Source organism: Nitrospirota bacterium (assembly GCA_040754395.1).
Classification (GTDB): domain Bacteria; phylum Nitrospirota; class Thermodesulfovibrionia; order Thermodesulfovibrionales; family SM23-35; genus JBFMCL01.
In genome coordinates, this window is the sequence record JBFMCL010000006.1 from 1 (window position 1) to 57,671 (window position 57,671).

The 57,671-nt window shown below is 48.1% G+C and carries 51 protein-coding genes and 1 pseudogene (1 of these 52 running past the window's edge); 24 read left to right on the forward strand and 28 right to left on the reverse strand.

The annotated features are described in order from the left end of the window. Positions 1-256: 256 nt before the first annotated feature. From AB1552_04185 to AB1552_04200, 4 genes are read left to right on the forward strand one after another with little or no spacing between them, the layout of a single operon-like run. On the forward strand, positions 257-754 hold the full coding sequence (locus AB1552_04185) for a DUF177 domain-containing protein (protein ID MEW6052976.1): 498 nt from the start codon (positions 257-259) through the stop codon (positions 752-754). Positions 755-767: 13 nt separating this feature from the next. Beyond that, positions 768-956: a 50S ribosomal protein L32 gene (gene rpmF / locus AB1552_04190; protein ID MEW6052977.1), complete on the forward strand. Its 189-nt coding sequence runs from the start codon at positions 768-770 to the stop codon at positions 954-956. Continuing rightward, entirely contained in the window at positions 953-1,981 is a 1,029-nt protein-coding gene (gene plsX, locus AB1552_04195) for a phosphate acyltransferase PlsX (protein ID MEW6052978.1), read from the forward strand. Before rpmF ends, plsX begins: the two co-directional genes overlap by 4 nt. Continuing rightward, positions 1,968-2,948 (forward strand): beta-ketoacyl-ACP synthase III, encoded by a 981-nt coding sequence (locus AB1552_04200; protein MEW6052979.1) that lies wholly within the window; start codon positions 1,968-1,970, stop codon positions 2,946-2,948. Before plsX ends, AB1552_04200 begins: the two co-directional genes overlap by 14 nt. On the opposite strand, the gene AB1552_04205 is transcribed toward AB1552_04200, so the two are convergent. The 15 genes from AB1552_04205 to AB1552_04275 all read right to left on the reverse strand — a co-directional run bounded on the left by AB1552_04205 (position 2,934) and on the right by AB1552_04275 (position 22,186). Then, positions 2,934-4,568: a PAS domain S-box protein gene (locus tag AB1552_04205; protein MEW6052980.1), complete on the reverse strand. Its 1,635-nt coding sequence runs from the start codon at positions 4,566-4,568 to the stop codon at positions 2,934-2,936. The genes AB1552_04200 and AB1552_04205 overlap by 15 nt on opposite strands. A gap of 571 nt (positions 4,569-5,139) precedes the next feature. Beyond that, entirely contained in the window at positions 5,140-6,561 is a 1,422-nt protein-coding gene (locus tag AB1552_04210; protein MEW6052981.1) for an NAD(P)/FAD-dependent oxidoreductase, read from the reverse strand. 2 nt (positions 6,562-6,563) lie between these two features. Beyond that, positions 6,564-6,821 (reverse strand): acyl carrier protein, encoded by a 258-nt coding sequence (locus tag AB1552_04215; protein MEW6052982.1) that lies wholly within the window; start codon positions 6,819-6,821, stop codon positions 6,564-6,566. Between the two features lie 12 nt (positions 6,822-6,833). Next, a complete protein-coding gene (locus AB1552_04220) occupies positions 6,834-8,039 on the reverse strand; it encodes a beta-ketoacyl-[acyl-carrier-protein] synthase family protein (GenBank protein ID MEW6052983.1) in 1,206 nt (401 codons plus the stop codon). Beyond that, positions 8,032-8,466, reverse strand: a complete 435-nt coding sequence (gene fabZ, locus AB1552_04225; protein ID MEW6052984.1) for a 3-hydroxyacyl-ACP dehydratase FabZ — start codon at positions 8,464-8,466, stop codon at positions 8,032-8,034. Before fabZ ends, AB1552_04220 begins: the two co-directional genes overlap by 8 nt. 18 nt (positions 8,467-8,484) lie before the next feature. Next, entirely contained in the window at positions 8,485-9,720 is a 1,236-nt protein-coding gene (locus tag AB1552_04230) for a beta-ketoacyl-[acyl-carrier-protein] synthase family protein (protein MEW6052985.1), read from the reverse strand. Beyond that, positions 9,717-10,997, reverse strand: a complete 1,281-nt coding sequence (locus AB1552_04235; GenBank protein MEW6052986.1) for a hypothetical protein — start codon at positions 10,995-10,997, stop codon at positions 9,717-9,719. The genes AB1552_04230 and AB1552_04235 overlap by 4 nt, the downstream gene beginning before the upstream one ends. 233 nt (positions 10,998-11,230) lie before the next feature. Beyond that, a complete protein-coding gene (locus tag AB1552_04240; GenBank protein ID MEW6052987.1) occupies positions 11,231-12,001 on the reverse strand; it encodes a slipin family protein in 771 nt (256 codons plus the stop codon). Between the two features lie 99 nt (positions 12,002-12,100). Further along, a complete protein-coding gene (locus AB1552_04245) occupies positions 12,101-13,393 on the reverse strand; it encodes a nodulation protein NfeD (protein MEW6052988.1) in 1,293 nt (430 codons plus the stop codon). 104 nt (positions 13,394-13,497) lie between these two features. Further along, entirely contained in the window at positions 13,498-14,430 is a 933-nt protein-coding gene (locus AB1552_04250; protein ID MEW6052989.1) for a histone deacetylase, read from the reverse strand. A 63-nt stretch (positions 14,431-14,493) separates the two neighbouring features. Next, entirely contained in the window at positions 14,494-16,257 is a 1,764-nt protein-coding gene (locus tag AB1552_04255) for a formate--tetrahydrofolate ligase (protein ID MEW6052990.1), read from the reverse strand. A gap of 210 nt (positions 16,258-16,467) precedes the next feature. Then, positions 16,468-16,923: a cyclic nucleotide-binding domain-containing protein gene (locus tag AB1552_04260; protein MEW6052991.1), complete on the reverse strand. Its 456-nt coding sequence runs from the start codon at positions 16,921-16,923 to the stop codon at positions 16,468-16,470. Further along, positions 16,916-19,687 (reverse strand): formate dehydrogenase subunit alpha, encoded by a 2,772-nt coding sequence (gene fdhF / locus AB1552_04265; GenBank protein MEW6052992.1) that lies wholly within the window; start codon positions 19,685-19,687, stop codon positions 16,916-16,918. The genes AB1552_04260 and fdhF overlap by 8 nt, the downstream gene beginning before the upstream one ends. A 187-nt stretch (positions 19,688-19,874) precedes the next feature. Further along, positions 19,875-21,653 (reverse strand): NADH-ubiquinone oxidoreductase-F iron-sulfur binding region domain-containing protein, encoded by a 1,779-nt coding sequence (locus AB1552_04270; GenBank protein MEW6052993.1) that lies wholly within the window; start codon positions 21,651-21,653, stop codon positions 19,875-19,877. Continuing rightward, positions 21,653-22,186, reverse strand: a complete 534-nt coding sequence (locus AB1552_04275) for an NAD(P)H-dependent oxidoreductase subunit E (GenBank protein MEW6052994.1) — start codon at positions 22,184-22,186, stop codon at positions 21,653-21,655. Before AB1552_04275 ends, AB1552_04270 begins: the two co-directional genes overlap by 1 nt. Before the next feature lie 311 nt (positions 22,187-22,497). Here AB1552_04275 and AB1552_04280 point away from each other — a divergent pair, with 311 nt between their 5' ends. From AB1552_04280 to AB1552_04325, 10 genes are all read left to right on the forward strand, one after another. After that, positions 22,498-23,472 carry a peptidylprolyl isomerase gene (locus tag AB1552_04280; GenBank protein MEW6052995.1) on the forward strand — a complete coding sequence of 325 codons (975 nt, stop codon included), beginning with the start codon at positions 22,498-22,500 and terminating at the stop codon, positions 23,470-23,472. Between the two features lie 29 nt (positions 23,473-23,501). Beyond that, the gene (purN, locus tag AB1552_04285; protein MEW6052996.1) at positions 23,502-24,146 is read left to right on the forward strand and encodes a phosphoribosylglycinamide formyltransferase; all 645 of its coding nucleotides are present in this window, start codon (positions 23,502-23,504) and stop codon (positions 24,144-24,146) included. 112 nt (positions 24,147-24,258) lie between these two features. Next, entirely contained in the window at positions 24,259-24,837 is a 579-nt protein-coding gene (rsmD, locus tag AB1552_04290; protein ID MEW6052997.1) for a 16S rRNA (guanine(966)-N(2))-methyltransferase RsmD, read from the forward strand. Beyond that, the gene (gene coaD / locus AB1552_04295) at positions 24,834-25,319 is read left to right on the forward strand and encodes a pantetheine-phosphate adenylyltransferase (GenBank protein MEW6052998.1); all 486 of its coding nucleotides are present in this window, start codon (positions 24,834-24,836) and stop codon (positions 25,317-25,319) included. The genes rsmD and coaD overlap by 4 nt, the downstream gene beginning before the upstream one ends. Positions 25,320-25,350: 31 nt before the next feature. After that, on the forward strand, positions 25,351-26,385 hold the full coding sequence (locus AB1552_04300; GenBank protein ID MEW6052999.1) for an isochorismatase: 1,035 nt from the start codon (positions 25,351-25,353) through the stop codon (positions 26,383-26,385). A 30-nt stretch (positions 26,386-26,415) separates the two neighbouring features. Next, positions 26,416-27,249 (forward strand): pyruvate, water dikinase regulatory protein, encoded by an 834-nt coding sequence (locus AB1552_04305; protein ID MEW6053000.1) that lies wholly within the window; start codon positions 26,416-26,418, stop codon positions 27,247-27,249. 5 nt (positions 27,250-27,254) lie between these two features. Further along, positions 27,255-29,648, forward strand: a complete 2,394-nt coding sequence (gene ppsA / locus AB1552_04310; GenBank protein ID MEW6053001.1) for a phosphoenolpyruvate synthase — start codon at positions 27,255-27,257, stop codon at positions 29,646-29,648. Then, positions 29,627-30,019 (forward strand): UPF0146 family protein, encoded by a 393-nt coding sequence (locus AB1552_04315; protein MEW6053002.1) that lies wholly within the window; start codon positions 29,627-29,629, stop codon positions 30,017-30,019. Before ppsA ends, AB1552_04315 begins: the two co-directional genes overlap by 22 nt. Before the next feature lie 69 nt (positions 30,020-30,088). Then, positions 30,089-30,937: a pyruvate, water dikinase regulatory protein gene (locus tag AB1552_04320; GenBank protein ID MEW6053003.1), complete on the forward strand. Its 849-nt coding sequence runs from the start codon at positions 30,089-30,091 to the stop codon at positions 30,935-30,937. Between the two features lie 43 nt (positions 30,938-30,980). Beyond that, entirely contained in the window at positions 30,981-31,685 is a 705-nt protein-coding gene (locus AB1552_04325) for a PilZ domain-containing protein (protein ID MEW6053004.1), read from the forward strand. A gap of 135 nt (positions 31,686-31,820) precedes the next feature. On the opposite strand, the gene AB1552_04330 is transcribed toward AB1552_04325, so the two are convergent. The 11 genes and pseudogenes from AB1552_04330 to AB1552_04380 all read right to left on the reverse strand — a co-directional run bounded on the left by AB1552_04330 (position 31,821) and on the right by AB1552_04380 (position 44,345). Further along, positions 31,821-32,048, reverse strand: a complete 228-nt coding sequence (locus AB1552_04330) for an ammonia-forming cytochrome c nitrite reductase subunit c552 (GenBank protein ID MEW6053005.1) — start codon at positions 32,046-32,048, stop codon at positions 31,821-31,823. A 9-nt stretch (positions 32,049-32,057) separates the two neighbouring features. Continuing rightward, a pseudogene (locus AB1552_04335) lies at positions 32,058-32,227 on the reverse strand (ammonia-forming cytochrome c nitrite reductase subunit c552). A 540-nt stretch (positions 32,228-32,767) separates the two neighbouring features. Continuing rightward, a complete protein-coding gene (locus tag AB1552_04340; GenBank protein ID MEW6053006.1) occupies positions 32,768-33,247 on the reverse strand; it encodes a hypothetical protein in 480 nt (159 codons plus the stop codon). 33 nt (positions 33,248-33,280) lie between these two features. Further along, positions 33,281-34,495 carry a hypothetical protein gene (locus AB1552_04345; protein ID MEW6053007.1) on the reverse strand — a complete coding sequence of 405 codons (1,215 nt, stop codon included), beginning with the start codon at positions 34,493-34,495 and terminating at the stop codon, positions 33,281-33,283. A 174-nt stretch (positions 34,496-34,669) separates the two neighbouring features. Further along, entirely contained in the window at positions 34,670-36,223 is a 1,554-nt protein-coding gene (locus AB1552_04350) for a fused MFS/spermidine synthase (protein ID MEW6053008.1), read from the reverse strand. Between the two features lie 177 nt (positions 36,224-36,400). After that, a complete protein-coding gene (locus AB1552_04355; GenBank protein MEW6053009.1) occupies positions 36,401-39,208 on the reverse strand; it encodes an EAL domain-containing protein in 2,808 nt (935 codons plus the stop codon). 45 nt (positions 39,209-39,253) lie between these two features. After that, the gene (locus AB1552_04360; protein ID MEW6053010.1) at positions 39,254-39,706 is read right to left on the reverse strand and encodes a response regulator; all 453 of its coding nucleotides are present in this window, start codon (positions 39,704-39,706) and stop codon (positions 39,254-39,256) included. Then, on the reverse strand, positions 39,703-42,636 hold the full coding sequence (locus tag AB1552_04365) for a PAS domain S-box protein (protein ID MEW6053011.1): 2,934 nt from the start codon (positions 42,634-42,636) through the stop codon (positions 39,703-39,705). The genes AB1552_04360 and AB1552_04365 overlap by 4 nt, the downstream gene beginning before the upstream one ends. A gap of 463 nt (positions 42,637-43,099) precedes the next feature. After that, positions 43,100-43,597 carry a YajQ family cyclic di-GMP-binding protein gene (locus AB1552_04370; protein MEW6053012.1) on the reverse strand — a complete coding sequence of 166 codons (498 nt, stop codon included), beginning with the start codon at positions 43,595-43,597 and terminating at the stop codon, positions 43,100-43,102. Positions 43,598-43,824: 227 nt separating this feature from the next. Further along, positions 43,825-44,127 carry a type II toxin-antitoxin system RelE/ParE family toxin gene (locus tag AB1552_04375; GenBank protein ID MEW6053013.1) on the reverse strand — a complete coding sequence of 101 codons (303 nt, stop codon included), beginning with the start codon at positions 44,125-44,127 and terminating at the stop codon, positions 43,825-43,827. After that, positions 44,127-44,345 carry an addiction module protein gene (locus AB1552_04380; GenBank protein ID MEW6053014.1) on the reverse strand — a complete coding sequence of 73 codons (219 nt, stop codon included), beginning with the start codon at positions 44,343-44,345 and terminating at the stop codon, positions 44,127-44,129. Before AB1552_04380 ends, AB1552_04375 begins: the two co-directional genes overlap by 1 nt. Positions 44,346-44,598: 253 nt before the next feature. On the opposite strand from AB1552_04380, the gene pssA reads away from it, so the two are divergent. The 3 genes from pssA (at position 44,599) to AB1552_04395 (ending at position 48,708) form a co-directional block, all read left to right on the forward strand. Further along, positions 44,599-45,330, forward strand: a complete 732-nt coding sequence (gene pssA, locus AB1552_04385; GenBank protein MEW6053015.1) for a CDP-diacylglycerol--serine O-phosphatidyltransferase — start codon at positions 44,599-44,601, stop codon at positions 45,328-45,330. Further along, positions 45,327-46,838, forward strand: coding sequence for a 2-isopropylmalate synthase (locus tag AB1552_04390; GenBank protein ID MEW6053016.1), 1,512 nt, complete (start codon positions 45,327-45,329; stop codon positions 46,836-46,838). The genes pssA and AB1552_04390 overlap by 4 nt, the downstream gene beginning before the upstream one ends. Before the next feature lie 127 nt (positions 46,839-46,965). Then, positions 46,966-48,708, forward strand: coding sequence for an adenosylcobalamin-dependent ribonucleoside-diphosphate reductase (locus tag AB1552_04395; protein MEW6053017.1), 1,743 nt, complete (start codon positions 46,966-46,968; stop codon positions 48,706-48,708). Positions 48,709-48,720: 12 nt separating this feature from the next. On the opposite strand, the gene AB1552_04400 is transcribed toward AB1552_04395, so the two are convergent. Next, complete coding sequence (locus tag AB1552_04400) at positions 48,721-49,167, reverse strand: arsenate reductase ArsC (protein MEW6053018.1); 447 nt, start codon at positions 49,165-49,167, stop codon at positions 48,721-48,723. 75 nt (positions 49,168-49,242) lie between these two features. After that, positions 49,243-50,724: a hypothetical protein gene (locus tag AB1552_04405; protein ID MEW6053019.1), complete on the reverse strand. Its 1,482-nt coding sequence runs from the start codon at positions 50,722-50,724 to the stop codon at positions 49,243-49,245. Positions 50,725-50,968: 244 nt separating this feature from the next. On the opposite strand from AB1552_04405, the gene AB1552_04410 reads away from it, so the two are divergent. From AB1552_04410 to AB1552_04440, 7 genes are all read left to right on the forward strand, one after another. Then, complete coding sequence (locus AB1552_04410; GenBank protein ID MEW6053020.1) at positions 50,969-51,190, forward strand: NifU family protein; 222 nt, start codon at positions 50,969-50,971, stop codon at positions 51,188-51,190. Positions 51,191-51,221: 31 nt separating this feature from the next. After that, positions 51,222-52,415 carry an N-acetylmuramoyl-L-alanine amidase gene (locus AB1552_04415; protein ID MEW6053021.1) on the forward strand — a complete coding sequence of 398 codons (1,194 nt, stop codon included), beginning with the start codon at positions 51,222-51,224 and terminating at the stop codon, positions 52,413-52,415. Between the two features lie 3 nt (positions 52,416-52,418). Continuing rightward, positions 52,419-53,036, forward strand: a complete 618-nt coding sequence (locus AB1552_04420; protein MEW6053022.1) for an energy-coupling factor transporter transmembrane component T — start codon at positions 52,419-52,421, stop codon at positions 53,034-53,036. Next, positions 53,020-54,648, forward strand: coding sequence for a D-aminoacylase (locus tag AB1552_04425; protein MEW6053023.1), 1,629 nt, complete (start codon positions 53,020-53,022; stop codon positions 54,646-54,648). The genes AB1552_04420 and AB1552_04425 overlap by 17 nt, the downstream gene beginning before the upstream one ends. A gap of 14 nt (positions 54,649-54,662) precedes the next feature. Further along, on the forward strand, positions 54,663-55,337 hold the full coding sequence (locus tag AB1552_04430) for a gamma-glutamyl-gamma-aminobutyrate hydrolase family protein (protein ID MEW6053024.1): 675 nt from the start codon (positions 54,663-54,665) through the stop codon (positions 55,335-55,337). A gap of 69 nt (positions 55,338-55,406) precedes the next feature. After that, positions 55,407-56,528, forward strand: a complete 1,122-nt coding sequence (locus tag AB1552_04435) for a hypothetical protein (GenBank protein ID MEW6053025.1) — start codon at positions 55,407-55,409, stop codon at positions 56,526-56,528. A gap of 66 nt (positions 56,529-56,594) precedes the next feature. Further along, positions 56,595-57,671 carry the 5' portion of an ABC transporter substrate-binding protein gene (locus tag AB1552_04440; protein ID MEW6053026.1) on the forward strand. The gene runs 540 nt beyond the window's last position, so 1,077 of the gene's 1,617 nt are visible here — the first part of the coding sequence; the start codon lies at positions 56,595-56,597; its stop codon lies off the right edge, out of view.

The following is a 57,671-nucleotide window of genomic DNA, read 5'->3' on the forward strand; positions in this document are numbered from 1 at the left end:
CACAGAAGTGCCGCAGTGAGCTACGGTATCGGCTTCAAGAAACCCCGGACGGGACTCGTCCCATTGGTTTGTCTTGATCGGTATCTGTTTTCTCAGAAGAGTACCTGGCTTTGTCGTGGCCCGACCATGCCCTTTATATTTCACCCTGACCGGTTTGAGGAGCCTGTCAATTCGTGGGAGAGATCGTATCTTGACAGTTTTCAGGAAGAGTTTTTATAATTTAATGATTTAACGAAAAAATAGCGGTCTTTTATAAATGAAGGTATTTATCTCAGACATTCCTTATGAGGGATTAGATCTTGAGCTGCAGCAAACAGTAGAATCCAGTGCCGTAATCTCACCCGTCAAGATTCAGCTAAGGGTCGAAAGAGTTGGTGATGAGGTTATTGTCAGGGGAATTCTTTCTGCAGACATACGACTGGAATGCAGTAGATGTTTGAAAGAATTTTTTAGTATAATAACAGTTCCGGTTGATGTCGTGTATCATCCCGTGGAAGAGCTCAGGGGTGAAGAAAAGCATGAGATTATGGGAGAAGAACTCGATCTGGATTTTTACACAGGAGAAGAGATTGATATTGACGCGCTTATCCAGGAGCAGATAGTCCTGAATCTCCCGATGAAGCCTCTCTGCAGGGAGATGTGCGGGGGAATATGTGCGAAATGCGGTGCTGACCTCAATGAAGGAAAATGTGCCTGCGATACAAGGAAAACAGATTCAAGGTTTGATATTCTGAAAAAACTATTAAAGGAATGAAAGGAGTATACCATTGGCAAACCCAACACATAGACATACAAGGTCGAGAAGGGACAAGAGGAGAGCTAACTGGAAGGGCCAGTTGCCCAACCTCGGCCTCTGTCCTGACTGCAACGAACTGAAGCTGCCGTTCAGGGCCTGCCCGAACTGCGGTTCATACAGCGGGCGCAAGGTTCTCACAATAGTCGAAAAAGAAATATGAAGATTGCCCTGGATGCAATGGGGGGTGATTATGCCCCTGCAGTGAATATTGAGGGCGCTCTTGATACAATCAACAATTTCGATGATGTAGAAGTTATCCTCGTAGGTAATGAATCAATTCTCTCAAGGGAACTTGACAGCAGAAGATTCCCTCCCAGCAGAATATCCGTAAAACACGCATCACAGGTCGTCGGAATGGATGAATCTCCTGCTGCTGCGATAAGGAAGAAGCGGGATTCTTCCATACGGAGGGGCATAGAACTCGTCAAGCACGGTGAGGCCGATGCGTTTGTGAGCGCAGGGCATTCCGGTGTGGTTATGGCTACTGCGCTGCTGGTGCTCAGAGCGTCCGAGCTTGTCGACAGGCCCGCGATTGCTACCATCATGCCCACATTGAAGGCGCCTTTTGTGCTTATAGATGCAGGGGCAAATATTCACTGCAGACCTGAGAACCTGCTCCAGTTTGCACTCATGGGAAGCACATACTGCAGGGTTATCCTCGGAAGGGCTGAACCGAAAGTTGCACTTATCAGCACAGGAGAGGAAGACACAAAAGGGAACGAACTGACCAAAGAAACGTTCAAGCTGCTCAAGGAGGCAGATATCAACTTTGTCGGCAATATCGACGGGAAGGATATCTTTACCGGTGACGTTGATGTGATAGTCTGTGACGGGTTTACCGGAAACGTTATCCTCAAGACCAGTGAAGGGCTTGCAGACGCACTCATCAGGATGCTGAAACGAGAAGTTGCCAACCTGGCATCAGGAAGAATAGGGTACCTGTTCATGAAGCCGGCACTGAAGAATTTCAAGAAAAAGACGGATTATGACGAGTACGGGGGGGCTCCCCTTCTTGGCATCAACGGCACCTGTATCATAAGCCACGGGAGGTCCACTGCCAAGGCGATCAGGAACGCCCTGAGGGTCGCTTCGGACTTTGCCTCAAAAAAGGTCTATGAAATCATATCCTCCACCATCGCCAAAGATCTTGCCCACCACGAAAGGCTGAAGGTTGCGAAGAAGTAGAATTATTTCGACCGGTTCCTATCTTCCGGAGAGGGTTCTTTCAAATTCCGAACTTGAGAAAACAGTCGATACGTCCGACGAATGGATTACCGAGAGAACGGGAATAAGGGAAAGAAGGATTGCCGATGAAGGGCAGGCGGCGTCAGACCTCGCCTTCGGCGCTTCAAAGGTGGCCATCGAAAGGGCAGGGCTTACGCCCGATGACATTGATCTCATTGTTGTTGCAACCATTTCGGGCGACATGGCATTCCCCTCTACCGCCTGCTTTCTCCAGCATAAGCTCTCTGCAGCAAGAGCTGCGGGGTTTGATGTCAATGCAGCCTGTTCAGGGTTCGTGTATGCCCTTCACATTGCCGACAGTTTCATAAGGACCGGTGTGCACAACTACATCCTTGTTGTCGGGACCGAGGTGCTCTCGAAGATAACGGACTGGGAAGACAGGGCCACATGTGTGCTTTTCGGAGACGGTGCCGGCGCTGCAGTGCTCGGGCCGACCGATGAGGACAGGGGGGTGCTCTCAACGCACATTAATTCCGACGGCAGTATGTGGGAGCTGATTCACGTTCCGGGCGGTGGATCAAGGCAGCCTGCGTCTGAAGCGTCCGTAAGGAACAAGCAGCATTATATCAAAATGAAGGGAAACGAGACGTTCAAGGTTGCGGTGAGAACCCTTGAAGAACTTGTGATAAAGACCCTTGAAGAGAACGGGCTTGAACCGTCGCAGCTTTCCCTGCTTATCCCGCACCAGGCGAACCTGAGGATAATACAGGCAACTGCGGAAAGGCTTGGGATGCCGATGGAAAAGGTTGTCATGAATCTCGAAAGATACGGCAATACATCAGCGGCTTCCATTCCCATCGCTCTCGATGAGGCTGTTGCATCGGGCAGGGTGAAAGAAGGAGATTACATTCTCCTTGAGGCGTTCGGCGGAGGGCTCACCTGGGCTTCTGCATTAATAAAGTGGTAAGTCCCTGATTCTTGCATCAAGAAGCCGTCTTACTGTTGAAAGCAGTTCAATCCCCTCAAACGGTTTTTTTATGAAAGCGTTCACTGACTCATCCCTGGTTATGGCGTCGGTGCCGTAGCCGGACACAACGATGATCTTGACTCCGGGCCTGATTTTCCTGAGATTCATGACCAGTTCCGGCCCTTCCATGAGCGGCATCATGACGTCGGTGATTATCAGCGGGACTTTGTCTGAAACACTCCTGAACGTGTCGATCGCCGTAAGGGGATTGTGTTCAGGCATGACCGTATAACCGTGTGTTTCGAGGATATCCCTGATATAATTCAGCACATCCCTGTCATCATCGATCACAAGGATATTCTCATTGCCTTCCACTGAGACAGGAAGCGGCTTAAGCACCTTCGGAGCAGTCTTTTCGGAAACAGGGAAAAAGATGTCAAACGTGGTGCCTTTGCCCACTTCGCTCTGAACAGAGACATATCCCCTGTGGTCTTTGACTATCCCGTAAACCGTTGCGAGGCCAAGGCCTGTTCCCTTTCCTTTTTCCTTGGTCGTGAAAAACGGGTCAAATATCTTTCCGATAAGTTCCTGGGGAATGCCGAATCCCGTATCGGAGGCGGTCAGAACGATATATCTGCCCGGAATGATGTATGCGGGCATGTCCCTGGAGCTGCTGCCGACGTCGATCATGTCAGTTTTTATGGTGATGAGGCCCCCGTCCGGCATCGCGTCGCGCGCATTGACCATGAGGTTCATGATCACCTGTTCGATCTGGTTTGGGTCGCCCTCAATCAGGGGGATATTGTTCTGCAGATTTATCTTCAGGCCAATTCTCTTATCCAGTACCCCTTCGAACAACTTCGCAGAGTCGTTGACAATGTCGTTCAGGCTCAGCGGCAGCACCTCGTGCGCTTCTCTGCGTGCAAAGCTGAGGAGTTTTGATACCATTACCCCGGCCTTGCGCGCCGAACTTTCGATATTTCTCACCCTCTGTCTCGAAGTGTCATCAAGATTGCTGAACTCCAGCAGCAGCTCGGCATATCCGAGTATCGCGGTCAGGATATTGTTGAAATTGTGGGCGATCCCCCCGGCGAGCGCCCCGACGGACTCCATCTTCTGGGAATGCATGAGCTGTTCCTGTATTTTCTTCTTTTCAGTGATATCCCTGTAGAATGACTGGATATAGAGTTCATCGCCAATGGTAATGGCTTTTGAACTGACTTCAAGGAGAACCCTGCTTCCGTCTTTCTTGTAATGCTCTGTTTCGAAGATGAGGGATTCGCCCTGAAGGATCCTCGAAAACCGGTCAGCATGCTTTTCCCGCTCCCCGCTTGTCTTAAGGAGCTCAACGTTAATCCCGACTAACGCTGCACGGTCAAACCCATGTATCTCGCAGGCTTTCTGGTTCACATTGACGATGATCCCGTTCTTGTCGAGTACTATAACGCCGTCAGTCGCATTGTCAAAGATCGACCTGTGCCATTTTTCCGAGATGGCAAGCTCTTTTGTCCGTTCCTGGACCAATTCTTCGAGTTGGGCTGAATAGATTTTGAGCTGATTTTTTTGTTGATCTAAGTCATACTGAAGACTAAGTTCACTTAAAAGTCTCTTGTGACTCAAAAATCTCCAGATAAAAGCAACCGAAAAAATGGAAATCATAAAAGCGTTGTTACTCAAAAAAATTGATCGATTGGTTACTTGGTCAAATATCAATATGGGAAATAGATAGATCGAATATATGGAAAATCCGACAAAAAACGATAGTGGTAAGTTGAGGGGTAATATTCCTAGAACACAAATGATAAGGAGCGTCATTCCGGCATAGTAAGGTGATTGATGACCGCCGAAAGAAAGAATCATAAGTTCAATTGCTATTGCTGATGCAATAGCTCCAACTATGAGAAGCGAATATTGATAATATAGACTTTTCTTGAGTCTGTTGAGAAAATATAGGGAGATTAGAATGGATGAAACTACTAAACGATAGACTATGAACTTATGAAAATTGTCTGGTGTGACGAAATAATCTAATATTCCAATTAACAAAAATAAAATTGCTCCGAATAAAGCACTCAGACCTGTCCATAAGTGCGTAAGCGTTTCAATGTAGTTTTTTAAATATTGTTCTTTTTCCGATTCCATGGCTATATATTCAATTTACAAGAAATCATCGTGACTGTCGAGCGACAAGTCAAGAACCCGATTTTTTTACTTTTTTTAGAATTAACCTAGCGGTGTCCATTCCCAAATATGCCGCGCCCGGTATCCCTTGTGTTTGTGTCGTCCAGTGTCCGCATAAATAGAGCCTTTTAATTGAGGTAGACTGTCTCAATTCAGGAGTAAATAATTGTGAAGGTAAACTGGCCCAACCGTAGGCTGCTCCCTTGTAATTGAGAGTATATCTATAAAGGGTATAAGGCGTCGCGGCGTCTTTATAGATGATATGTGAAGATAAATGAGGAATTATGTGTTTTTCTATTCGCTCTATGAAGGATTCTAATGATTTAGATTTATTATTTTTCCAGTACGCTCTGTTTTTAAAAGGGGCATTTACAAATGCTAAAATAGTCTTATTGTCAGGTGATAAACGTACCATATATCCACCGACAGCTTCCAGGTCTCCCTTTTTTGCATACATATATATTTTGTCTAAATCATAATAAGGCAAATACCATACGTTGGTGCCTGGGTTTGGCAACGAATCAAAGACTTTATCAATACCCAGGTATAAAATAAAGGTCGACAACGAAGGAATCATACCATCAATTATTTGTAATACATCTTTGTTTACAGTTTTTTTGCCTAAAAGCTTGAAAAAAGTCTGCATTGCATCGCATGCAGAAATGACATAATCAGAAGCGACAAAACCGTAGTTTTCCAGCATTACGCCGGTAACGCGATTATCTTTTGCTCTGATTTTCTTCACCAGGCTTGATAATAATAGCTCCCCACCAAATGATTTAAACTTCTCCGCCAGGGTATCTGACAGCACCTGCATTCCTCCCTCGGGATAATACCCACCGTCAAGAATAAATTCAGTAAAAATCTTGGTACCTGTGAAGGCAGAGATCATCGAAGGTGGTAATGCCCCATTACCGAAAGAGGGTAACGCGATCATGGCTTTTAAGTGTTCATCCTGAAAATATTGGTCAAGGAGTTCCTTAAATGTTTGTTTCCTAAATGCTGCAAAATTTATAGGATTAAAGGAGGTAAGGTGCTGGATGAATTTGCGAATATTGGCAGCTTCGTGAGGGAAAGTGTATTGAATTTGATCAATAGTCTTGTCTAAATCAGGCCAAAAGGTAATTTTGTGGTCAGGGGTAATGATAATATCGGAAGGAACATATCGTTTTATCTGTAGAGTATTTTCTAACCCGAGTCCTTCAATGATTAGCCTCATGTTTCCACCATGTCTGTAACTACCAAAAGAATGTGCAGCAGCGTCAAAGGTATATCTTCCTCTTTTGAAGGAAGTACAATAGCCGCCTGGTTTGTGATGCTGCTCTGCGATAAGTACCTTCATCCCGGCTTTTGCAAGATAGCAGCCGCAGACAAGGCCACCGAGTCCTGCCCCTATAATAATAGCGTCATATGAATCGATTTTATCAGGCATTTCTAACTTCCATCTGTTTTTTGTTTAAGCAACATTATGGTCAAATCTATTACCTGTCTAGGAGTGGTAATGCTAGGGATGTCTTCATCTCGCACAGAAATCTTATATTTTTTTTCGATAGCAACAACAATCTCAATTGCCTTGATTGAATCGATCTCCAAATCATTTGCCAAATTCATATCTGCGGTAATGTCTTCCGTATCCGTTCCTGAAACATCAGAGATAATAGATATGATTTCTTGCTCTACATTTTCTACCATTATAGCTCCTTATTAGATGAATTTTTTCAAAACCAGGCAGGCATTATTGCCACCGAAGGCATAAGAATTATTGAGTGCAAAATTGACTTCACACTCTCTAGAGTCATTTGGAACGCAATCAATATCACATTCAGGATCAGCAGTCTCAAAATTAATTGTCGGTGGTATGATATTATTCTTCACAGCGAGAGCACAGGCAATTGCCTCAAGTGATGAGGCAGCACCCATTGTGTGTCCGAGCATAGACTTGATTGAACTCACAGGAATGTGCAGATACCTGTCACCAAACACTTCTTTGATGGCAGCGCATTCGGTTTTGTCATTTGCTGGAGTTCCCGTGCCATGTGCACTGATGTAGTCTACATCCTCTTTTTGAATTCCTGCATTCTGTAAGGCTTTTGTCATGCACATAGCGACTCCTTCAACCGATGGTTGAGTCATATGACTGGCATCACAGCTAAGCCCATAACCCAATATCTCCGCATAAATTGTTGCATTCCTTTCCAAAGCGTGTTCTAACGCTTCCAATACGAGTATTCCTGCGCCTTCTGCAACCATCATGCCTTTGCGGTTTTTGTCAAAAGGCTGACATTTTTCTGGTGCGACAGCCGAAAATTGATTAAAACCGGTGAAAGATATTCTTGAAAATGGGTCTGAGGCACCTGCGAGGACCATATCCAACCTATTTAAAGATATTAAGTCGAAACCGTAACCTATTGCATAATTACCAGCTGCACAAGCAGTCGAAAATATGTAATTTCCACTGCCAAGATGCAAATGCTTTGCTATTGCTGCCGGCGTAGAATGCACTGGAAGCTGACAAATCAGGTTCTGTTCTATATCTTCATTTCTGATTACCTTGTCATTAATATGCTCAATGACCTGTATAGATCCTGAAGTTATGCCAATGCAAGTTCCAAATCTTGCAAGAGGTATTTCATGCTGGGGCAAGCGGGAATCCTGTATGGCAAGCAATGATGCTGCAATTGCCAGCTGAGACGCGCGACTATGAAAAATCAGGTCTTCGACAGGTAAAAAATTTAAGGGGTCAAACAACTTTACTTCTCCACCATTGTGAGTAAAATGATTCGATGTATCAAAAGATGACACGGGACTGATCCCGGATTTTCCGTTCAGAAGGCTCTCCCAGAAGTCTTCCCAACCGATGCCGATGGAGGAAATAACTCCTAATCCAGTTATGACTACTCTCTTATTCATTTTTTACACTAAACACAAGCTCAGCCTCTGAGACTTTGCTTTCATGAACAAATGCTGTTGCTGACACGTATGCACCATTTGGCAGGGATTTAGTATTAACTGCTTTAATTATTAGCTGATCACCGGGAAAAACGGGATGCAAAAAACGAGCTTTCACCGAACCTAAAAAATAAAGTGCCTTCTTCATTCCGTTATTTTGATCGGCAGAAAAAAGCACTATTGCAGCCTGAGCCATAGCTTCTATTATTGCGACTCCAGGCATGATTGCCTTTTCAGGAAAATGTCCCAGGAAAAAGATGTCGTTACCCGAAATATTCTTTACCGCAGTGACTTCTTTCCCCGGTGTAAATTCGATGACCTTATCGATCATGATGAAAGGAAAACGTTGTGGTATAAATTTCTTTATTTCCTCAAAATCAAGAGTCATACTCCAATCTCCATTATATTAGTGTTTTCCAATAATGATTGCTGAATTATGTCCGTAAGGATCGGAAGAGATAATCAGGGCTGCATTAACAGGTTGTTTCCTCGCACCATTTAGGACATAATCGAGATTGCATTCTTGGTCATTTTCTTTATGATTTACTGTAGGCGGGATAATCCCCTTTATGACAGTACCAACAGCGGCTGAAATAGACAGGGTGCCAGAGGCGGAAAATGTTTCTCCGACCATTGATTTCACCGCACTGACCGGAATGGTATAGGCATCTTTTCCAAAGACAGCCTTAATAACCTCGGTTTCCATCCTGTCAAGTCCTCTGGTCGAGTTGGCACCTGAAAATATGCAGTCTACTGCCTCAGGTGCCATTGATGCATCTTTCAGGGCAAGGACAATAGCATTTGTGAGACCTGTTCCGGAGCTATTGAATTTTTTGTCTGCATCGGGATCAAAGGCATTCCCATATCCGAGCACCTTTGCCACGATAGCCGCGCCTCTGCGTAATGCATGATGCTCATCTTCAAGGACAAGGACTGCTGCCCCCTCCGAGAGGATGATGCCGTTTCTCCGTGCATCAAAGGGGCAGCATATGGGCTCAGAACCATCCATGCCAGACAAATACCCGAGTTTATGGAAGCCAAAAAAGGTCTCTTCACACAGTTCTTCGACTGCACCTGCAAGAACAACATCTGCCCTGTTTAAACGGATGAAGTCGGAAGCATATGTCACAGCATCGATTCCTGCGCAAAAACCTGTTGATATGGTGGTGTTGAACCCCTTAATTTGAAACCGGATAGAGACCTGACTTGCGGGAGAATTGATTACGGTATTAGGGAAATGTGATGGATTGACATATTTTGGACCTTCTATCAGGCTGTCACGATCGAATTGTGAAATGCTATGGAGACTTCCGAATGTAGTTCCAATAGAAACACCTGTGATATAGGTGTTTTGCTCAGTAATCTGAAGTTTTGCATCATCAATAGCCAGTTGCGCAGCAGACATTAATAGCTTTGTGCTTCTGTCGAGCGTGCGGAGCCCCTTTTTCCCTAACAGCGATTCAGGATCGAAATCGCTGATTTCACCGGCGGTGTGAACACTAAATGAGGAAGTGTCAAAAAGGCCGATCTTTCTAAATCCTGTTCGGCCCTCAAACAGTCCTTCCCAGTAGCGATCTTTGCCTGTGCCGATAGGAGATATAACCCCGATCCCGGTTATGACAATATTTCTCCTGGGAATCATTTGCGAATAAGATAAAACACTATTATATCGGAATCTTCACGTATCTCGGAGATTGACGCATCGGGTATTCGCGCATGTCTCAGGATCGTTCTGAAATCTTCTTCATCCCGCTGCAGGAAGCCATCCCAGTCAACAATCCAGTGGTATTCCTGATGACGATATTTGGCAGCATCTTTGAATGAAGTAATCAATAACCCACCGGGATTTAGGAGATTGTAAAGAGCATGAATCAGTTTTGTGAGGAAATCAGAATCCAGATAATCGAAGAACCCGACGCTGTAAATGATGTCTTGTCCTCCAAATTCATTCATATTCAATTCGTGATCAAACATTCTGATTGCGTTGTATTTCCGGAGGATAACCTGATTGGAAGTTGAAGGTGAAATGTTTGTAAACGAAAGGCGATTTGCGGCAAAAGAAAGCGCATCATTATCAAGGTCAATGCAGGTGAATTTAGCTGCAGATTCCGCTATAGTGGAAGATATTTCTACAACTTCACGGCAGGAACCACATGCGATATTCAAAACAGAGGAGCCATGTTTTTTCTGCAGTTCATTTTTCAGTATGTCTTCAAGGTTTTTTAGACGGTTTCTTACAGCTACTGCAAGAGAACTCTCGATCAAGATCGTATCAAGGTAGTGCCCGATTCCTTCAGAAAGCGGAGTTTTTCTATAGATGGTTTCCAGCATTCTATAATCTCCCTGATATCCCAATGGCCATGTCCTTGCACGGTTAATGGCATAGCTTTTCGACAGTATGGGATTGGTTTTCTGATGGAAACGTCTCCGGGCGTCGCGGATAATGGTAATGTCCCGTGTTTCCTGTTCAAAACGCTGGCAGGCGGACAGCACATCATCGAAGGCAGAAGAGATGTCTTTCAGAATAGTATCCGGATTTGCGTCTTGATCATTGCATCTCTTCTCGATTTCTTCAAGACGCGCATTGAAGATATCCGTTGATTCATCAAGTTCCTTAATGCGTTTGCCGTCCAGTTCAACCCCGGCTCGGTAGGTGTTATCGAGTTTTTCGCACCATCTGACGAACCCCGCTTTTTCCTGAATCCCGCCGTTGAACCAGAGCATATGACCGGGTGAAAGCGGGTAATCAGTCTGTATCCCTATCCCTGCTTCGCTGATGTCGACAGCCTTTCCTTTAAGGTTGAGCCATTTCCGTTCCCTGGCTTCTGACACGCTCACTGAATAATCGATGGTCTGCGTGAACGGCTTTCTTTCGTACCGTCTTACCTTCTCAAACTGGTGGGTTATCGCATTTTGCATAAGATCCTCCCCCGTTATTACGGTTCTTTCTTTCATACTCAGTTTTTACTGAACTGTTCCTGCATCTTCAAAACATAACGCTCTACATTTCTGCTGTCCTCCTTTTTGCAAAAACGTATATTATGATCGGTCTTTGTTTTTTATGGGTTTTTTCTGACCTCGATTGAGACGCAATCCTTTGAATATTCTTTCGGACTTATCCTTAGGTATTTACTTGATCTGATCGCAGTCCTTTATTTCTGTGTCATCTTGTCATAAAACGGCTTGAGCAGGTCTACGGGAACCGGGAATATTATTGTTGAATTTTTTTCTGTAGCGATTTCCGTGAGAGTCTGAAGGAACCTGAGCTGCAATGCTCCGCTTTCTGTCGATATAATCTTTGCCGCATCTGCAAGCTTCTGGGATGCCTGATACTCTCCCTCTGCATGGATGACTTTCGCCCTTCTTTCACGTTCAGCTTCTGCCTGCTTTGCGATAGCCCGCTGCATCTCTTCAGGCAGATCGACATTCTTGACCTCGACCGCTGTGACCTTAATGCCCCATGGTTCTGTCTGGAAGTCGATAACCTTCTGCAACTCCGTGTTCAGGTCTTCCCTTTTCGTGAGGAGATCGTCAAGCTGACTCTGCCCAAGGATGCTCCTGAGCGTTGTTTGGGCAATCTGCGAGGTGGCAAAATAAAAATCCTCAACCTCCGTGATCGCCTTAATCGGGTCCATAACCCTGAAATACACCACTGCGTTTACCTTCACGGTGATATTGTCCTGCGTAATGATGTCCTGTGACGGAACATCCATGGTAACGATTCTGAGGCTGACTTTTACCAGCTTGTCAATGATCGGCCAGATGATTACCAGGCCGGGACCTTTCACCGGGATAATCCTTCCAAGCCTGAATACGACACCACGCTCATATTCCTTCAGGATTTTTATCGCACTTGAAAGAAAATACAGGACGAAAAATGCTATCAGGAGAAAACTCATGAATGAAGGTGCTAAAGTCGGCATACATACCTCCTTTTTAACTAAGTTTTGTAGATGGTTTTTCCCAAATGAAAATGAAAATATTCAGCCGGTAAACCGGGCAAACCATATGTCCCCGATTCCTCACGGTGATTTTCTTACCTTTACCTTGAGCCCTGATATTGACTCAACCACGACCTTGTCGCCTTTGGCTATGGGTTCATCGGCGCAGGCTGACCATCGTTCTCCGTGCAGCGAGACCATGCCCGTGTCGCGGGTAATATCTGTATCTGCGATGCCCTGCAATCCGATGAGGCCTTCATATCCGGTAAGCGGTTTTCTCTTGTATGCCTTAAATGCAAGGCCGAATGTCAGCGTAAAAAACAGGGCGGTTGTCAGCGCGGCAGGGATTATGATGGCGAGCGAAAGCTTCATGAAAGGTGCGGGGGATTCGAAGAGCATCAGTGAACCTATTACCATAGAGATGATACCGCCGATTGTGAGCACTCCATGAGAAGTGATCTTTATTTCGAGCACGAAGAGAATGATCGAGAGAATGATCAGGAGAAGTCCTGCGTAATTCACCGGAAGGGTCTGGAATGCGTAGAATGCAAGAATGACACATATCCCCCCGATGACTCCCGGGAAAAGGGAGCCCGGGTTTGTAAGTTCGAAGAACAGTCCGTAAAAACCAAGGAGCATAAGAATGTACGCGATATTGGGGTCAGTAATGAGGTTGAGTATCCTGTACCTGAGCCCCATTTCTTCTCTGTTGACGACGGTATCCTTCGTGCTGAGGGTTTTTTCTCCTGTTACTGTTTTCACTTTTTTGCCGTCGATATCCGACAAAAGAGAATTAATATCCTTGGAGACGAGGTCGATAATATTTCCTTGCAGCGCCTCTGTCTCGGTTGCGGAAATGCTCTTTCTGACTGCTTCCTCAGCCCATTGCGCGTTTCGTCCCCTGCTTTCAGCAAGGGATTTAATGTACGCAGCAGCGTCATTGGTTGCTTTTTCAGACATTGTCTTGTCCATCTTCTCACCGACACCTACAGGATGCGCTGCACCGATATTCGTTCCCGGTGCCATTGCTGCAACATGTGAAGCAATGGCAATGAACACCCCTGCAGATGCTGCCCTGCTGCCGCTTGGTGAGACAAAGACCACCACTGGCACATCGCTTCCGATAATATCCTTCACAATGGTTCTCATTGAGGTATCGAGTCCGCCGGGTGTGTCCAGCTCAATGACAAGCGCTTCAGCTCTTTTTGCATTTGCGCTTTTTATGCTCTTCCCGATAAATTCTGCCGAGACAGGATTAATGACCCCGTTTACGGTGATTACCATGACCTCTTTTTTCGTCTCTGATGAAAGGGGAGAAGTGAGGAAAAAAAATGTCAGGACCAAAAGAACAGAGGTGCTCATAAATATAAACATATTCTTTAAGATTATCTGCTTACTTTTCATAATATAATGAATTATAGACATTTGAAAAATAAAATGCAACAAAGGAGGAAAAGGAGGGAAAAGAAAATATTCTGTTAGTCTTCCAGTAGCTCTTTCAGTGTTTGCAGAACCGATTCACTGAGTGCCGGAAGATTATACCCGCCCTCGAGGGCAAACACATATGGCAGTGAAGGAAGGTACGTGGTGGTTCTCCTGAGGAGAATCCCCCTAATGATGCTTCTCATGCCTTCATTTGTTATCTTGATTCCGGAAAGAGGGTCACTGACATGAATATCGTACCCGGCTGAAACAAGAATAATGTCGGGCCGGAAATTCTTGATGAGCCTGGGAAGGATATCCCGGTAGGCATAGTAATAGTCTTTGTCTCCCGATCCTAATGGCATTGCGATGTTGTAAGTAAATCCCTCGCCTTTACCTTTACCCCTTTCAGTATCGTTTCCTGTTCCCGGATAGTGCGGGTACTGATGAGTACTGAAAAAGAAGACCGTGTCGTCTTCCTCGAAAATGTGCTGTGTTCCGTTTCCGTGGTGTACATCGAAATCAATGATGAAAACCCTGTTGTAACCGATTTTCTGTGCAAAACGCGCGCCTACTGCAATATTATTGAATATGCAGAACCCCATTGCCCTGCCGGATTCAGCGTGATGCCCCGGCGGCCTGACAGCACAGAATGCCCTGTCAATCTCGCCTTTTTTGCATCTCTCTATCGCTTCAATCACAGAACCCGCAGCATACAGTGCCGCCTCGAATGTATTTTCCGAGACGTATGTGTCCCCGTCGTAGTAACCGGTAAAACCGCTTATTCTGTCAAAATAATCTTTGGTGTGGACCTGTAGAATGTCTTCTTTTGCAGCGCGTCGCGGGTTAAGATGGATGAGCTGATCCCAGATTTCAGATTTTTTCAGGGTATCAAGTATCCTGAGCAGCCTCTGCGGGGATTCAGGATGCCCCGGCGGCATTTCATGTTTCAGAAAAATATTATCGTAGAGAAATCCGACTTTTTTCATGCGCAATATAAAAGAGGACAACCACAACGGTTGTCCTCATGAATTATATACTGGAATATTATTCTAAAACAATCCCTTAACTTTACCGGTATCAACATCAACATCAACACGTCTGTATGCAGGGTCAGAAGCGGTTCCCGGCATCAGTTTGATAGCCCCGGCTACAGGAACGACAAAACCGGCACCTTTATAGGTGAGAATATCCCGGACAAAGAGTTTCCAGTCTTTTGGCACTCCTTTCATATTCGGATTGTCAGAAAGGCTCAGGTGGGTCTTCACCATGCAGGTGCCGAGGGTCTGTATCTCGGGATCTTCTTCCATCCTTTTGACTTTTGCCAGTGCTTCCGACGAATACTCAACACCATCAGCGCCATAGACCTCCTTCGCGATCATGTCGATACGCTGCCGAAGAGGTGTGGAAAGGTCGTACAGGAACCTGAAATCATTCGGTTCATTGCATGCGTCAATGACTGCATCTGCAAGCTCAAAGGCGCCTTCGCCGCCATACTGCCAGTGTTTGGAAAGCGCGACACGCGCCCCTGCTTTCTCGGCAAGTCTCCTTATGGCATTGATTTCATTGTCCGTGTCTGTATAGAACGCGTTAATGCAGACGACCGGATTTATTCCGGCTTTTTTCACGGTGCTGATATGATGGATGAGGTTTTCACATCCCTTCTCGACCCATCCGACATTTTCACTCCTGTATTCTTCGGGCATCGGTTTTCCCGGCACCGGGATAGGAGCGCCGCCATGACATTTCAGTGCCCGTATTGTGGAGACTATGACTGCAGCATGAGGCTTGAGAGTGGAAAAACGGCATTTCAGATTCCAGAACTTCTCAAACCCGATATCTGCGCCGAACCCCGATTCAGTGATGTGGTAATCCCCGAGTTTAAGTCCGACCCTATCGGCGATGATGGAAGACTGGCCGATGGCAATGTTGGCGAAGGGTCCCGCATGGACAAGAACGGGCTGGCCCTCGATGCTCTGCATGAGATTGGGGTTCAGCGCCTCGACCATCCAGGCGGTCATTGCTCCGGCGACTTCGAGGTCTTCTGTGGTTACCGGCCTGCCGTTTTTGTCATAGGCGACTACGATCTTTCCCATCCTCTCGCGCATATCCCTGAGGTCTTTTGATACTGCAAGGATAGCCATGATTTCGGACGAAACGGCAATTGCGAAGCCGGAACTCATCATAAACCCGTCGATCTTGCCACCGATGCCTATTATTATCTCTCTGAGGGCCTGTGCGCAGAAATCCATGATCCACTTCATCTCAACGTTTCTCGGATCAATGTTCAGGCGTTTCAGGTTACGCTTTCCGAGCTGTTCATCATTGTAGTTGAATTCATGCTGCATGCGTGAGGTGAGGGCTACCATGGCGAGGTTATGCGCATTCATGATCGCATTGATATCTCCGGTAAGACCGAGAGAGAAAGGGGTCAGCGGGATGCATTGCGAAAGGCCGCCGCCGGCAGCTGATCCTTTAATGTTCATCGTGGGACCGCCGGAAGGTTGCCTGATGGCGGCAATGACCTTTTTGCCTCGTTTTCCAAGCCCCTGAGTCAGCCCCATCGTGGTTGTCGATTTACCTTCTCCGAGTGGAGTGGGGGTGATTGCGGTAACATTAATGTATTTCCCGTCAGGTTTGTCGTTGAGGCGGTTAAGGATGTTCTTGAAATCCACTTTTGCGACATAATGACCATGGGGAAGAAGCTCCTGTTTTTGCAGATCGAGTTCCTCTGCCAGCTGGTAGACTGTCTTCATGCCCGTTTCTGCTGCTTCTGCAATCTCCCAGTCTGCATATTTTGTTGGATCAAGCGGCATAGTTACGTCCTCCTCTCTTAATAGTAATCAGAACAGCGGTCAGCACGTACAGAAAAAATACTCCGGGCTGGCTGCTGGGTTCTGTATTCGTGCATCTTCATGACCTGTCAGCCGGATATCTTTACAGTTCGGCGACCGAAGCAACGCGAGGAATCCCGCAGTGAACAGCTTTTGCCATGATTTCCCGCAACGATATTGTAAAGAAAGCCCTTAGTAGCTGATCAGTGCACTCAGGAACTTGTCGTTCATCCTCCGCAGGTTTTTGCTCATGGCTATCGCAATTTTTTTGACTATACAGAGGGCCAGTGTGCAGTCTTCGTCCATCATTCGTTCGAATTCCTCTTTCGGTATCAGCAGGAGTTCCGTGTCTTCAAGCGCTACCGCGGAAGCAACGTGCTTTCTGTTCTCGAGAATGGAAAGCTCTCCGAAAAAATGACCTGCCGGAAGCACAACAAGCGTTTGTCTCCAGCCATCTGCGGTTACCCGGGAAATCTCTATTTTCCCCGACTGGATCATCCACAACCCCTGAGTTTCATCCGTTTCCTTGAAGAGAGGTTCGCTCTTCTTGAGTGAAATCTGCTTCACAATCTTTGCGATCTTGTTCAGTCCCGGGGTGTCCATTTCCTGCAGCAGAACCTGCTGTTTCAATACTTTCTGGCTAATCATGATACTCCCTCCTTTTACGTACATATTTTTTTTGGTCTGTATGTTTTACGTTAACCGCGCACACCTTGAGTTCGGGTATTCTGGATATCGGGTCAGATGCAGTGTTTGTCAGTATGTTGGCAGCGGCTTCACTGAAGTGAAAAGGCATAAAAAGCACCCCTTTGGATGGCCTGCCGGAAATTCTTACCTGCGTGTCCACAGATCCTCTTCTGGAGGAAACCCTGACCATATCCCCATCGGCAAATCCCAGCATTTCCGCATCCTCGGGATGCATCTCGATATATGCTGCAGGAGATATTATGTTGATTGCATCAACACGTCTTGTCATGGTTCCCGTATGATACTGAAACAGTACTCTTCCCGTGGTAAAAATGAAAGGATACCGGCTGTCGGGAAGTTCTTCAGAAGGTCTGTAATGGACGGCGGTAAATGCGGCCTTGCCTCTTGGAAAACCTCCCTTAAAGAGATATTGTGTGCCGGGATGGTTTTTTGTAGGACATGGCCACTGGAGTCCATGCCGGGATATTCTTTTATAGGTGATACCGGCCAATGCCGGCCAGAGTTTTCCTGTTTCGTGCAAAACATCCTCAATAAGGCTGTAATTCATCTCAAAGCCGAGACGTTTTGACAGGTCAATGATAATGTGGGAATCTTCCCTTGCTTCCCCCGGAGGCGCCAGTGCCTTCCGGATTCTCTGAACCGTCCGCGATGTATTGGTGAATGTGCCGTCCTTTTCTGCAAAGCATGCTGCAGGCAGCACCACATCCGCGAATTCAGCAGTTTCGGTCAGGAAGATATCCTGAACCACCAGGAAATCCAGATTCCTGAGAGCCCTGACAGTATGGTGCATATCCGGGTCGCTCAGGACAGGGTTTTCCCCCATGATATACATTGCCCTGAGTTTTTTCTTCAGGGCCGCCTGTGTCATCTCAGTGGCGGTCAGGCCGGGTCTGTCGGAGAGTTGACTGCCCCATGCAGCCTGAAATTTTTCTTTCACTCCGGGGATAGTGGTTCTTTGATACCCGGGATAGAAATCCGGTATGCATCCCATGTCGGTCGCACCCTGGACATTATTCTGTCCTCTCAGCGGATTTACCCCGGTGCTTTCCCTTCCGAGATTGCCGGTCATGAGTGCAAGATTGGCGATGGCAAACACATTTTCTGTTCCATGGGTGTGCTGGGTAATGCCCATGGTATAGTAAATACCCGGGCGGACGGCCGACCCGTAAAGAAGGGCTGCCTTAATGATATCTCCTTTCGGCACTCCTGTAATCCTCTCTCCTTCTTCAGGGGTATACTCCGCGAGGGAATCCTTCAGTGCTTCATATCCTTCCGTGCGTTCTTTTATGAACTTGTTGTCGACAAGTCCCTCCCTGATTATTACGTGCATCATGGCGTTCAGGAGCGCGACATCAGTACCCGGCCTCTGCTGCAGCCACACCGAAGAAAACCTCACAAGGTCGATCTTTCTGGGGTCGGCCACGATAATGTCAGCACCCCTTCTTGCCGCTTTTTTCATTCTTAGTCCGATGATCGGGTGGGCCTCCGTGGTGTTGGAGCCGATTACAAAAATGAGATCATGATTCTCTATCTCGGCTATTGAGTTTGTCATTGCACCGGAACCGAAGACTCTGGCCAGACCGGCCACAGAGGAACTGTGTCAGTAGCGCGCACAATGATCGACGTTGTTTGTTCCGATGACAGCCCTCATGAATTTCTGAAAAAGGTAATTCTCCTCGTTTGTGCACCGCGCTGAGGAAAGCCCGCCGATCGAGTCGGGTCCGTGTGCAGCTTTTATATCCCTGAATCTCTCTGCGATATGATCCAGTGCCTCATCCCACGAGACTTCTCTGAACCGTGAATATCCTTTCAGTTTTTCCTGGCCACGCGTTGTCAGAACCTTGCCGGAGGTATCTTCATCTTTGGGGGCAATTCTAATCAGTGGTTTTGTGAGTCTGTCGCTGCTGCTGATGAATCCGTACCCGAATCTGCCTTTCGCGCAGAGCCAACCTTCATTGACTGTGTCTTCCCTGGAAGAGACTCTTCTTACCTCATTGCGCCACACATGCAGTGTGATATTGCAGCCGCAGCCGCAGTAGGGGCAGATGGTATCAACTTCGCTGAAATTCTGTCTTCCCTTCTGGGCCCACATCTTGCCTGTAAGCGCGCCAGTAGGGCAGATTGCAACGCATTGACCGCAGAACTCGCAGTTCAGGTCTTTTTCGAAAGGTGGACAGATTTTTGTTTTCATCCCGCGGTATGCAAAGTCGATCGCGCCGACACCCTGTATTTCATCACAGATGCGTACACATTTACCGCACAGGATGCATTTTTCCATATCCCTGTCGATGAAAGGGTTGTTGTCTTTTTTCGCATATGTTCTTCTTTCGCCAAAGAAACGGTTTTCCCGTATTCCGTAGAAATAGGCCAGTTCCTGAAGCTTGCAGTCACCGGCCCTTTCGCAGACCATGCAGTCTGTAGGATGGTCTGAGAGTATAAGCTCGAGGGTTGTTCTTCTCAGTTTCTCTATGTATGGGCTTGTCGTTCTTACCTCCATTCCCTCTTTCGCGAACGTTGTGCACGCGGTCACAGGTTTCCGGGAACCTTTAATTTCGACCAAACAGAGCCTGCACCCTCCGAACGGCGAAAGATCGGGGTGATGGCACAGTGTGGGTATGGGAATGTCAAGTTTTCTCGCAGCATCGAGGATTGTCGACAATTTCCTCACCGTGATTTTTTTGCCGTCTATCCTGAGCGTCACCATAACATGCCCTTAGCAAAAACATGATGAAATCCCTCTTCTGTCATTCTGGCGCGTCCGGAATATCGTTTCCCTGAAAATTTCCCTACAGGCGGGAATGACATGCACGCAGCAGTGCTTCTGAACTCCCTGGAAGGAAAAAGATTTTCAGATATCTTCTCATTGTTTGTCACGCCTAACCTCTGCTTTGCTACACTTTCGTGACTGCCCTGAATTTGCATACATCATAACAAGTGCCGCACTTAATGCACATATCCATATCAATCCTGTGAGGAGATTTTCTTGTCCCTCTTACCGCATCCGCGGGACATGCCCGTTTGCAGGCGCCACAGCCGGGACAGGACTCCTCAAGGATCGAGAACGTTATCAACTCCCTGCATACGGCAGCAGGGCATCTCCTGTCCCTGATATGAGCCTCATATTCGTTTCTGAAATACCTGAGCGTGCTGAGAACGGGATTGGGAGCAGTCATTCCGAGCCCGCACAGGGAAGCCGCCCTGATATACTGTCCGAGTTCCTCGAGGAGAAGGATATCTTCTTCTTTCCCGTTTCCGGATGTGATTCTTTCCAGTATTTCGAGCATCCTTTTTGTCCCGATTCTGCACGGGATGCATTTGCCGCATGATTCTGTCTGGGTGATTTCAAGAAAAAACTTTGCGGTATTGATCATGCAGCTCGTCTCATCAAAGACGACCATGCCGCCGGACCCCATGATAGAACCGGCCTGCGCAAGTGATTCATAGTCAACTTCGGTATCCAGAAGTTCCGCGGGGATGCAGCCACCCGAAGGGCCTCCTACCTGCACCCCTTTAAAGGACTTTCCTCCCTCAATACCACCCCCGATGTCGAAGATTATTTCCCGGAGAGGCGTGCCGAGCGGCACCTCAATGAGGCCGGTGTTATTAATCTTTCCCGAGAGTGAAAAGACTTTGGTACCTCCGCTTCTGTCGGTGCCGAGGCTTCTGAACCAGCCTGCACCGTGTGCGATAATCTGGGGGATGTTTGCAAATGTTTCGACATTGTTCAGCACCGTGGGTCTGTCCCACAGTCCTTTTTCTGCAGACCTCCATAATTTTGCGCTCGGCATGCCGCGCTTTCCTTCAATTGAGCGCATGAGGGCTGTAGCCTCGCCGCACACGAACGCGCCGGCACCCTGAAATATCTTCAAGTCAAAGTCAAAATCCGTTCCGAAAATTCCCCTGCCGAGAAATCCCTTCTCATAGCACTGCGTGATCGCCCTCTTGAGTCGTTTTACCGCCAGTGAATATTCTGACTTGACATAGATATAGCCGTGATGTGAACCGGTCGCCTTCGCGCATATAATCATTCCCTCAATGATCGCGTGAGGGTTTCCCTCCATGACCGAGGTATCCATGAATGCGCCGGGATCGCTTTCGTTTCCGTTGCAGATCACATACTTGATGTCCGATCTGAACCTCGACGCGAGTTCCCATTTAAGCCCTGTAGGGAAGCCGCCTCCTCCCCTCCCGCGCAGGTTTGATTTTTTTACGGTGTCAATGATCTCGCGCGGCTCCATCGAAGTGAGCGCCTTTCTGGAGGCTTCATACCCGTTCGCCGATATGTAGTCATCGATATCCTCAGGGTCGATTTCACCGCACTGGGAGAGGATTACTTTTTTCTGCCGGGAGTGGAACGTATGGAATTCGTCTTCGACCATCCATCCCGAGACCGGAGTTCCGTTCAGGATGTGCTCGGAAAAGATTTTCGGCACCATATCTTTGGTGATATGTTTATAGGTTGTCTTTTCGCCGTTGATGATGACGTCTACAAGGACATCTTTCGTGCAGAATCCCTTGCAGCCGACTTTCCGTGCCGAGCATCTTTCATAAAAAGTTGCCTGTATTCCCGCAGAAGCAATGGCATGCTGAAAAGCTGAAAGAACCTCTTCCCCGCCTGAGGCGACTCCACTGGTACCGGTACATACTTTTATGATAATGTCTTTGCTCATTATTCACTTGACTTGATTTTCTTTATCTGTTTCATGAGCTTGCCAAGGGTTATGTTGCCGTGCACCTGACGGTTTACGATCGTAACCGGGGCAATGCCGCAGGCTCCGATGCAATTCACCTTTTCCAGCGTGAATCTGGAATCGGATGAGGTGTCATCGTCATTCGGGATATCGAGTTCAAGCCTGAGCCGGTTTATCAGCCTCTCTGAGCCTTTCACATGGCATGCAGTTCCGCGGCAGACAGTAATGATGTTTTTGCCACGCGGCTTGAGATGAAACTGGGAGTAAAACGTTGCAGTTCCAAAGAAACGGCTGGCCGGGATATCGAGCTTTCTTGAAAACCAGTACACCGCTTCTTCAGGGATATACCCGAAAATGTTTTCGATGTCCTGAAGAATGGTGATAATGTTCAGGTCAGTCTGTGTGTAGTTGCGCAGTATTTGTTCAAGGGTTTCTTCCATAATGATTCTCTCTTCTGTTCGTGCAGTCTCCGGCAGATGCATGCACTGCGAAAACCATACGAACGGTGACACTATGCGGTCACTCCGTTGCTGTGAGACGCAGAATTGTCCGGAGCCTTCCTTCGGAAGGATTCCCGATTCGCCGGAACGACACCATTCTTATTAATTCATGAGTAACTGGAATAATCATAACATTTTCAGTGAAGACCGCTTATAGAAAAAGAATCCCTCCATGGGTTGAGGGAAGGTCTGTATTTTACCATAATGCTGCTGTCCTTACAATAAAAATAAGCTGATGCTAATGATTGTGTTTGCCTGTCACGTTATGGTATAAAAATATTCTCCGGAAATTTCCGGAAGACTTGCGTTCACAGGAGCTTCATTTGTTAAGGAAAACATCTTTGCGTGCGTTCTTTTCGGCTATTTTTCTCTCGATAACCTTTTTTGTTCCGGGCTTTTGCTCTTCCGCGGTTCTTCTCGATCGCGTCGTTGCAGTAGTGAACAAGGAAGTGATTACCTGGAGCGATCTCTACAAGATGATGGAATCAGAGGCAAGTGAACAGGTGAAGTCCCTGAGCGACCAGGAAAGGGTGAAAATATTCAAGGAAAATGAAGCGCTTTTTCTTGAAAAACTTATCGATTTCAGACTCCAGATACAGGAAGCGAGAAGACTTGGATTTGAAGTGAGCCACAGGGAGATTGCGGAGGCTGTTGAGAATATCAGGAAGAAATACTCACTTTCCGAGGAGACACTCAGGGAGTCCCTGAAGCAGGAGGGGTTATCCTTTGAAGAGTATAAAACAAGGCTCGGCGAACAGCTTCTTCTCAGTCAGGTTATAAACCAGCAGATCAGAAACAAGGTTGTGGTTTCTGATGATGAGATTTCAAAATATATGCAGGCGAACAGGCAACTTCTGAATGACGGGGAAACTTTCAGAATCAGACAGATATTTTTCAAAAAACCTCAGGATGAATCAGGGAAAAAAGGGATCGAAGAAAAAGCCCTGATTGTTATGCAGCGACTGAAGGCAGGAGAGGATTTTGCCGTTCTGGCGAGGGAATATTCTGAGGATCCTTCTGCGTCCCAGGGAGGAGACCTTGGGCATATCAGAAAAGACTTGATGGCGAAGGAATTCATTGACAGACTGAAAGAAATGAAGCAGGGGGAGTTCAGCGAACCTTTCTGGAGTGACAGGGGACTGCATATTCTCATGCGTGATGAGAAAAAAGACAGCAGGAAGCCGGATGAATTGCGGGAAGACGTGAGAAAGCAGCTTGCGGAGGAACGTTTTCGGGAAAAATACAGCAGCTGGATCAAGGGCTTACGGGAAAATGCCCGCATAGAAGTCAGGTTATAGCAGGGGAGGCTGATATTTCGCCACTAAGAATCGGGGTTCTTGCATCAGGCAGAGGCTCGAATTTTCAGTCGATCATCAATTCAATCGACAATAACACTCTGGACGCTGCTATTGCTGTTCTCATTACTGACAACCCCTCTGCGTATGCCATCGAAAGAGCGAAGTCCCGGAATATCGAGCATCTCGTGCTGCATCCCGCGAAATATGGTTCGAGGGATGAATTCTATGAAGAGATCAGCAGAGAACTGAGAAGCAGAGCTGTTGATCTGGTAGTCCTTGCAGGGTTTATGAGAATCGTCGGCAAGCCGCTGATCGATGCGTTTGCAAACAAAATCATGAATATTCACCCCGCACTTCTGCCCTCGTTTCCTGGTCTGCACGGGCAGAGACAGGCTGTTGAATACGGTGTGAAGATTTCAGGATGTACGGTACATTTCGTTGACGAAGGCATGGACACCGGCCCGATCATCATACAGGCTGCAGTTCCGGTGTATGATGGCGATACCGAGGAAAGCCTGTCCGAAAGGATACTTGCCCTTGAACACCGGATATACCCTGAAGCGATTCGGCTGTTTGCAGAAGGCAGCCTAGAGGTGCATGGAAGGATTGTAAAGATCAGAACCAATGCCGTTCAGAGAAGTTTCATTGCGAATCCCCTTCCGAGGGATTCCTGATCAGTTTGGACATCACACCAGGAACGCAGCAAATCCGGAAGTCCGCATTGCCTTGCGGTATGCCTGTTGCACAATTTGCAGCGTCATGTAACTTTTAGTAATATATATATAAATGAAAATCTCGGGCGGAACGGCAAAGGGGAGACGGACTGCCGCACACAGGCTTCTTGCAGGAAAGTCCGCCGGAGAACGGCTCAGGCCAACCTCATCAAAAGTAAGAGAAGCGCTGTTCGATATACTTCGGAACAGAATTGAAGGATCACGTTTCCTGGATCTCTTTGCAGGGACCGGAACCGTGGGACTTGAGGCGCTTTCCCGGGGTGCCGGAAAGGCATTCTTTGTTGAGCCTGATGAGACACGCATCAGGGCAATCAGAAAGATTGTTGAAGAATTGGGATTTCAGCGCAGGGCGGTAGTGGTGAAGGGCAGGGCGCATACCTTCCTTATGAGAATGTCGGCTGAGCATGAGAGTTTTGACATACTTTTTTTGGACCCGCCCTATCATTCAGAAGATCTGGAAAAGATACTCCCTGTGATCGGAAAGGAAGGCCTGCTGCAAGAAGGAGGGGTGGTAGTCGTCGAGCATTTTTTCAAGAGGGAAATGCCTGAGGAAGCCGGACACTTGAGAAGAGAGAGAAGCTACCGGTACGGAGATACTGTTCTGACACTGTACAAAGGAAACGGGACATGAAAACCACGGCGATTTATCCCGGAACTTTTGACCCGATAACGAACGGACACCTTGACCTCGTGAAGAGAGCGCTGGGTTTTTTCGACGAGGTGATTATCGCGGTTGCCCCGAGCAGGAAGAAGCAGCCCCTCTTTACCCTGGAAGAAAGACTTGAAATGATCAGGACTGCAGTGAAGGGCATGAAGGGGACAAGGGTCGAGGCATTCGACGGCCTGCTTGTCCTGTATGTGCGGGAGAAGAACGGAAATGCCATTCTCCGCGGACTGAGGGCCATATCTGATTTTGAGTATGAACTCCAAATGGCTCATATCAACAGAAGGCTGGATGCCAATATCGAGACTGTGTTCATGATGCCGAATGAAGAATACGGGTTCCTGACATCGAGTATCGTAAGAGAGGTAGCGTTATTCGGAGGTTCTGTGAAGGGGCTTGTTCCGGACATCGTGGAAAACGCACTGAAAGAAAAACTGAAAGCCGTGTAGGTTACCCGGCAACGACCCAAGGAGGTTTCATATGCCTCGCAGTGAACTCCCTGTCCCGCCTCATTTCAACCCTTCAGGGGTCGGCGAAGTCCGGAAGGTTCCTTACCAGGAACTTGCACGCGAGGCAGAGAAATGGGCTGCCTACAATCATATCAGGCCGGCTTCACATGACAGATTCAGGATCTGCCTCGTAGCGGTAGATGTCCAGAATACCTTCTGCATCCCCGGGTTTGAATTATATGTTGGCGGGCGCTCAGGAACGGGCGCGGTCGACGACAACCGGAGGTTATGCGAATTCATTTACCGAAACCTCAGTGCGATAACCCAGATCTGCCCGACAATGGATACACATCAGGCGATGCAGATTTTTCATCCCGTATATCTTGTCAATGACAGGGGGAAACACCCCGAGCCGTTTTCTCTCATTTCCGTTGAAGATATCGAGAACGGGGTATGGAAATTCAATCAGGCGCTCTGTTTCAGTCTGCACATCAGCGAGGATTACGGACAGAGACACCTTCTTTACTATGCGAGGAAACTGAAAGAGGGGGGCAAATATGCACTGACCATATGGCCCTATCACGGGATGCTCGGCGGAACAGGACATGCGCTCGTTGCATCCGTAGAGGAGGCGATTTTCTTCCACTGCATGGCACGGTACAGTCAGCCGGATTTTCATGTCAAGGGAGACAGGCCTTTCACCGAGCATTACTCAGTCCTCGGTCCGGAGGTGCGGCAGGGGGTGAAGGGTGAAGTGATCGGCCAGAAGAGTGAAAAATTCTTCAAGAAACTCCTTGAATATGATGCGGTCGTCATTGCCGGAGAGGCCAAGAGTCATTGTGTGGCCTGGACTATTGACGACCTTCTGCATGACATTCTGGATCAGGACAGGAGTCTTGTCAGGAAGGTATATCTGCTCGAAGACTGCACGTCCCCGGTAGTGGTTCCCGGAGTCATAGATTACACAGACCTCGCGGATGCTGCGTTTGCGAGATATGCAAAGGCAGGGATGCATGTAGTGAGGTCCGTTGATGCGATAGATAGCTGGCCGGGTATAACTGATTGAAAAACGCAAAAAGGAAGCGGAAGAAGAGCTTTGAAAAAAAGAAAAGTCCACGTATATATTGTATCTGATGCGACGGGTATGACTGCTGAGATGGTAATCAGCGCGGTGCTGGTGCAGTTCAGGGAGATAGACCCGGTTTTCAAGAAATTCCCTTATATCAAAACAAGGGAACAGGTGAAGGCGATACTTGTACAGGCAGCGGAAGTGCAGGGCATCGTGATTTATTCTCTTGTTTCCCAGGAACTCAGGTCGTGGGTCCGGAGAGAGAAACGCAAGATGAATATTATGGCGATTGATATCCTCGGACCACTGCTCGAAAGGCTTGGCAGGATGTGGAACCTGATCCCTACATTCAGTCCGGGTATTCTCAAGAGGGTCGGGGAAGAATCTATCCGGCTTGCGGAATCAATCGACTTTACCCTGCGGCATGATGACGGGCAGGGTGTTGATACCCTTGAACAGGCGGACCTCGTGCTTCTCGGAGTATCAAGGACCTCCAAGACGCCTACAAGTCTCTACCTCTCATGCAACAACAATCTGAAGGTTGCAAATGTGCCCATCATCGAGGGCATGAGCCCTCCGGAGGAAATCTTCAGACTGGGTATCCAGAAGGTTGGTCTCACCATCGCTCCCGAGAGACTTGCCTTCATACGGGAACGGAGGATGAAATACGCAGGGGCTACCGATTATCTTGATGTTACGCATATAAAAAAGGAGCTGGAGTTCTGTAACAGGATTTTCGGCCGGATAAAAGGATTGCAGGTGATCGATGTGACCCACAGTTCCATAGAGGAAGTGGCAAACAAGATAATAGAAAACAGACAGGAAAACAACAACAGCAGCAGCAGCAGGGAAAGGAGGTAATGATTATGCGGAAGCAGAACGTGGTGTTATGGTTCAGGGATCTGGCCAAAGAAGATATTCCGATTGTGGGAGGGAAATGCGCCAACCTCGGCGAGCTGATCGGAAAGGTCAGGGTTCCGGTTCCGGACGGGTTTGCCGTTTCAGCACTGGCATACAAGGCATTTCTTGACAAAACAAAGGCACACAGAAAGATTGAGTCACTTCTTTCCTCGATTGATCCGTCTGATATGAAGTCTTTGCAGGATACATCGGAAAAGATAAGGAAATATATTGAAGGCCTTCCGATGCCGAAGGAAATGGAAAAAGAGATTCTGCAGAAATACCGGGAACTTTGCAGAACATCGGGAAGGGATAATCTTGCGGTCGCGGTGCGCTCCTCTGCGACAGCCGAAGATCTTCCGGGAGCCAGTTTTGCCGGACAGCAGGATACATTTCTGAATATTACGCAGAAAAACCTTCTGGAAAGTATAAAGAAGTGCTGGAGCTCACTTTTTACCCCGCGGGCTATTGTGTACCGGAAGGAAAAGGGATTTTCTGCCGACGAAGTCCTCATCAGCGTTGCTGTGCAGGAACTGATATTCTCACAGACTTCAGGTGTCATGTTTACGATAGAACCTGTCAGCGGTGCCGAGGACAGGATTGTTATCAATGCGTCATGGGGTCTCGGAGAGGCTATTGTGAGCGGACAGGTGACGCCGGATGAATATGTGGTGAGGAAAAAGAATTTCAAAATAGATGAACGGCAGGTTGTGAGGAAGGAACGGCAGATTACCTCTGACAGGAAGGGCGGGACAAAATGGGAGGCGGTGCCGAAAGACCGTCAGGATGTGCAGACGATCACTGATGAACAGATCGTACGCCTCGCGCAATACGGCGCCCAGATCGAAACGCATTACGGAGTTCCCCAGGATATTGAATGGGCCGTTGATGACAGAGGGAAAATATTCATACTCCAGGCAAGGCCGGAAACAGTTCACGGCGCGGTGAAACAGGCAAAAGCCGGAGAAAGGAAGGAGATCATGGAACAAGAGATACTCATGAAAGGAATCGGGGTAAGTCCCGGCCAGGCTTCAGGAAAAGTCAGGGTTATTCTGAATGTCAGGGAAATCTCAAAGTTCCAGCAGGGTGAGATCCTGGTGACTGAAATGACCACGCCGGACTGGGTTCCGGCCATGAAGATCGCGTCTGCCATCGTAACAAACCTTGGCGGTAAAACCTGCCATGCGGCGATCGTGAGCCGCGAACTTGGCGTCCCCTGTATTGTCGGGACAGAAAAGGCGACAAAAGTTCTCAGGGACGGTCAGGTTATCACCATAGACGGACAAAGGGGACTTGTATTCAGGGGAGAACTGGCGCGAAAGGAAGAGGCCGGGGTGCAGGCTGCCGGAATACCGGCGGATCTTTCCGCGCAAATCGTTACTGCTACCAAAGTATATGTAAATCTTTCCATTCCCGAAATTGCGCAGAAGATCGCCACGGAGACCCGCGCGGACGGCGTCGGATTGATGAGGGCAGAACATCTGATGCTCAGTATCGGGAAGCATCCGAGACTCATCCTCGAAGAGGGCGGGGCAAAGGATATGGTTGATAAATTTGCGAACGGGGTTGGACAGGTGGCCGAGGCGTTTTTTCCGCGGCCTGTGGTATACCGCTTTCTCGATTTCAAGCCGGATGAGTTCCTTGAACTGCCCGGTGGAGAAAAGTATGAAAAGAACAATGTGGGGCCTAACCCCATGATAGGCTATCGAGGGGAATACAGGTATGCAAAGGAAGATGACATATTCCGGCTCGAGCTTCAGGCGATAAGGAAGGCAAGGGAACAACTGGGGCTCACGAATATTTGGGTCATGGTTCCGTTCGTGAGGACACTCGATGTTTTCAGGAAGACGGTGAGTATTATGCGGGAGGAAGGGCTTGACCACAGAGCAGACAGCAGCTTTCAGCTCTGGATTATGGTTGAGGTTCCGAGCGCGGTTTTCATGATCGAAGAGTTCTGCAGGGAAGGTATCGATGGGGTGAGTTTCGGGACAAACGACCTGACTATGCTCGTCCTTGGTGTGGACAGGAACGATACCTCGGTGCAGGAACTTTATGATGAACGGAATCTGGGCGTCCTGAGGGCTATTGCCTACACCATGACGGTCTGCAGAAAATACGGGGTTACCACCTCAATTTGCGGACAGGCTCCGAGCGTATACCCCGATTATCTGGAATTCATGATTCGGTGCGGGGCAACATCGATATCGGTGAACCCTGATACGGTTGTCTCATCAAGGAAAAGTGTTGCTGTCCTGGAGCAGAAAATCCTGATGGAAAAAGCACTCGGGGTGCAGAGCAGGCCAAAGATTGCGAAAATCCCGCTTGAAGAGGTGTTTTTTTGGAGAACAGCAGAAGAATAGAAGGACTGGTGGACTATATCGCAGACCGCTATTCTGACGCAGCGGAGATCGGTATAGGGCATTTCCCCGATATTGCCTATGCCCTGAAACACAGGGGAGTGAATGTGTTTGCCTCTGACATAAGAACGATCCGGTTTGAGGGAATCAGGGTGATTATCGATAATATCACAGATCCTGATCATGATGTATACCGGGGGTGTGATCTGATCTATGCAATGCGACCACCTCCCGAGCTTGTTCCTTATATGGTAATGCTTTCAAGAGCGGTCTCCGCCGATCTGATTCTGAAGCCGCTGTCTTCGGAATATGCAGAAGGTTTCAGGATGATGCGGAATGGAAATACGACCTTTTTCTTCAAGGGAAAAGAATGAACAGATTCGGAGAACGCTTTCAGAAACCTTGCAGGAAGGGTTTTTTAAGCGTGTGGGGGGTATTGTGAAATGAAAAAGCTATCGCCCTCAAAAAGGCTTCCCAGAAAAAAGGTGCTTTACCTTGTCGGTGAAGGCACAGGTGAGACCATAAGCAGAATCGCGAGGGCTTCTTTGGCGCAGTTTCACCGGGAAAACGTTGTGGTGAAAACTTGCTTTCTTGTCAATGATGAACAGTATATATCCCGCATCATGAAACAGGCGGTGAATGATGATGCCCTGGTCGCTTTCAGCATCGTTCAGCCCACTCTCAGGGACTATCTGATTAAGGAGGCTGAACGGCGCGGCATCAAGGCGATAGATGTAATCGGCAACTTTATTGTGCAGTTGTCCATATTCCTCAAAGAAAAGCCCCTTGAAATTCCGGGGAGACAGTATATACTGGATGAGGAATACTTCAGGAGGATCGAGGCGATCAACTTTTCGGTAAAGCATGATGACGGAAAATTGCCCCAGGGGCTGAAGGACGCTGATATTATCCTCATAGGGCTTTCCAGAACCGGCAAGACGCCGTTGTCAACATACCTCGCGAATCAGGGATGGAAGGTTGCCAATATTCCTGTTCATCCTGCCATGGATGTTCCCGAAGAGCTCTTTCGGATAAAACAGAAGAAGGTTTTTGCACTTGTCATAAATGTCGAGAGCCTGGTAAGGCTGAGAGAATCGCGCCTTGCGCATCTCGGACTTGGTGCAGAGGCAAAGTATGCTGACCCTATCCAGGTATCCGCTGAAATTGAATGGAGCATGAATTTTTTCAGGGAGAATCCGCGCTGGAGAATTGTTGACGTTTCGAACAGGGCAATTGAAGAGGTCGCAGCAGGGATCATGAATGCGTACCGGACCGGCAAGAAGGTAACATAACGCATTTTTCCGCAGGTATTCACAGACTTGAATGAGGTGACGAATGGTTGAGAGAAGACGGAATCTGAGGGTTGCGGTAACTGTGATGAACATGAAAGGAAGAACGGTTTTTACCAGCAGGGTGCAGATACTGAACCTGAGCGTCGGCGGAATTGCACTGAAGATATCGAGGAGGCTTATGAAGGGGAAGCAATATGTGCTCCGGCTTGAAGGCAGGGGAAAGGTCCTGAATCTCACGGGCAGTGTTGAATGGTCTTCTTTCCATGAGGAGGGAAAAACCGTCCCTGGAGCATATATGGTCGGGATGAAATTCAATAATGTGAGCAAAGAAAAGATGGCGGAGATACACGGTTTCATCGAAGGCTTCAGGAAAGAGCAGACGGGAACCCCGGACGTCAGCTACCTGAGCGGCACCAGGGCATATGTGAGATTTCAGATACACTCACCTGACAAAGCAGTGTTGTATGGTCAGGAGAAGTTCAGGCTGATCAACGTCAGTTTGAGCGGTATGCTTGTGGAGAGTGAAGATTTGCTTCAGACGGGAGAGAAACTGGTGATGGAAATCAACCGGTCGAAACAGAAAGTGATCAAGTGCCTCGGAAGGATTGTCACAAGCCAGCCGTTCAGAAGGGATGACAGGGAATACTCTCGCATTGGCGTCGAATTTGTTAACATGTCGGAAAAGGACAGGGAAATGCTGAAGGAAATCGTGTGTGTCGCAGAGAATATGGGGCTTGTTGCCCTGTGATCAGGGACAAAAGTTTATCTGTCCGTCAGTGTGTCACTATACGACGAAAACTGCAGCAGGGAAACCATGCGGAAAGAAAATTCATACAGTGCATGTTTTCCCCATTCCATCCGTTTCTGCATGTCCTTATCCCGGCTAAAACATATCCTGGACGCGGAAAGGATCCTTTATCTCCATCTTCGGATTGAATTGCAGTTTTTTCTCGCCCCGGTTTTCGAGATACTTTTTCAGCTCAAGGTCGACCTTCACCGGAACTTCAACGCCTGCTTTCATGAGGCCCTGCCATGGGAAGTAAATGCCGACTGACTTCATTTCCTGATCCTTCACAATATCATACGTAACATGACACTGGGCGCACACCATCACGATATTGTCCGCATCAAAACCCCTTTTATATTTGCTTTTGCCGGGCGCGGTCGGTTCCTCGGAATTTTTCCAGAGGTCATAGTGGAGAGGATAGGCTTTGCCCCAGTTGGCCGGATCAATCTCCCCGTCTGCGATCTTCACAGGCCTGAGACCGGTTCGGTTTTCTGGGGAGGACAGACGCAGAGAAAAACAGCGCGATCACAGAGAATAACAGAAGCGCCTTGAAACTATATGATGTAGTATTCATAAAATCCCTCCTTTTACAAAGTTGTTCTCAGTCCCGTGTGCTGATGGGAAATCCTCTTATGGCAGTCGACGCACATGGTTCTCCTGTGAGAGGAATGCCGCCATGCGTCATATTCTGCCTGCATGACATGACAGCTGATGCAGAAGACAGAGTCAGATATTGGGCGGGATTTTGACGAACCTGAGGCTGAAGCAACCAGTGGAAAGAAGAGAAGAATGAGAAACGGAATGATATATAGCCAACTCTGCCAATTAGGGTTCCTTCTAAGTGTGCAACGAGAAAGCACGGTGTTTTTATACGAAATTGTCACACACATTGCGTTCGCAATGACAGCTCTTATCACTGTATCCGGGTTCATATTGCTTGCATATGATTTTACCAGAACTGGATACACTGTCAATCTTTAGAATGTAGAAAACCGCACAAAACTATTCATCTGGGTATCTGACAAGGAAGCTCCTGCAAGGTGTTACCACAGTTTCGTTATTCCTCTTACGACATGATACCATCTTCCATTGATATTTTCCCAGAGATCCTCCATGACAGTCACCCTGTCTCCTTCCGGTACCGGAAAGGGCAGCAACGGCCATTCTGAAACAAGTTTTACTCTGACAGGAGTGAGACCATCTGTGCCGCTTCCTTCCCTCCCGATTTCGAGGATTTCATAATCTTTAAGCTGAATGCCGCCTTCTGACCTGCTCACGTATGTCCTCCGGTTGTTTTCACGTCTTTTTTCATCACTTTCGATGGACATCCGCTCCAAACGCCATGCTGCATCGAATTTCCCTTGTTTTTTCAGCTCATAGAACGTGCTGACTGTTTCAGCCAGATCCCCGGGAGAAACAGGCCTGACCCCTGAAGGCACACACGCAAGCACGGCAAGAAGAGAGAACAGGATGGTCAATACGAAAGGCATCTTCATGAGAAAGAGAAACGCGAAGGAACTCACTGAGTTCCTTCGCATGTTACGCAGCAGGTACCATTAAGGCAGGGTAATATGATCAGTCGCATTATCGATGAGATCTTTATTGAGCGTCATGATATTGACACCACCGCGGTAGAGGGGGTAGAGATCAGCAAATGAGGCGGTTTCAGTGAAGATAAAACCGACAACAGGCACGAAGGTCTCGAAACAGGCTTCTCCGGCTGTTGCTGCTCCGATATTGATTCCTGTTTCTCCAAAAGGAATGCCGGAGACCACATGAAACGGTATGCCCCCCTGAAAAACCCATCCGCCTTCATCGTTATACGCATATACATTCAGATTTCTCGAAAACGCTGCAGCAGAAGCCTGAGCACTCTGCGGTGCAACAATGACCAGTTTTGACTGTGATCCCACTGAAGGGTTTACATTATAACGGCCACAGTATTTGTTGTCTGAAGATCCGATCGCGGAATAGATTTTGTATCCCGGGGAGTCGCAGACGATGCCGGGCTGGGGAGAAATGTTCGAAGTAAGAAGAAGCTCAGGAAAATCGATATCAGCACCGTTGATGTCGTCGATCACGTTAAAATTATCGATCGTGTCGCCGTCATTGTTCAAATCACAGGGGCGGGTGGCGTTCGGAGAGAGTGTGCTGTCGATGAAATCCGTATTCTCTCTTACCGTAGCCATATTTGCAAACCCCTGAAGCATGAATCCATTGAGCGCAAACGCATTATTTGGATTCAGCAGAGCCGAACGCACGTTGATATGATTGGACACATATGCAGAATTTCCTGTGATGTTGCCGGAAGGGGCTCCTCCAATTCCCAGACAGCCGACATTTGTTTTAACAAAGGTCATATAGCCCCGCTGAATGCCGTCGGCATCAGCAGGCGCAAAAAACACCAATGGAGGGCCGACACTTGCATCATTCAGAATTGGTGTCCCGCCATATGCAGTGTCACTGTAGTCAAAAAGCTGGATATTGGTTCCGTCTCCTTCTACAGAGATACCCACGTTATCAAGCGGTCTCAGCGGCATGGTAACCCCGATGAGTTTGTTTCCGTTACTGTTATATACCCCGACATATACCTGGGCACAGACATCACCAGACTGGATATTGATCAGCGATACCCAACCGTTTCCCGCCTGCCAGTATGCGATTCCCGCACCGCCCCAAAGATTGTCAATCGAAGAAGTAGCAGCCTGTGACGAAGCTGAAAAAGAGCATATGAGGAGGAAAAACGCTGCCAGAATAAAGGATTTTTTCATAAAAAAACCTCCTTTTCTTGAAATATTGCGCATTATATAAACTATATCATACCGCAGAAAAAATGCAAAACGCTGTACTCATTAAAAACGCACGGTGCAAACAGCTCAACCAGATTATTCATGAAGCGTGGAATAGCGTCCGCAGTTTAATCAGAAAAACTATGAATAATATGTCTAACGGTCTTTTCTGTTATACCCGAACCTCTGTTCAAATACCGGTGCAATGAGATTGTCAACCGGTACATAGTCGTCACTGAGGACTACAGAATAGTTCTTTTTCATGAACCCCTCAATGACATGCCCGGGCACTATGGATGAAGATGTGTGCTGTGCGCCCCTGCTGCCTATATAAGAGGAAAAATCGCGTATCTGCACGGAGTCTCCTGCTGCAAGCACGATAAACGTGCTTATGCCCATGTTTTCGAACCGGGGACTGATCGAGATGAGATGAATGTTCCCTTCACCGAAGACCTCTGTCAGTGTCCTGATATAGGAAGGAAGAAAAGCACCGTTCTGAAAATCGTCAATGATATTCGTAAGCAGAATGCCATCCGGGTTCAGGATATCCCGTAACTGCATCGCGAATTCCCTTGTGGTCAGGTGATAGGGAATCGAAAGGTCGTTGTAGGCATCGATAAAGATGACATCATATTTTTCCCTGCAGTTCATGACGAACCAGCGACCGTCGTCGTTGAATGAGCGGATACGGGTATTTTCCGGAAGGCCAAGGTATGTGTAAACGATTTTTGTGACTACGGGATCGATTTCGATCACATCGATGTGTGCATGAGGGTAATACGTCTCCAAATATCTCGGGAAGGTATATCCGCCCCCGCCGATGGTAAGGGTCCTGAGGGGAGAATCTTTCGGAAATCGCCATTTCAGCACATCAGCATAAATTTTCTCGTACTGGTACTCAATGTGGAGGGGGTTTTCAAGATTCACATAAGAATGGACGAGGTTATCCAGTATCAGAGCCTGAAGCGGTGTGGTACCATCCCTGCTTACGGCCTTTTTCAGTTTCAGGGTGTAATAGTCGCTTTCAGTATAATAGTAGGTATCTGCGGTGAGGTGAGGCCTGAACGCAAGGTCGTAGGTGAAAATCACGATAAGCGCAGGAATCAGGAGAAGACCTGCGGCCCGTGCTCCTTTTCTGAACAAGCTGCCCCACAGGAGTGCGGTAAGAATGAGGATGCCGCCTATTGTCAGGATGATATTCCTGGTGCCCATCCAGGATATCAGGAAGAACCCTGCTGCAAACGTGCCGGTGATTGATCCGAGAGTTGAAACCGCATATATCTTGCCGACCACGTTTCCCACGCGTTCGAGATTGTTGACTGCAAGTTTTACCACAACCGGGGAGATCATTCCCAGGATGCAGCTCGGGAGAAAAAACGTGATTGTTGTGACGATGAGGATGCGCAGCATGAGTGTTGCGGGAAAATGATACCCTGCAACAATATTCGTTACGGGAGAGATGAGGAGGGTGGCAATTCCGGATACAAGGAGAAGCCATCCAAGGGTTTTTCTTCCCGGGAAACGGTCGGCAAGTTTTCCTCCCAGGTAAGCGCCGACACTTATGCCCGCAAGCACCACACCGATGATGCTTGTCCATGTGTAGAGCGAAACTCCGACAAACGGCGCAAGGATCCGTCCGGCAACGATCTCTATCACAAGAATGCAGAAGCTTGCGATAAAGGTAATGATATAGGCAGTGGTGGTCTTCATGGTAATTTCCTTTCAAAAATCGGGTTACATTGTATACCACAAGGGTGCGGGGAATTCAAGATGCGCTTTGGCTGTGTGGTCGCTGCGGTGCATTGCTATTCCCTGTAAGGTATCTTTCCCTGTCAGGGGAATGCAACTCCCTTGTTTGAGGCGTTCTATTTTATGCCTGAAAAACCGCTATCCAAAATATTTTTCCACATCCTGCGCGGACGTGGGTTTGTTGAAGTAATATCCCTGCGCCATATCACACTTCAGAATGCGGAGGATATTCCACTGCTCTTCTGTTTCAACCCCCTCGGCAATAGTTTTGAGATTCAGGTTGTGGGCCATTGATATTATCGTGATCACTATGGAAGCGTCATCAGGACTGTTTGACAGGTCCCTGATGAAGGACAGGTCTATCTTCAGGCTGTCGACAGGCAGACTCCTGAGCATGCTCAGGGACGAATAACCGGTCCCGAAGTCATCGATATGCACCGAGATGCCCGCTTTCTTCAGCCCTGTGATGAAGCTGCGGATAAAATCAATGTCTTCCATTATGCTGGTTTCCGTGATCTCGAACCCGAGGAAACTCGGATAGATACCGGTTTTCCTGATAGTCTGGACAATCTTTTCCATTAAGTTCTTCTGCCTGAACTGTACCGGGGAGAGATTCACAAAAACAGGCACGATCCTGTGTTTGAATCCCTTGTCCATCCATTCTTTGATCTGCCTGCATACTGTTTCTATGATCCAGTTGCCGACATCGACGATCATCCCTGTCTCTTCAAGGATGGGGATGAAGTGCGCCGGTGAGACGAATCCAAGTTCAGGGCTGTTCCACCGGAGGAGCGCTTCCATGCCGACCATTTTTCTGGTGCTGATGTCAAAATATGGCTGGTAGTGCATTGTATATTCGTGTGCTTTCAGGGCATTGAAGAGTCTCCGCTGGAGATTTACGAATTCGGACGTTTTGATGTTCATGTCCGCGGTAAAGAACTGATAGGAGTTCATCCCTCCCGATTTTGCCTTTGACAGGGCGATATCTGCATTGTTCATGAGGGTTTCAGTAGTATCCCCGTCATTCGGGAACAGGGAGATTCCCATGCTCAGGGTCAGGATTATTTCTTCCTGATATATTGTGAAAGGTTTTTGAATGGAATTCCATATTTTTTCCATACACAGTACCAGATCTTCAGAATGCTGGATATCGGTGATCACCATGCCGAAATTGTCAGCGCCGAAACGGGCTACAGTGCACTCGCGGGATATGGCATCTGAGAGCCTTTTCCCTACTCTCTTCAGCAGTTCATCCCCCGTCCTGTATCCGAGGTTTTCGTTCAGCATAGTGAATCTGTCAATGTCAATTGCCACTACCGCGATAAGTTTCTCCTGTTCTTTCGCGATTTCCAATGACCTGGTTAATCTGTCGGTAAAAAGAGTCCTGTTTGGCAGTCCCGTGAGGGGATCATAGTAGGCAGTGTATTCGAGCCGCTCTTCCAGAAGTTTCTGTTGGGTTATGTCTTTTGCGGTTCCCACAAAATGGGTAATGGTTCCCTGCCCGTCTTTCAGCGGAGTTATTGTGTAATGGAGCTCAAATATCTCACCGGTTTTCTTTCTGTTTATCAGTATCCCAAGGAATGTATTGTCTGAAAGCAGTGTTTCCCAGAGGTTTTTATAGAAATCGTTGTCATGCCTGCCGGAATTGAATATCCTCGGGTTCTGCCCGATCAGCTCTTCCCTTGTATACCCCGATATGTGTGTGACTGCATTGTTTACGTATTCAATTGAGCCCTCGCGGTTGGTGATGAGAATCCAGTCTGCCGCATGATCTACCGCGGTCATAAGTTTCTGCATCTCCCTTTCTGCTGCCTTGCGCGCAGAGATATCCCGGCATACACAGAATACGAGCTTCTGATCCCCCCACACAGCTCCGTTGGTACTGATTTCCACGTCATACCATGTGCCGTCCTTGCGACGGTGCTGTGTCTCAAGGTGTTGCCCTTTGTTATCGACAAGGCGGATCATTTCGAGCAGTTCTTCGGGCTTCCATCGCAGATCCCAGTCCCATACATGGAGAGTATGGACTTCCTCCGGAGAATATCCGAGCATTGCGGCAAATGCGTTGTTTGCCTCGTATACCTTCCCGTTCTGGTCAAGCACTACGATTCCGTCCCTTGACTGTTCGATCAGGATATTTCGCCGGATCGCTTCCTCATGAAGCTTTTTTTCCGAAAGCTTGCGCGCTGTAATGTCACGGAACATTCCCAGCATACAGGGTCTGCCGTCTATTTCCATAGGCGTGGCATTTACGTCGGCAAGAAATACCGTGCCGTCCTTGCGCAGGCAGGGGATATCCTCAACCAGAGTTTTTTCCTTCCTTGCCTGCATTTCGAATTCCTTGAGCACCCGGGGAAGGTCTTCGCCGGGATGGATGTCCGGGACACTCAGGGAAAGGAGCTCTTCCCTGGTGTATCCGAGCATTTCGCACATCTTCCTGTTGGCATAGCGGAAGGTCTTTGACTCGATATCCGCAATCAGCAGGCCGTCGGCATTATATTCAAACAGTATCCGGTATCTGTCTTCAGATGCCTTCAGTTCCTCCCGTGCGCGCAACCGTTCAATACGCACAGTTTTTTCTTCAAGGGCATGGACGACCGCAGGCCCCAGTCTCCTCAGGTGCTGTTTGATTACATAGTTGGCAGCGCCTGCTTTCATGCAGTCTACCGCAGTGTCTTCGTTCATCGCGCCGGTCACGATTATGAAGGGTGTAAGGGGAGCTTTTTTCAGGGCTAATCGCAGCGCCGTCATACCGTCAAAGGAGGGCATCATGTAATCCGATACAATGATGTCCGGAGCAAACTCATCAAGCGCCCGAAGAAAATCTGCCTCGGTCTCGACCCTTTCGAAGACGCAGTGGGTGAGCACGCTTTTTATTTCTCTCTCGTTCAGTTCGGCGTCAGTCGGAATGTCTTCAACAATCAGGATGCGGTATGGTCTGTCCACAGGCTCTCCTTAATAGCCCTTCATTATTTTTATCGCAAGGCGATGTCAGAAATTCCCCTTCGGCGGCTGATTTACCAGCAGCCAGAATAATCCTGAAGCGGTCATTGCCTTCCGGAACGCATCGAACTGCACCGGTTTCACCACATAACCGTTGGCCCCCAGTTCATATGCAGTCTCGATATCAGGGTCCTCCCTTGAGGATGTCACGATCACGACCGGAAGCTTTTTCGTCTTTTCGTTGCTTTTGATCTCTTTCAATACCTCAAGCCCGTTGAGCTTCGGTAGTTTCAGGTCGAGGAAGACTGCCTTCAGCGGTTTGGTTGGATGACGGTTTGCAAACTTCCCGCGGCAGAACAGGAGATCGAGCGCCTCGTCCCCGTCCTCCACCACGAAAATTTCGTTCGCAAGGTGCTGCTCCCTGAGCGCGCTGATGGTCATTTCCGCGTCATGGGGGTTGTCTTCCACCAGAAGGATTTCAACTGCATCGTATCGGTTCATAACTTCCTCTCTTTTACTGGCATTGAAAAACAGAACTCTGCGCCTTTGTCCACTTCCCCCTTGGCCCATACCTCGCCGCCATGCCTGTGGATGATCCTCTGCACGATGGCAAGCCCCACGCCGGTTCCCTCAAACTCTCGCTCGCTGTGCAGCCGCTGAAAGACCCCGAAGAGCTTGTTCTGATATTTCATGTTGAATCCGGCGCCATTGTCCTGAATGCAGTAGACTGCCTTTTCCTCTTCTTTGCTCGAGGTGACGGAAATGGAAGCACGCTCCCGGTGTGCAGAGAATTTGACCGCGTTCGAGATCAGGTTTGTCCAGACCTGCCTGAGCAGCGCAGGGTCGCCATCTGCACTGGGCAGATCGCCAAGCGCAAAATCTATCCGCTGCTGCATCTCAGGGGTTGTGAGTTCAGCAAATACTTCTCCTGCCATCGTCTTCATGTCAATTGAGGCAAAGTGCATTTCCGTACGGCCAAGACGCGATAACGCCAGAAGGTCGTCGATAAGTCTTGCCATCTTTTTCGTGCTTTCTACAATTACGGAGCAGACCCTTTTCCCTTCGTCGTCAAAATCTGCTCCAAGATGTCTCACGAGCATTTGCGTAAATCCGTCAATCGCCCTGAGCGGGGCACGCAGGTCGTGCGAGACCGAATAAGTGAAGGCTTCGAGTTCCCTGTTTGCAGCCTTAAGGGCAGTGGTGCGTTCTTCGACACGCTGTTCAAGTTCTTCGTTCAGCTTTCGTATCTCCTCTTCTGCCTGCTTTCGCTCGGTGACGTCGGTAATAAATCCTTCGAGGGCAATAACATCCCCTTGTTCGGAATATATGCCGCACCCCTGCTCCCAAACCCATTTTTCTTTGCCGTCTTTTGTAATTATAGGGTACTCATCAGTAAAAACTTCTTTATTGCTCAATATTTTGGTCCATTTTTCATAAAGATATTCCTGGTAATCCGGATGTATGATATCGTTAAAAGCAAGGGTTTTGTTCCCGATAAAATCTTCAGGTTGGTAACCGGTTAATTCAATGCAGCCCTCACTAATATACTCCATGGTCCAGTTGCGGTCGTAGGCGCAGCGGTATGCTATTCCGGGCAGGTTCCCGATTAGGGTGGAAAGATGGCGCTGGCTTTCTCTTATTTTCTCCTCAGCCAGCTTTTGTTCGGTGATGTTGGTAAACACGCAGTGTGTCTGCAGAAAATCGCCCTTCTTATTGCAGCTTACGCTTCCCTCGAAGGAAACGATAATTGTGCTGCCGTCCTTATGTTTCATCTCGTACTCAACCCCGTGGATTTCACCCTCTGATTTAAACTGGGAGAACCGCTCGGGGAACAGTGAAGAACTGCTTCCAGAAAGAAAGTCGCCAAACCTTTTCCCGATTACCTCATTCCGTGCATAGCCCATGGTCTCCAGCCACGCATTGTTTATATCGAGAATTCTTCCCTCTGCATCCAGTGATTGGTAGGGGGCAGGTGACTGCTCATAGAACAGGCGGAACCTTTGTTCGCTTTCCTGCAGCACCTTTTGCGCTGCGCGCTCCTCTGTCTGATCGCGGAAGACGAGCACCACCGCGATGATATCCCCTTTTTCACTCCTGACTGGCGAGCAGCTGTTGGCGATAGGTATTTCCATTCCGTCCCTTGAGACAAGAAGCGTGTCATTGGCAAGCCCGATGACCGTCCCTTCATTGAGAACCTTGTGGACTGGGTCTTCAAGCCATTCCCGGGTTTCTTCGTGCATGATCCTGAATATCTCCTGAAGCGGCCTGCCTTTTGCCTCATGTTCCTTCCAGCCGGTTAATTGTTCTGCTACGGCATTCATGTGACGGAGGTTGCCTTTGGTATCTGCGGTAATCACCGCATCGCCGATGCTGTAGAGCGTTATGCGGAATTCCTCCTGTGCTATGCGCAGGTCTCTTTCCTTCAGGAACAATTCCCTGTAGATATTCTTCTGGCGGGAATGATAGAGCCATGCGATTCCTGTACCGGTCAGAATAAGCATCAGGAATATGAACAGAACGGTGACCGTACCCCTGTAACGGAGTTTTGCAAAAATCTCGCTCCTGTCGACTTTTGTGACCATATGCCAGGGCGTCTCCGGAACAGGCCTTATGTCGGCAAGCACGTCAATCCCGCGATAGTCCTTTCCTTCAATTATCCCTTCGAAACCCTGTACAGCCTGTACCACCGGAAGGTCTTTCTCTGTAAGAGCTCTGCGAAGTTGTAATGCGGTGTTTTTTCTGTGGCGCAATTCGTTCAGAAAAAGCACGCTTTCGCCGTCCCTGCGGACAAGCATGGTCTCGGCTGTTTTGCTCGGGGTAGGCCATAACTGGATAATCGGGTATAAGTAATTATCCGGATCAATGGAAAATACCAGTGCTGAAATTGTAATGCGCTGTTCATTGACAACCGGTGCGATAATATCAAGGTGGACTTTGTCGTCAATGGAGCAAAGATAGAAATCAGTAAGAATTACCTGCTGCATATGCACTGCCTCGATGATTTTTCCGGAGGTAAATGCATCAAGCTTTTTTGTCCTGTGTGCGAGCGAAAGCAGCAGGTTCCCTTCGGGAGAGGAAAGTATGATGTCATTATCGTAGTATTCCTCTTGTTTATGAGAGAGCAATTCGAGAATATTTTCTTTTGAGGAAGGATCTTCCGGGTTTGCAAGCCACTGCTCTATCCTGCGCACAAAGAAGGGAGATTGTGACAGCACTCCGGCATCGGCGATTCTTTCTTCCCGCCATTGTGTTATCTGGCCGATCTTCAGGCTGGCGATTGCTTTCAGCTCATCGTATTTCTCCTTCCTTATGGCCCGTGCTTCGGCACGGTAATAGAGAACTCCGCCAGCGATCAGCAGCATACTTATGACGGCAGTTAACAGTATCAGGTGCTGCTTTTTGAAGAAAGATATTTCAGTTTTGTTTTCCATTATTGGTAACTGTTAGGTCTCCGGTTACCCGGATCCGGCGTTTAATAACTCAAACGCTTGATGAACTGGATATTGCGAGTCCCGAAAGCATCCGGGACTTGCAATCTCATTTGATAAGAAGAGATTGCTTCCTTACTCTCGCAATGACCATTCTTACCGTTTTGGAGTTGGCTTTTTATAAAATTATATCAGGTTCGTTTAAAATATCCACTTTTTGGCTGCGTTCGGGCGGCATTCCAAAAAAAGACTTTATTATCCATCGGCCGAAAAGGCAGTGCGCTTCTCGGGAAGGGGAGGAACCGGTTCAGGTGCACAGGGGTCTCAGGGTTTTTGCACGCGTGGCACGGGTTTTCCAATCGGGTATGCTGCTGGCGGCAATATATGAATATCATTGCCCTGACGGTTTTTTTCTTTCTGTATGCGTCGGTTTTCCCTCGACAGAAGATGACCTTGAGCGGAAGGATTACCGGTAGTTAATGAACTCTATATGGTAGTCGAACTCTTTTTTCTTCAGCATTCCGATGACTGACTGAAGGTCGTCGATCTTTTTTGCCCTGACCCGAACCTGGTCTTTCTGGATCTCGGCCTGTACCTTAAGCTTCATTTCCTTAATGAGTTTGACGATATCCTTTGCCCGTTCCGTTGCTATGCCCTGCTGGAGGGATACGGGCTGGCGGAGCGTATCACCTGCTGCATGCTCGGCCTTGCCGAAGCTGAGGGACTTCAGGGAAACATTGCGCTTTACCAGTTTGCCTTTGAGGATTTCGGTAAGACTCTTCATTTTGTAGTCATCATCCGCGATGAGGATGATCTCTGCCTTTTCCTTATTCAGATCGATGCTGCTTTTGCTCCCCTTAAAGTCAAACCTCTGGCTGATTTCCTTCGCGGCCTGCTGCACCGCATTGGAGACTTCCTGCATGTCAACCCTGCTGACAATGTCAAACGAATGCTCATCTGCCATATCCGGCTCCTTTTTATGGAAATAATTTCTTATCGAATTATTACTGTTTGCGGTATTTCCGTCAAGTTTTCGTATCACGCGGTTTTCCCGGCAGTGCACTGCGGACAGGCTGTCGTTGCAGTTATTATGTGGCATATCATGAAAAGGCGATTATTAGCTTGAATGAGAGATACATATCCATGTACTCTCTCAGCATGCATTTAAGATATTTTTCAAGACGCTAAAAATCAGTTATGTTTTCTTATTCTTTCTTTCCAATAATCGGGGTTTCTGTGCAGATGTGCTATAGCGACAATAAGTATCTCAGTGTCTGTTATCTGGTAGATAATTCCATATGGGAATCGATGCAATTGACATCTTCGTGTATTGCTACTAAACGGATGCCATGCCAGTGGAAAATGTCGAATACGCTCGATGGCATTGAGTATCTCTCGCAAGAACGAATTACCTAAACCCGCAGATTCAGAATTGTAATACTCGATAGCTTCATCAAATTCGATTTGAGCAATATCAAGAAGCCTTATCTGCATTATTTCTGATACTTAGATAATGCCTCTTTTAATGATACCGACTTTATTTTGCCGGCTTTATATGCCTTTATCCTGTCTTCAACCTCCTTGCGCCATAAGTTATCTATTTGTTCGTTAGGTTGATCCAGGCTGGACAAAAGCCGATCAATAAGCGTTGCCCTTTCTAAAGTTGGGAGTTCCAGCGCATTTTTCAATACTTTCTGAGTATTTGTTGCCATCAAACCTCCTGCTTGATCTTTTTCATTATTATTTCAGGAATTTATCATTTTGTAAACATAATGCAGTGGTAAGCGGGCGCCTGCTCCTTACGCTACGCTGAACACATCCGATATTTGGATTTCTTACGGGGGGGTTCATGAAGGCTATGGTGAAAGATGTTTCGCAGCGCTTCTCTGCAGTCTTGCCTGTGCAGGGAGTATATCTTTCCCTGTGAATTAAGCAAATAATCATAATTTTTATTATAATTACTTAATGAGAAAAGGTATTTACATTCTTCCGAATACACTTACGCTGTGCGGCATGCTTCTGGGATTTTTTTCTATCCTCGCGTCGCTTAAGGGGAATTACCTGCATGCCTCATGGGCGATCATCTTCGCAACGATTTTTGACGGGCTGGACGGGTGGGTTGCGCGGCTTACTCACAGTACCACACGGTTCGGGATCGAGCTGGACTCACTTTCGGACCTCGTTGCCTTCGGTGTTGCGCCCGCAGTGATGATGTACAAGTGGGCCCTTTACCCGTTCGGAAGGATAGGGTGGGCGGCTGCGTTTCTGTTCCTCGCATGCGGGGCGCTGAGGCTTGCGCGATACAACGTCCAGATGGGCTCTGCGGAATCAAAATCATTCACCGGGATGCCGATTCCCGGTGCAGCGATAATTGTTGCCACGCTGGTCATTTTCCATCATGAAGTGTGGGACAGTCTTCCTGGCAGAAACTATTTCATTCTCCTCCTGATATTTACTCTTGCGGTGCTGATGGTGAGTACCCTGAGATTTCATGGTGCAAAGGAACTCGATTTCAGGAGAAGAAAGCCTTTCTGGATACTGGTGGCGATTGTCGTGATGTTAACGATTATTCTTATCCATCCGCCGGTCGCGCTTTTCATCTTTGCGATGATCTACCTGATTGCCGGTATAATTGAAAACATTATTCTTTTTTACAGGAAGAAAAAGAAGATACACAAGGCAGGAGTGACACAATGAGGACAGTAAGGATATTTGACACAACACTTCGGGACGGAGAACAGTCCCCAGGCGCATCCATGAATGTGCAGGAAAAACTGACCCTCGCAAAACAGCTTGCAAAACTCGGGGTCGACGTCATCGAGGCGGGCTTCGCATTCAGTTCCCCGGGTGATTTCGAGGCGATAAAAACCATAGGGAATGAGGTTGAAGGGCCGGTGATCTGCAGCCTGGCGCGCGCAAAGCCTGAAGATATCAAGAGCGCATGGGAAGCCCTCAGGGATGCCCCGCAGAAGAGAATACATACATTCCACTCCACCTCTGACATCCACCTGAAATATCAGTTCAGGGTGAGCCGGGAAGAGGCGCTGAAACGGTCTGTAGAGATGGTGAAGCTCGCAAGAAGCTATGTCGATGATGTGGAGTTTTCTCCGATGGATGCCACGAGAACCGATATCGGTTATCTCTGTGAAGTCGTCGAGGCGGTTATCGAGGCGGGCGCGTCAACCGTGAATATCCCCGATACCGTCGGATATACGATCCCGGTTGAGTTCGGCGCAATGATCAGGGCGATCTGCGAACGGGTCAGAAATATCGACAGGGCGGTCATCTCGGTACACTGTCACAACGATCTCGGGCTTGCGACGGCCAACTCGCTTGCAGCGGTACTGAACGGAGCCGGACAGATAGAATGCACGCTGAACGGTATCGGCGAGCGGGCAGGAAACTGTTCAATGGAGGAAGTGGTGATGACGCTCAGGACGAGAAGCGATGTTTTTCATGCCGACACAGGAATCAACACCGAGGAAATCATGAGGAGCAGCAGGCTTGTGACCAAGATAACAGGAATTTCCGTGCAGCCGAATAAGGCCATTGTAGGGGCAAATGCCTTTGCGCATGAGTCAGGTATCCATCAGGACGGGCTCCTGAAAGAAAAGTCGACCTATGAGATAATCAGGCCCGAAAGCATAGGGCTTTATTCCGCCAAGCTTGTGCTCGGCAAGCATTCAGGCAGGCATGCGTTCAAGACACGACTCAAGGAAATCGGGTATGTGCTTGAGGATGACGAACTCAATGCGGTCTTTGAGCGCTTCAAGAAGCTTGCCGACCAGAAGAAGGACATTTTTGACGAGGATATTGAGGCGTTGATGGCAGTCGATGTCATGAAGGTGCCGGAGGTCTACAGCCTTGTGGACCTTCATATCTTGTGCGGCATTCACCAGAAGCCGACCGCAGCGGTTAAGATCAAGATCGGTGATGAGATCGTCGACCGCATGGAGCATGGCGACGGTCCTGTTGATGCGACCTACAAGGCGATAGCGGCCATAACCGATACGAAGAGCAGGCTCCTGAAATTCGAGGTCAAAAGCATTACCGGAGGAACGGACGCCCTCGGGGAAGTGGTTGTATCACTGGAAGAAGGTGACAGGAATGTCAGGGGGCACGGTGCTGATACCGACATCATCGTCGCCGCGGCAAAGGCGTATATCAATGCGCTGAATAAGCTCGCTGCAAAAAAGCATCATTAGCCTTATTCATAAAAATCTTCCACAATACAGATGAGATGCAGTATCATCTGCTATCCCACGCTTCATGAATAATCCGGGTTAGCCATACCGGGAATCACTTCAAATCCTTTTTTGTTATAATTTGTGCATGGAACTCTCTGAAAATGCTCTGAGGGTTCTCAGAGCACGGTATCTCCTCAGAAATGAAAAGGGAGATATCGTTGAAACTCCTGAAGGGATGTTCATGAGGGTTGCATCGGCCGTTGCTTCCGCTGAGAGCCAGTTCGACGAAATCAGGGAAGAATGGCAGGAGAAGTTTTATTCCCTCATGGCAGAGCTCAGGTTCCTTCCCAATTCCCCTGCACTCATGAATGCAGGGAAAGATATAGGACAGCTGGCTGCATGTTTTGTGCTGCCGGTTGACGACTCGATGAAGGGGATTTTCGATTCACTCAAGGATGCCGCGTTGATACTTCAGAGCGGCGGTGGCACCGGATTCTCGTTTTCAAGGCTCAGACCAAAGGATGATGTTGTCCGTTCAACAGGTGGGTTCGCGAGCGGACCGGTATCCTTCATGAAGATTTACAACATGGCAACTGATGTGATAAAGCAGGGCGGGGCGAGAAGAGGGGCGAATATGGGCATTCTCCGCGTTGACCATCCTGATATCATTGAATTTATCAGAATCAAGAGAACTGAACGGGAAATGACGAATTTCAACATATCCGTTGCGGTGACTGATTCGTTCATGAAAGCCCTCAGAAATAATGTTGAATATGCGCTCGTCAATCCGAGAAGCAGGAATCAGGCGGGCAGGATGAGGGCGCGAACCGTGTTTAAGGAAATAGTCCAAAGCGCATGGGAAACCGGCGATCCCGGGATTGTGTTCATTGACAGAATAAACAGGGCCAATCCGACTCCCCATATCGGTGAGATGGAGACGACAAACCCCTGCGGCGAACAGCCCCTTCTGCCCTATGAAGCATGTGTACTCGGGTCTCTTGACCTCGTGAAATATGTCAGCATGACGATATTCGATTCTCCACGGTCCCAAATGCAACCGGTCAACAGACGGATCGACTTCGGGATGCTCGCTGAAGACATCACGACCGCTGTAAGGTTTCTTGATGATGCAATAGAGGTAAACCGGTATCCGGTTCCTGAGATCGAGAGGATGCATAAAGGCAACCGGAAGATCGGTCTCGGTGTCATGGGCTGGGCTGATATGCTGATACTCCTCGGAATACCCTATAACCACAAAAGCGCGTTCGCCCTTGCGAAAAATCTGATGAGATTCATCAGAGACACATCGAGAAAGGCGTCAGTAATGCTTGCGGAACAACGGGGGGTATTTCCCAACTTCAGCGGGTCGGTCTATGACGCCCCATCAATGCCCCGTGTGAGAAATGCGACGTTGACAACTATCGCGCCGACAGGAACGCTCTCTCTCATTGCCGACTGCTCGAGCGGCATAGAGCCGCTTTTTGCCCTTGCATTCAGGAGGCGCATCCTGGACACGGAACTCAGTGAAGTGAACAGGCATTTCTTTGCGGTTGCGCGGAAACGCAAATTCTTCAGTGAAGCCCTGAGGAAAAAGGTCATGCGCAGGGGAGACCTGCGTGGTGTGAGGGCTGTGCCGGAAGATATCAGGAGGTTGTTCATGACGGCACATGAAATACCTCCGGAGGACCACATCAGGATGCAGGCCTGTTTCCAGAAATATACCGACAATGCGGTATCGAAGACGATCAATATGCCGTACCGGTCAAAAAAAGAGGATGTTGCGAAGGCGTTTCTGCTGGCTTACGAAATCGGGTGCAAGGGGATTACGGTCTTTCGGTACGGAACTGCAAGAAAAGGAACGATGGTAAGGTGGGAAGATGCTGATTGACCGTTTTGCATGTTATACAGCGGAATCCGAAGATTGCGTTTCTGACCCGGCGATTTCCCGGATCAGCCACGCTACCTGAGCCTTGATCTCATCCCTAGCGCGCCTGAAGTCCTTCATTATCTGTTTTTCAGTTCCTATTGTTCCGACAGGGTCTCTGATAGGCCAGAAAAGACGTTTCACTCCCAACGGTGCCCGGGGACAGAATTTTTCCACGTTGCTGCAGAGGATGATCACGAGGTCCATGGGGACAAAAAGGTCTGCATCTATTGTTTTTGATTTCTGTCCCGAAATATCAATGCCGAGTTCCTTCATAACCGTGATTGCCCTTGGGTGAACCCCTGCGGCCATGAGACCGGCGCTGTGGACTTCGACGATACCCTTGCCGAATTCCCTGGCAAATCCTTCGGCCATCTGGCTTCTGCAGGAATTTGCAGTGCACAGAAAAAGAATTTTTTTCATCAGTTGCATTCCTCTACAATTATCCGTAAGGTTTGGTCATTGAGCAAGGCTGTTCCGTACGTATTCATTTCATGCTCATGAGTAACGCAGTTTCTTTGTCACAAACGCTATTATGAAAGAGACCACAAGCGCTCCGGACAGTATCAGAAAAGAAATGAACGCGTTGCTCAGTACCGCAGGATTGAACAGGAGAACCCCGCCAAGCCCTATCATCATCGTCCCGGATATGAGTTTCATGAGTCTCCCCTGCCATTCGGTAAGCTGTTTTTTCCCGAGGGTGATGGTGAAAATAATGACAATTACCGATAAAGGAATGACATATATAAGGTTGTAGAGTATAAGATATCCGTAATACGAAAAAGTATCAAGATTGTTCAGTGTCAGAATTCGCGTAAACACCATGGGAAATCCGGCAGTGCACAGGAGTTCGTATGAATTTGCGGCGATTGCAAGGACGACCGTTCCGATAAACATCGAAATGAATGAAGTTGATTTCATAAGCCTGCGCATGCGGTCGAAGAGTTTGGGTTTTGCGCTGTCAGGGATGTTGAGTGATACCCCCTTCCTGAAAAAGAAAAAGTCCTTAATGTTGATGACGGCAATCACCACAGCAATCGAACCGGCAATCCTGGTGATGATCTCGACCTGTCCCATAAACAGGAAGAGGTTGAGCCAGGCTGCCATGAAAACAAAGTATACGAACCCGGAAAAAAAGACGAAGATGCTCCCGATGAAAAACATTTTTTTCCGTGACTGCGCGTGGATGAGCAGACCGAGAAGGGAGAGCAGGACGAAGAATGCGCACGGATTGAAGCTGTCAAGTCCTGCTATCACGAGTGTGATTGCCGGAAGAGACATCCTCGATGCATCAAGATTTCCTATCCATGGGACATGGACTGTCCTGTTCTTTTCCGTGCATTCGAGATGTTCGGCGCCTTCAGATGGCTCTTTCGGCTTATGCATGTTTCTGGCTGCCTCAATCGAGAGTTTGCCGGAGAGAATTTGTCCGGGATCCGCACATTCATGGGAAATGCACGTCTGAAAAGCCTCGGTCATTTTTACCCTTAAGTCTGACGAAAAGCCGATAAACGCATTTTCACTGATAAACGTGACAGGGACACCGGAGGCCTTCATTTTGTAAGCCGCCGCCATAGCGCGCAGGAGTTCGGCGTTATGCTCATCATACCAGACTTCATAGTCCATGACTTTCATGCCGGGGTACTGCTTTTTCATCTCGCTGAGGAAAACCTTTTCTTCTTCACAATGGGGGCATCCTCTTCCCCAGAAGAAATATACGGTGAACTGATGGGGGTGGTTTCCGGCTGCAGGGCTTTCTGCAGCCGGTGCCCCGGCTTTTTGACGCGTTTCCGGGGGCTGAGAGCGTTCCGGGCTTTTCTCTTCAGTGGGAGTCAGGAGCTCCGCACATGCATTTGTCTGTTCCGCCTCCTGTTCACAGACGCCGTTCTGCGGAATAAGATCGATTGCATGCGAGGATCCTGCTATGCAGAGAAACGCAAGGAATATGGCGAAAAAAAGCACAGAACGCAGGAGCGTCATCAGGGCAGCATCTCGATGCAATGATATTGGTACGTCAAGTTAATGTTTTTCATGGATAATTTATTACTATATCCTAAAAGCACATCGTGATTAAATATATTTTTGCCGGAGTGGCTTCATGCAAAAAAAGACGTATCGGAAAATAGGGAAAAGGAGTTGTTTTCCGGATGTGAAGAAATATTGATAAAAAGCTTGAATAAAACATTGTATTGTTCTATTATTAAAGAAAATTATTGGGGGATATATGCTAAAGGAAAAGGTGGAAAATGTTCTTGAAAAGGTAAGAATGGGGCTCAAGAGAGATGGTGGCGACATCGAGCTCGTTGAAATAAAGGACTCTGTCGTGTATGTAAGGCTGAAGGGCGCATGCGGTTCATGTCCGATGTCGACCCTTACTCTGAAGAATTGGGTAGAGGCAAACCTGAAAAAAGAGATACCAGAGATAAGCGCGGTACGGGCGGTATAATTTCAGGAAGAAGGGGTTTGGAGAACAGGGATTGTTTTTAAACCTCGGATCGGTCAGCCAAAAGATGTCCCGGTATGCAGTTATGCTGCTGCTGATGCTGATTCTCGTCCCTCCTTTTGCGGCTGCTTCAGATATCGTACACGTAAAAGACATCCGTTACTGGTCATCACCTGATTACACGCGGGTGGTGATTGACCTCTCAGGTCCTGTTGATTTTTCACAGAACAGTCTTTCAAATCCTGACAGGATATATTTTGACCTCACACATGCGTCAATCCCAAGGGATATCAAAACTACCTTTCCGGTGGGAGACGGCATACTGAAGTCAATCAGGGCAAGCCAGTACAATGAAAAAACGGTCAGGGTTGTACTCGACATTGAAACGCTGTCCGATTCCAGGTCATTCGTTATTGAGAATCCTGCGCGGCTTGTTGTCGATCTGTATGGAAAACAAAAACCTGTTGAAAAACAGGACATACGTTCTGCCAGAAGGCGAATCGTTATCGATCCGGGTCACGGAGGCCATGACCCCGGAGCCGTAGGCCCCAAAAAACTCTATGAAAAAGATGTCGTGCTCGATATAGCCCTGAAACTGAAGGAAATACTCATGAAAGATCCCCTGAATGAGGTGTTTCTTACGAGGGAAAAAGACATTTACATCCCTCTTGAAGAGAGGACAGTCATTGCGAACAGGAAGAATGCGGACTTGTTTGTTTCCATCCATGCCAATGCAAGTCCGAAAAGCACCGCAAAAGGGATCGAAACATATCTGCTCAACTGGACTGATGATGAGGAGGCAATGCGGGTTGCAGCGCGGGAGAATGCGATATCCCTGAAAAGAATGAAAGCGATGCAGCGGCAGATGGACGTCGTCGAGATCATCAAGAGCGACCTTATGAGGGAGAACAAAAGGGATGAATCCATTAGGCTGGCAAATTACATTCAGAAGTCTCTGGTGACAAACCTTGGTACCCGTTATCAGCATGTCGTGGACCTTGGCGTCAAGCAGGCGCTTTTTTATGTCCTTTTCGGTGCAAAAATGCCCTCGGTTCTTGTGGAGGTTTCCTTTATCAGCAACCCGCAGGAGGAATTTCTCCTCTCGAAGGATTCTTACCGTTCCGATATCGCGCGGGCAATAGCGGATGGTCTCGGCACATATGTCACCTCTGCTCCGGTTATTCAGAAGATGGCAGACACGAGAGAGAACAGACGGTTTTACAGGTAGATTTTGCTCCCTGAAATCAAGATCCTTGCGTATATCACGTTCAGCATTTCCCTTTTTTTTATCCACAGCCTCGCCCTGTTTGCGGGCATTGCGTTCGGAATACTGGTACTGTTCATGAGAATACCGTTCAGGCGCCTCACACAGGGGTGGGTACCGATTCTGTTGTTCCTGTCATTCACATTCATCGGAAATATGCTGTTTCAGCAGGGAAAAATCGTGGCGCTTGCGGGCCCTTTTGTAATCACAGAAGAAGGCCTAAGGGTTGCTGCAGAAAGGACAATGAGGGTTTTTTTGCTGATTGCAGGCGCGAAACTCCTGACAGCGTCGACAGATACGGAGACGCTTCTGAATGCAATGGCGCGGCTGTTGCGCCCTCTTGAACGTTTCAGGATACCTGTAAGCGAATTTTTTTCCACAATGGGGATGACGATGAGATTTCTTCCGGAGCTGAAAGAGCAGATCGTCTCCGGTTACAGGCAAGAAATGCAGGGCAGGAAGGTTAAGGGGTTCCGTGAACGTGTGAGACTTCTCTCATCGTTTCTGGTTCCGCTTTTCGTGAAGAACATGCAGGCTCCTGAAAGATTTCCCGAAAAAAAGGAAAAGAATGAAAAAATCTCCTGAAATTCTCATACAGGGAGGAATGGTATGTGATGGGACCGGCTCGGAGCCTTTTGAGGCAGATATCGGGATATCAGGAGAAAGGATCATTCTTATTGATAGATCCGGCCGCAGGAAAAAGAAAGCGTCAGGTGCTTCCGTTCGTGTGGTAGAAGCACGGGATATGACGGTTACGCCGGGTTTCATCGATACCCATGCACACTCGGAATTTACCCTGCTGGCGGACCCCCGCGCCGAGGGAAAAATATGCCAGGGCATTACCACCGAAATAAACGGGAATTGCGGACTTTCCGCTGCCCCGATGTCAGGCGAAGCCCTGAAGCAGAGGGAAGAAGATCTCAGGGGGTATGATATCAGGGAGCGATGGGGGACATTCGGGGAATATTTCGGCCTGCTCGAGAAGAGAAACATCTCAATGAACTATGCAACCCTTGTCGGCCATGGAAATATCCGGGCGTGTGTCGCAGGTTACAGTAAACGAAGCCTCGAACGGGCTGAAAAGCAGAGGATAAGGGCGCTCCTGAGGAAATCGCTGGATGAAGGCGCAATCGGTCTCTCTACCGGCCTCATTTATCCTCCCGGTGTGTATTCGGAAACGGAGGAACTGGTTGATCTTGCCAAATGCTGCAAGGCGCTTATATACACTTCCCACATGAGGAGTGAGAGCGACAGGCTTCTTGAATCGATAGAAGAACTTATAGGAATTGCCAGAGAGGCAGGGATCAGGGGCCACGTCTCACATATCAAAACAAGCGGACAGAAGAACTGGCACAAGATTGACAGCGCGCTCTCAATGATTGAAAACGCGCAACAGGAAGGAATACGTCTTACGTGCGACAGGTATCCCTATACAGCCGCCTCTACTGACCTTGACACCGTTCTGCCGTCATGGGTGTACGAAGGAGGTGCGGACAAAGAGATAAGGCAGCTGAAAAAGGCTGAGGTCAGGAGCAGGATTCGGAGTGAAATACTGAAGGAGCATGGTGGAACAGGATACTGGGAGACCATCTGCATTGCGACTGTCGCACAGGAAAGAAACCGCTGGATGGAGGGGAAAACCCTTGCGTACATCGCAGAGCGAAAAAAGGCTCATCCTGTTGATGTCCTCATGCACCTGCTGATCGAAGAAAAACTCAGAGTCAGTGCGATTTTCTTGTCGATGAATGAACAGAATCTGAGAAGATTTCTCTCGCTGCCGTACTGCATGATAGGGACTGACAGTTCAGCCCGCTCTGCGGGCGGGGTAACCAGGATCGGCAAGCCTCATCCAAGGGGATTTGGAAGCTTCCCGAGGTTTATCGGAGAGTATGTCCGGGAGCATTCTGTCGCGACTCTGAGTGGGGCGGTGCAAAGAATAACCGCGCTTCCTGCGAATACCTTCGGGATTTTTCAGAGGGGAGTACTGAGGGAAGGCGCATTTGCGGATATTGTCATATTTGATTATAAACAGATAAAGGACCGTGCGACATTTGACAAACCTTATCTGAAACCGGAGGGGATTCATTATGTCTTCGTCAACGGCGTCCCTGCTGTTTGGGAGGGAAGGTTGACAGGCAGAAGGGGAGGAAGGGTGCTCAGGCATGGAGGACATAAGGCAACCGAAAGGAAACACTGAGAGAAGACGGAGAAATGCACAGACCTGTTATCGGAATCACTACAGACATTGAAGAACAGCAGGTACAACTGAACCTGACATACTGCGGCGCGGTCACCGCGGCGGGTGGCATTCCTGTGTTGATACCCGCGGCTGGTGACCCAAGGGATTATGCTGACAGAATCCAGGGTCTTATGATCCCCGGAGGGAAGGATCTTGACCCTGCCTACTATGGTGAAAAAGCGCTGCCGGAAGTGAATCTGGTCTCAAGAATACGGAGCGATTATGAAATTGCTCTTTTAGGGGAAATGACGGGACTCTGCAAACCCGTCATGGGGATATGTTACGGCATGCAGCTTATCAATGTTTTTTTCAACGGATCGCTCTATCAGGATATCGGTGTCCAGCTTCGGGTAGCAATTAATCATAAAAAGGATTATCATACAGTAGTGATAACAGAAAACAGATTTCTGAGGAAAGGCACGTTTTCTGTGAACAGTACCCATCACCAGGCCATCAGGCATCTTGGGGAAAGTCTTGCCGTCTTCGCACAATCGGAAGATGAGATAATTGAAGGTTTTTACAAGGAAGATTATGCTTTTCTTGTCGGTGTGCAGTGGCATCCCGAACGGATGCCGGACGATGAGCTTTCCGTCGCGCTGTTTCATGCGTTCATTAAGGCATCCGGTGCTTTCCGGCAGGTTTCATGATTGGACCATTGGTCCTGGCTCTTTTTGTTTCGGTATTTGAACTGTTTAGACACACGGAAGGAGGAGAAAATGCTTAACAGAGAGGAACTGAAGGACATTGCAAAAATGCGTGGAGACGGGGCGTTTTTTGTGAGTGTGTTTCTGAATGTCAATCCCATGACAAGTGTCAAGAACAACTTTGAGATACATCTCAAGAGCATGATAAAGAAGACATCAGGGGAGCTGGATAAAGCGGTTCTGAAAAAAGTAAGCAGTGATTTTGAGAAGATCGAGTCATATGTGCTGACCAATAAAAGGATGTTCAAAAAAGGAATTGCCATCATCTGTTCACAGGAGAAGGAATTCTGGAAGGAGTATCATCTCTCTGTGCCTCTGAAAAATGATCTCATTGTTGACAATACCCCGTATATCAAGCCTCTCATAGGGGTTCTTGACAACTATCAGCGTTACGCAATAATGCTCGTCGGAAAGGATCTGGCACGGCTTTTCCTCGTTCATCTTGGTGAGATCGAGGAGTATTCAGAGGTGCATTCTGAGGATGTTCCCGGAAAACACAAGAAAGGCGGATGGTTCGCGCTTGCGGAAAAAAGCTATGAAAGGCATATTGATTACCATGTCGGCCTTCATCTGAAGGATGTTGTCAGGAAACTTGACGCATTCCTTTCGGGAGAATATGTGGGACGCCTGATTATCGGGGGATCAGAAGAAGCTGTGGTGAGAGTAAAGGATATGCTCCCCCAGACCGTCGCGGATAAAGTTATAGGGACGTTTCAGGCGGAGATGATCGCGAACAATAACGGAGTGCTCGAAAAAGTACAGCCGATTCTCCGGGCATTTGAGGAAAAAGAAGATACAGATACCGTAAGCGATCTGCTGACGAGGTCGATGAAAAAGGAAAATGCTGTCATTGGCATAGAAGACGTGCTGAATGCCTTGCAGGAAGGCCGCGTCATGAAGCTTGTCTTTTTAAAGGATTTCAAGAGGTCGGGTCTTTCGTGCAGGAAATGCGGATATCTTACCGTGCAGAATATCACACAATGCCCTTACTGCAAGGGAGACATAAAGAAAGTGAAGTACATCGTGGATCTCATCGCGCAGAAGGCAGTGGAACAGGGCGCGCTTATTAAAGTCCTCTCAGAAAATGTGCAACTGAAAGAAGCAGGGAACATCGGTTCTCTTCTGAGGTTCTGAGAGGGGAGTTCCCTGTTTATCTGAACACTGTCAGGATATGACCTTCTCAGTTTTGACCGCTATTTCATGAGCAGGAAGTACCCGAAGATCGGTCCCGGCAGCATATACAGGCTGACCGGTTGTCTGATAGTGGTATTTTCCCTCCTTGCGTGTTCACCGCAGAACAGGATCGAGGGGTATGTATACTACAGACTGAATACCAATCCCACGACACTCGATCCGGCATTCATCGTTGACGTAACCGGAGGCGCTATTTCTGCAAAGCTGTTCAATGGACTTGTCAGAATCGATGATGACCTCAGTATCAGGCCTGACATTGCGGAACGATGGGATGTGTCGAAAGACGGGCTCACCTACACCTTCCATCTCAGGAAGGGGGTATCATTTTCACACGGACGCCAAGTCAGGGCGGACGATTTCAAGTACTCCTTCGAACGGATACTGAATCCGGAAAAGCCGACACCAAATACATGGGTACTTGAGAGGATTCTTGGTGCCGGTGAGTTCATGAAAGGGAATGCCCGTGACGTCATCGGCATAAGGGTGCTGGATGATTTTACCCTCGAAATATGTCTTCGCACGCCGTTTTCTCCGTTTCTCAGCCTCCTTACCATGACAGCTGCATATGTTGTCCCCCGCGAGATAATCGAGCAGAAGGGGTATGATTTTTCAGGCCACCCGGTCGGAACAGGGCCGTTTGTCATAGACGAATGGATGCCGAACAGGGAAATCAGGCTGATAAAGCGGGACGATTATTTCGACATGCCTGCAAAGGTTTCAGGGATACTTTACCGGATTGTTCCCGAGGACCTGACCGCGGTGACAGAGTTTGATCTTGGCAATATCGACGTCCTCAGCATCCCTGCTTCCGAGTATGCAAGATACAGAAATGATCCCTCAAAACAGGACCTTATCTCTCACATGCGTGGATTGAATACTTATTATGTCGGTCTTAACTGTGCGAAACCTCCTTTTGACAACCCCGTTCTCAGAAAAGCGGTGGCGCATGCAATTGACAGACGGAAAATACTGAATTCCATTTATGAAGGCCGCGGAAGACTGGCGTCAGGGCCACTGCCTGATGATCTGAGAGCCTGGGATATTTCGTATCCCTATGAATATAATCCGCAGAGGGCCAGAGAA

Excerpts from the sequence above, each read along its gene's own strand:
- AB1552_04300 (MEW6052999.1), top strand. The coding sequence starts at position 25,351 with ATGCCTCGCAGTGAACTCCCTGTCCCGCCTCATTTCAACCCTTCAGGG.
- AB1552_04210 (MEW6052981.1), bottom strand. The coding sequence starts at position 6,561 with ATGCCTGATAAAATCGATTCATATGACGCTATTATTATAGGGGCAGGA.
- AB1552_04380 (MEW6053014.1), bottom strand. The coding sequence starts at position 44,345 with ATGGCAACAAATACTCAGAAAGTATTGAAAAATGCGCTGGAACTCCCA.
- AB1552_04245 (MEW6052988.1), bottom strand. The coding sequence starts at position 13,393 with ATGTTTATATTTATGAGCACCTCTGTTCTTTTGGTCCTGACATTTTTT.
- fabZ (MEW6052984.1), bottom strand. The coding sequence starts at position 8,466 with ATGACTCTTGATTTTGAGGAAATAAAGAAATTTATACCACAACGTTTT.
- AB1552_04250 (MEW6052989.1), bottom strand. The coding sequence starts at position 14,430 with ATGAAAAAAGTCGGATTTCTCTACGATAATATTTTTCTGAAACATGAA.
- AB1552_04395 (MEW6053017.1), top strand. The coding sequence starts at position 46,966 with ATGGAACTCTCTGAAAATGCTCTGAGGGTTCTCAGAGCACGGTATCTC.
- AB1552_04330 (MEW6053005.1), bottom strand. The coding sequence starts at position 32,048 with ATGGTGTGCGCCCAGTGTCATGTTACGTATGATATTGTGAAGGATCAG.
- AB1552_04345 (MEW6053007.1), bottom strand. The coding sequence starts at position 34,495 with ATGAAAAAATCCTTTATTCTGGCAGCGTTTTTCCTCCTCATATGCTCT.
- AB1552_04405 (MEW6053019.1), bottom strand. The coding sequence starts at position 50,724 with ATGACGCTCCTGCGTTCTGTGCTTTTTTTCGCCATATTCCTTGCGTTT.
- AB1552_04375 (MEW6053013.1), bottom strand. The coding sequence starts at position 44,127 with ATGCAGATAAGGCTTCTTGATATTGCTCAAATCGAATTTGATGAAGCT.
- AB1552_04325 (MEW6053004.1), top strand. The coding sequence starts at position 30,981 with ATGGTTGAGAGAAGACGGAATCTGAGGGTTGCGGTAACTGTGATGAAC.
- AB1552_04360 (MEW6053010.1), bottom strand. The coding sequence starts at position 39,706 with ATGAACCGATACGATGCAGTTGAAATCCTTCTGGTGGAAGACAACCCC.
- plsX (MEW6052978.1), top strand. The coding sequence starts at position 953 with ATGAAGATTGCCCTGGATGCAATGGGGGGTGATTATGCCCCTGCAGTG.
- ppsA (MEW6053001.1), top strand. The coding sequence starts at position 27,255 with ATGCGGAAGCAGAACGTGGTGTTATGGTTCAGGGATCTGGCCAAAGAA.
- AB1552_04260 (MEW6052991.1), bottom strand. The coding sequence starts at position 16,923 with ATGATTAGCCAGAAAGTATTGAAACAGCAGGTTCTGCTGCAGGAAATG.
- AB1552_04185 (MEW6052976.1), top strand. The coding sequence starts at position 257 with ATGAAGGTATTTATCTCAGACATTCCTTATGAGGGATTAGATCTTGAG.
- AB1552_04390 (MEW6053016.1), top strand. The coding sequence starts at position 45,327 with ATGAGGACAGTAAGGATATTTGACACAACACTTCGGGACGGAGAACAG.
- AB1552_04255 (MEW6052990.1), bottom strand. The coding sequence starts at position 16,257 with ATGCCGCTTGATCCAACAAAATATGCAGACTGGGAGATTGCAGAAGCA.
- AB1552_04410 (MEW6053020.1), top strand. The coding sequence starts at position 50,969 with ATGCTAAAGGAAAAGGTGGAAAATGTTCTTGAAAAGGTAAGAATGGGG.
- AB1552_04220 (MEW6052983.1), bottom strand. The coding sequence starts at position 8,039 with ATGAATAAGAGAGTAGTCATAACTGGATTAGGAGTTATTTCCTCCATC.
- AB1552_04370 (MEW6053012.1), bottom strand. The coding sequence starts at position 43,597 with ATGGCAGATGAGCATTCGTTTGACATTGTCAGCAGGGTTGACATGCAG.
- pssA (MEW6053015.1), top strand. The coding sequence starts at position 44,599 with ATGAGAAAAGGTATTTACATTCTTCCGAATACACTTACGCTGTGCGGC.
- rsmD (MEW6052997.1), top strand. The coding sequence starts at position 24,259 with ATGAAAATCTCGGGCGGAACGGCAAAGGGGAGACGGACTGCCGCACAC.
- AB1552_04425 (MEW6053023.1), top strand. The coding sequence starts at position 53,020 with ATGAAAAAATCTCCTGAAATTCTCATACAGGGAGGAATGGTATGTGAT.
- AB1552_04235 (MEW6052986.1), bottom strand. The coding sequence starts at position 10,997 with ATGCAAAATGCGATAACCCACCAGTTTGAGAAGGTAAGACGGTACGAA.
- AB1552_04320 (MEW6053003.1), top strand. The coding sequence starts at position 30,089 with ATGAAAAAGCTATCGCCCTCAAAAAGGCTTCCCAGAAAAAAGGTGCTT.
- coaD (MEW6052998.1), top strand. The coding sequence starts at position 24,834 with ATGAAAACCACGGCGATTTATCCCGGAACTTTTGACCCGATAACGAAC.
- AB1552_04350 (MEW6053008.1), bottom strand. The coding sequence starts at position 36,223 with ATGAAGACCACCACTGCCTATATCATTACCTTTATCGCAAGCTTCTGC.
- AB1552_04270 (MEW6052993.1), bottom strand. The coding sequence starts at position 21,653 with ATGAGCAAAGACATTATCATAAAAGTATGTACCGGTACCAGTGGAGTC.
- AB1552_04435 (MEW6053025.1), top strand. The coding sequence starts at position 55,407 with ATGCTTAACAGAGAGGAACTGAAGGACATTGCAAAAATGCGTGGAGAC.
- AB1552_04365 (MEW6053011.1), bottom strand. The coding sequence starts at position 42,636 with ATGGAAAACAAAACTGAAATATCTTTCTTCAAAAAGCAGCACCTGATA.
- AB1552_04430 (MEW6053024.1), top strand. The coding sequence starts at position 54,663 with ATGCACAGACCTGTTATCGGAATCACTACAGACATTGAAGAACAGCAG.
- AB1552_04400 (MEW6053018.1), bottom strand. The coding sequence starts at position 49,167 with ATGAAAAAAATTCTTTTTCTGTGCACTGCAAATTCCTGCAGAAGCCAG.
- AB1552_04240 (MEW6052987.1), bottom strand. The coding sequence starts at position 12,001 with ATGCCGACTTTAGCACCTTCATTCATGAGTTTTCTCCTGATAGCATTT.
- AB1552_04215 (MEW6052982.1), bottom strand. The coding sequence starts at position 6,821 with ATGGTAGAAAATGTAGAGCAAGAAATCATATCTATTATCTCTGATGTT.
- AB1552_04230 (MEW6052985.1), bottom strand. The coding sequence starts at position 9,720 with ATGATTCCCAGGAGAAATATTGTCATAACCGGGATCGGGGTTATATCT.